The organism is Paenibacillus sp. G2S3 (genome assembly GCF_030123105.1).
Lineage (GTDB): Bacteria > Bacillota > Bacilli > Paenibacillales > Paenibacillaceae > Paenibacillus_AQ.
In genome coordinates, this window is the sequence record NZ_CP126095.1 from 1,845,484 (window position 1) to 1,903,154 (window position 57,671).

Consider the following 57,671-nt stretch of genomic DNA (forward strand, 5'->3'; position numbering starts at 1 on the left):
TAAGCAGGTGTATTCAGCCGGCTCCAAAGTTGAACTTAAGCTGGAGAGTGGACGTACCCATCAGATTCGAGTTCATATGACCTCTATCGGCTGTCCACTGATTGGTGACAGCATGTATCGTCATGAGCTGTACAATTATCTGGAAATGACTTCAACGCAGAGTGAGCAGTTGAAGTCCGTTACAGCACTAGATGCATCCATTCCGCGTCAAGCACTGCACGCGGTGCGTCTGACGTTCAAGCACCCGGTGTTGCTGCAGGAAATGATCTTTGAAGCCCCATTGCCGGCTGACATGGTAGCCTTGGAGAAAATATTGGAGCAAGGCCCTATAGCGAATTTGTGATAAAATTATGATTCAGGCGATAGAGTGGCGAAGGGGAAGTTTGGAACTGTAGGAGCGATAGCGACCGCCTTTGTCTGCGGATTTCAACCGTGTTTAACGGTAAAATTGAAGAAATCTGTAGACAACAGCGGCCGGAAGTCCAAACATTCCCCGTAGTTACGATATTATTAGCCCATTATTAAAGGAGCACAACATGAGCAAACTAAAAGTATATCAATATCCAAAATGCAGCACCTGCCGCAGCGCAGTGAAATGGCTACAAGGACAAGGTCATGAGTTGGAGCTTCAGAACATTGCAGAGCAGCCACCGACCGTGGACGAGCTGCGTGAACTGCTGGCGAACAGCGGACTTGAGCTGAAGAAGTTTTTTAATACAAGCGGGGAAGTATATAAAGCATTAAGTCTGAAGGACAAAATGGCACAGCTTAGTGAACTGGAGAAGCTAGTGCTACTCTCAAGCCACGGGATGCTGATCAAACGTCCAATTGTTACAGATGGCGTTAAAGTTACGGTAGGATTCAAAGAAGACCAATATGCCGATACTTGGACTAGTATTTAATATCAATAGAAAGATTAAGGGAGAGGTTTATAAGTGAGAACAGAAACAACGGGCCGTGTAATGCTTGTAGATGGAATGGCTCTGCTGTTCCGGGCCTTTTATGCGACCTCTTATGGAGGATATATTCGCAAGACAAAAGCTGGATTACCGACGAACGCAGTGTACGGTTTTTTACAGTATTTTTTCGATGCAGTAAGCACGTTTGAGCCTTCTCATGTCGTGTGCTGCTGGGATATGGGTAAAGGAACGTTCCGCACCGAGAAATATGATGGATACAAATCCAACCGGATCGAGGCTCCGCTGGAGTTAATTCCACAGTTCGATCTAGTAAAAGATGTAGTAGCTGAGCTTGGAGTGCCGAATATCGGACTTGCCGGCTACGAAGCGGATGATTGCATTGGTACGCTAGCTTCTTGTTACAGTGAAAATTCTGAGGTGTATATTTTGACGGGTGATCATGATATGCTTCAGCTCATTGATGAGAATGTTAAGGTCGTCATTATGAAAAAGGGTCGCTCTAACTATAAAGTGTATGACCTTGCAGAGTTGCTGGAGGAAAAGGGTCTAACCCCTAGACAGGTGATTGACCTGAAGGGCTTCATGGGCGATACCAGTGACAACTATCCAGGTGTTAAAGGGATTGGTGAGAAAACTGCACTGAAGCTGCTGACCGAATACGATACAGTTGAAGGTGTTATTGAGAATCTGCATCTGCTTCCTAAAGGTGTGCGTACCAAAATCGAAGCAGATCTGGATATGCTGCATTTATCGCGAGAGCTAGCTGAAATTCGATGCGATGTGCCGGTGGTCTGCGAGCTGACGGATGCCTTGTGGCAACTACAACGGGAAACAGCTGCACGCAAATTTCAAGAGTTAGAGTTCGGCAGCTTGATGCATTTGATTGCTGAGGTGCAGGACGAACGGGGAATTGTACAGATTGAGTTAGGCGATTTGGGTTAAGTAGGAGAACGGTTCTCTTTTGATAAAAATAAGAATAAACATATGGGCAGGTCGAGGTTATCATCCTTGGCCTGCTTTTTTTGTTGTCGAATACATGTGGGAATTTATCAATATATGTCTTTTTTTGACTAAATTACAAATTAAGGTTTCTAATCCTGAATATCGGTTTAATGAGATTTCAAAGGAAATGGATAGGGATTATTTTCCATAGTAGGTGATGATGAGATGAAGATCCTTTTGGTCACGCACAAGTTTCAGAAGATATTAGCAGAGTATTGCACGCGAACCGTAGACGTAGTGAATGAATCCGAATTAGTACTCGGAGGCACATTGGAATTTTTGCAGAACATTAATCCCTCAGTAGACAGCATATTAATAACGGATGATGCCTTATCTCTGAGGATGGAACAGAACAGGAGTGATTTAAACGACCTAATCCATTGGCTGGTAGCTAATCAAAAGTCAAATGTAAAGATTCTAATCCTTACCAGGTACATAAGGAATGATACAGAACTCAAGAACCTCAGCTATAGATATCCGAATCTTCAAGTTAAGAATTACGAATACATACGCATTACATCAGTACTATTTCGTGAAGCTCTAGAGCATTTATCCGATACTAAACACCAATTGAAACAACCATCAAAACCTCACGAAGATAAGAGTAATCCAAGGAATACGGACAAAAAAGGGTCGTTTCTGGATCGGTTTAAACCGAAGCCGAAAGCTCCACCTGAATTACAGGCCACGGATAACCTTACAAGGGAGCTTGATAGGGTTAGCCGAGGGATTAGTCGTATTGTTGCGATAACCGGTCATAGCGGATGCGGAATAACAAGCACGACGATCAACGTCGCAAGTGAAGCAAGTAAACGTGGTCTGAATGTATTGATCGTGGACATGGATATCGAATATCGAAGTACGAATATGTATTTCAGCAGCTTTCATGAACGTACCAAGCGGGATGAAGATATAAATGCATCTCTCATCCGAACGTTAGCAAGACCTCAGGATTATTTAACTACGGCTTTTCATTTAAAAGAAAATCTATGGATGGCTGGACTGGGTTACAGCTTTTCCGATCCGAAGTTGATTGAGCAATTTTATACCAGTTCTAAACTTGTTGGTCTGTTGTCCTTACTCCGGAACAAATTTAATTTAATTCTATTGGATCTGCCATTGAACTTATTGGATAGATTTCGAGAAGCCTTAATTCATATCGACAGCTTTGGCCTGTGTATTCCCAATAATCTATACGCTGTATTAAGCACTTTGAAGAATGTGGAAGAGACACTGAATAAGGAAAATACGGCCTATTTGAATGCGAAGTCAAAAGTAATTGTCACTAAATATAACGACCGTTCCAGATTTCAAGGTGATATTTTCATTCCAGACAAGGTAAGTGCAGTTACGTCATCCGGCCTATTAGAAAGCTTTACATACGAAATGAAAGTAGCAGGTCATATCTCTTATGACACGGATTTTGACACTCAGATCGAAACAGATGTGCCACTCGTATATTCAAACAGAGACCATGAGCGGGCTTACGGAAATATACTTCTTAGATTACTGGAGGGGAGTAGTTAATGGATTTAAGTGGACTTAAGAATGCGACACCCAATAAGCAAATGTTCAAGCGGGTTGCAGCATTGCTCTTTAGTATATTGATCATCGTGGTTTCTTATATGTTCATTACGAAAGCCAGCAAAGATGCCAGCGATGTGGTAGAGGTGCTGCGAGTGAAGCCGAGTGATGGTATTCCGGCTTACGTAGTCATTACGGAACCTATGATTGAGAAATACAATATTATCAAAAAAGAATACACGGAGGATATGTTGTTATCTGAAGATGTTGAGTCGGTAAAAGGTAAACTTTCCGCTTACTATCTTCGAGGGAACAGCGTGCTTTACAAAGATCAGTTACTGGATGAGAAACCGCAAAAAAATGAATGGCTGTATCAAGTAAATGAGGAAAATGAGGTGTTGACGCTTCCTTATAATTTTTTGGAAGTTGGCGGCGATATTCTGATGCCAGGAGACCGTGTTCGTATCCGTGTGTCCTATGAGGTAGAGCAGAAGGATGCCGCGGGTGGTAATCCAAATGCTATTTATTCCGAGTCCACGAATACGATCAAAAAAACTGAAGTATTGTTTGAAAGCATTGTTGTGAAGGATATGCTCAACGCAAGCAGCCATTCCATCTACGAAGTATATAAAGAAGTGCAGAAGCTGGATGAGGATAAGAAGCAGAATGTCATGAAGAGCAAGGATTTCTTGAAGAATATTCAACCTAAAGCATTGCTCCTAGAGGGCACGAGTGCACAGATTAACAATTATGCCAAATACAAAGGACTAAATGGAAATTCATTTCTGATTACCATACTGAGCAGAAAAAGTAGTGATGTCATCATTGACCAACTGCCTACTTTGGAGAAAGAGGTGGAATCGTGGATCGGAAAAGAGGATTAGGAATCGACAGCATTTTTCAGAAAATATCATCTAAGGATCTCGTCGGTGCCGAACTTCAAGAGAATAATCTGATTTATAGTGTAGTAGGTTTTATACCTGCTTGTGATGGTGTAGATAATGCCATGCTAATAAGCAACTTAGGCTATCTGTTATCTCAAAAAGGCCTGAATACTTGTGTGGTTGACCTTAAGGTGTTCTATCCGAACTTATATCAATTTCTAGATGTCCCTGCACACAAGAAGGGCCAAGGATTAATTAAGGTGTTAAAAAGCGACAAGGTAGATTTCCGAGATGAATTGCAGCAGACCAAATATGAGAAGCTGTTCCTGTTATCAGCTAGTCCACAGGATCTAATGGAGGAGTACTTTGACTTTGAGTTTGGGAATTTAGAGCGTGTAATTACTACACTTAAGCAGATGTTTGATATCGTGCTGATCGACATTCCCAACAACCCTCCATTGGAATTTTGTCTGGGTGCCATGAAGTATTGTCACATCGGATTCTTTACGGCAACAGAGAGGATGGAAGCTACGATAAATATGGTGAAGCTGCTGGACTATGCTAAATCGGTTGGAATAAGTACGGCCAAGTTCACTAGTGTGGTGATGATGAATATTCAGCATATTGAATTTGATTATAAGGTTATGAAGGACATGGGTTTTAACATAGTTTCTGTACTGCCGCTTGTGAAGGATGCCGTAGTTCGTGCACATGAGGGCAGGCTGTACATAAAAGATAACCCCCTAATCAATAAATATTTCAAAAAAGAGATCCAAAAGCTGGCCGATCGGTTGGCGGATCAGTAAAGGGGAGAGCGACTTGCTGACACGTGCGAAAATTAGCGATATGCAGCAAAAGGTACTACATCAGGTAGGGCCGAAGGAGAACATGGAGGATCTGGCTAGTAAATATACGACCATAAGCTTTGATGAGGCTTTGGAGCTATGCCAAAAATATATTACGAAAATAACGACACATGCGTATAGGCGAGAAAACGACCCTGTTCGAAAACGTGAAATGACGAAGGCATACATAAATGAATTTGTAGACGCGCAGAAACCTTCTGTCGAGGGGTTTTATGACCTAGCAGAGTTGAAGAACGCACTTACCAATGAAATCACTCACTATGGTCCCATTACCAAGGCTATGGAGGACCCGAGTATAGATGAAATTAGAGCCAACGGCCCTGATCAAATCTTTGTGGAAAGTGGCGGAAGAAGCCTGCAATGGGATCAACATTTTACAGATCGTGATCATATGGAACGGATTATCGCCAAGCTTATAGGTATCTCCAAGGTTCGGCTGATTCCAAAGATACCAATGGTAAATGCCAGAACAATTGAGGGGTATCGTGTGAATGCTACTCATGCTGAAATCTCCCCTTATGATCAACCCGCGTTTGTGATCCGAAAGTTTAGCAAGAAGAGTATTGTTCCGAAAATGCTCATTAAGAATAAATCCTTCTCCTCCAACATGTATAAATTGTTGTCCTTGATCCCAAAATCGGACTTATCTTGGATTACGGTTGGTCCGACAGGAAGTGGAAAGACAACGCTAAATGAGATTCTTGTGAAGGAGATCAATCCTCTATCTAGGATTATTACTATTGAGAATCCTTCGGAGATGAGATTGATTCAAAGAGAAGATAACAGCGAACACGGTAGAGTGCTGAATGATGTGTTGCAATACGAGTCGGTCCCTGATGATGATGACTCAAGCCCAGCAACTATGGAAAATTTGCTTATTAATGCGATGAGACAGTCACCTCACTGGATCGGTCCAGGGGAGCTTCGGACACCCGGTGAATTCGCCACAGCGCTCCGAGCAGCACAGACGGGACACTATTTCTTTTCCACACTTCATGCGGAGGGAGATAAGGAAGCGATCTTCAGATTTCTAACGGCTTATCTAATGGCTTCTAATGAGCCAGCAGAACTTGCTCTACGAAATATTTGCAGTGCTGTGAAATTTGTAATCTTTCAAGAGAAACTGGCAGATGGAACTCGTAAAGTGACTTCAATTTCAGAAATTTTGGGCTCAGATGGCTTGAATCCGCTGATTAATCAAATCTATAGATTTGATTGTGATGACGTTATTGAAGAGATGATAGAGGGCAAGAAGACGCTCAAAATTGTCGGTAGACATTTACGTGTGGGAAAAATCTCGGAGAATGTACAGCAGTTAATGCTCAAGGCTGGAATTAAGAGAAGCAGGTTTGAGTTCTTTACCAAGGATCCGTTGGAGGGCGAAACAGAGGTGTACGAATTCGATGAATACAACTTTAATCATTAGTTTACTTCTAGGTATGGCTGCATTTGTACTCTTTAACGCTATCTTTGAGGTCAAGTTTTTTCAGGGGTCTGTAAGATATGTTCTCGACATTATGGATACCCTCGCAGAGTACCTTGGCAAGTATAACACGAAGCGTTATGTCGACCGGATCAAGAAGGAACGAATTGTCAGGCAGAAGGAAAATATTTATGCGAAATACAATCGAATGGTAGAGGGTCTAATTTTAGATTTTAATATGCCATTTACACTGGAGAGCTTTACCTCAATGCTTTGCATTTGTTTCGCGATTATAGCTCTGTTAGTGGTTCTGCTTATGAATAGCATTACGCTTTCGCTTGTGATCACGATTTCAATCTTTGTAGGCTTGTTTACTTTTTTCGTGATGCAGTCTAGAGCCATCCAAGCAGAACGGCTGGAAAATATAATGGATGCCGAGGATGTAATTTGTCCGTTAGCCCGCGAAGGTGTACTAGTAGCCATTAAGAAGGTGATGGAGAGCGATGAATATATCAGTCCTAACCTTAGGCCCTATTTCCAGCAGTTTATAGATAATTGTGATAACAACGGCTATTCCTTTAAGCAAGCTATTACGCTGTTAAATAGACAGCTTGGTCCTAAATTTGATAATTTCACGAAAAAAGCAGTGGTCTTCGAATATAACGAAAGAAAAGGAATGGCAGACATTTTTCTCGATATTGTAGATGAAAATGCTGTGCTGCGCGAGATTAACTCTAAAAAGGAACGGATTTTCCGAAAGATGAATCGTGACTTTATGTTTAAAACCGGAATCATCGTGCTCTTTTTCTTATATGCATTGACGGTAAAGGATTTTAGGGAATTTATGCTTGTAAGCAATGTCGGGAAATTGATCAACACGATACTGATTAGTGTCATTTGCTTGAGCTTTGCACGGAGTCAGGTGCTCCAAGGGAACGTCGGCATGGGTGGTGAGCGCAAATGATATTCCTAGTTAAGCTGATAGCCATGCTCTCCATCCTTTATTTGATAAAAATATTGTTATATCCCTTCTTCAAGCCAGTGAGCAGAAAACAAAAAAAACGTGCACGTCAATATATCAAGCAGCGTAAAAATGCGGCGTTAAAAGAAAAGTTCAACCAATATAAACGAAGAATTGCAATGAAATATGTTAAAGGGTTATTGGGGAGTGCTGAAAGGTTAAGATTCAAGAAAATCATCGACCGGCTTGATCTACAGAAGACTCCTGAGGAGATACGTACCGAGCAATTCATGTACACATTAAGTGCCATTGTGATCATGCTTTTGCTATGGAAGGTCAACATTCTACTCGGCTGTGTCTCTGCCATTTTCATCATGCTGGGCTGGCTCTACCCCGTAGTGGAGCTGGAGAAAATCATCGATAAGAAAAATAAAAATATATCCCTGGATTTCCCAGCCTTCTATAGTATGGTCTATTACCAGTATATAAAATCGGTCAATATTCATTTCTCGGATGTGCTTAAGGATTACATTCCAAGTGCCAATTCTGATATTGCTGAGGAGCTTGGCGTAATGCTGGACAATATTGAATACGGAGAGGAATTCGCTTTTAAGCAGCTAAAGAAACGGATTCCAATGCATTACGTGATCAAGTTTTGCGACATTATGGAGACCAGACTTAAAGGGTACGACAATGTGTCTCAGATGGCTTATCTCAAGAATGAATTAGATGGGTTCAGAATCAGAGCATTGGAAGAAGAGCTTGAAAGTAAGCAGCGTAGCAGTGCTAGAATCCAATTTCTACTTATTATAGTGTTGGCCATTTATATCGTTATGTACTATCTATTTACCATTCTTAGTTCTATGAAGATGTTTCAATAAGCCAATTTTATTTATAGGGGGATACACGAATGAAAACAGATCTAAAGGAATTGCTAGTGGAGGAAAAAGGGGAAGTGGGCATTAAGCAAATTGCGATTACGGTCGGCGTTATTATATTAATTGGTGTGGTAGTCACTTATTTAAAGGGCGGAGTACTGGCAGGATGGGTTGACGATATCTGGACATTTTTATTCGATGATTTGATCAAAAAGATGGTTAGCTAATTTGGGGTGAAATCATAATGCAAGGGATAGCAAAGGCAGTCCTACTTACCATCCTGACCTCGGTTACGATTTTGCTGTTTGTGAATTTGGCTTTCTTTTTTCCATGGTATTTAACACTAGTCACGGAGACGTATAGTGTCTCGCAGATAGTAGCTGGAGATAACTACTTGAAGGAATCGTATTATGAGGATGCGCTGGAGAGATTACAGGAACGCCCTATTTACCGGGATAAAGCTGATGATATTGCCATTACGGTCACGAATGCAGATCAAGATAATGCGATTGGAAATGATGATGAAACCTCTTATTACGATGAATGGAATGAATTGAATAAACCGTATCGGCAAAGAGGTGAACCGCTTACGGTCGAGATTAAAGCCGTATATCCTTTCTCTATTACTTTATGGGGAAAGAAGCTGGAGCGTGAAATTCCGGTCCACTTCTCCATGTCAACGACAGGCCTGAAACATTATAAGGATCTGGACTACTATATAGATTGATAGGATGACTTTGGGTGAAAAATATTGCAATAGGGATATTGTTGATCATTCTAGTGTCAATTGTTGTGGAGCCCTTGGTGGAGATGGGCATTGTATTTAGAGAGAAGGTAGTGCTGAGCACTGCGATCTCTAATGCATGCCGGGCAGCCAAGGATCGAAGCTTGGAATATGAGCTGCTTCGCGGATTAGATGCAAAAATTAACGTGGAGAGGTTCAAGGAATACTTCTCTGATGCGTTCGAAAGTGCCATGAATGTATCGGAACAGACCGATGATGGCAATACGCTTACCTTTACATCCAATGATGGTAGATACAATGATTTTACGGTAAGTTTAGATTTTTCTAACGAGGAGAACAACCAAACCGGTCAATGGGTATCAGAAGTAGATGTGAAAGCACAAGCGACATACAAATTTAAAACCAGATATTTGAAGCTCGCTGAAGAAGCAGAAAAAGATGTGGATTATCAGTTAATTAGCGAGAGGAAATATATTTTGTCCGTTAAGAATTGATGAAAGGAATAATCGGAATGGACTATATCATGGTTACTTTTCAGACGGATACAGCTCTAAGAATGGACCTAAAAGTTCCAGTGTTTGTGACTATAGAAGAACTGCTAGGCATGCTGATAGAATCCCTGAACTTAAAGGGGAGACATGAGGCCAAGCTTCAGGCCGAGCCGTTAGGCAGAATATTAAGTAATAGTAAAACCTTGGATCAAGAAGGTGTAGCCCATGGCGCACTGCTCACACTTATCTGAGAAGGGGCAATGAAATGAATGGTAACCTGCAGAATGGCGGATTAATACTGAAAGCTGGAGAATCGCTCTTTATTACGGATATTAAGAACTATTCAGGAACCTATTCCTTGGACAGAGCGAATGATCAAGCTGTGCCTATTCATTACGAGGGTTTGTTCTGGTTTATGAACGAGGCTGGCAATTTCCTTTATTACAGTGATCAGTTAAAGGGGAACGTGCTCTGTAAGCTTGATATTGTGAAGCAATCTTCAGAAGTATTGTTAGATAAACCTTGTTATCTGCTTCAACGACATGAGGATTGGATCTACTATATCCATGAGGAGGATCATCGATTGTATCGCTGTGCTACCAATAGCAAACGCGATATGCAGCTGATTGATGAGCATGTGGAAAGCTTTCTTTTGTATGAAGGGCAAATCTACTATGCTACGCCAAGTGGGATTAAGAGAAGTACAGAATCCGGTGAGGATATTGAAAGGATTAGTGAATTGGCTACAAGTTCACTGATTCGAATAGGAAGTAAGCTGTGTTTTCCAGATCCTCAGAATAGACATCGCTTGACGTTACTTGATGTGGAGAGTCATACGTTAACAATGGTAGATAACATGGATGCCCTTAGTATCAGCACTGATGGCAGATATATTTATTGTGCCAACCGATTAAATGAAGGCAGTATATATCGAGTGGACCCAGTGCATGGGGGGAGTATTCGGATATGTGGAGAGAATGCTGATTTCTTGCATGTTCTGGACAATGACCTTTATTTTTGCAGCGGTCGAGAATGGCATCGACTCTCTCTACTTGGGGGAGAAGCCGAGACAATAACCTATACAGGAAGGTATAGCCATGAATTATGAATTCAGTCGCCAGCCCCGTTTCCTACCAGACATGCCTCGGGGAGAAATTGATGTTCCTAATCCACCCATGATTAACGAAAAGCCGGAAATCTCTTGGTTCGGAATATTACTCCCGCCTATCGTGATGTTGATTATTACCGTATTAATTGCAATGACTTCACAGTCCCTCTATTTACTGATCTCGGTTGCGACTACAGTGATGACTCTAATCGGCTCTCTTACAGGTGCGATAACGCAGATAAGAAAATATAAACGGAAAAAGAAGGAACGAGAAGAGAAATATCTTCAGTTTATTACCGATGTGCGCAGTGAATTATCAATAGCCCGCGAACAGCAGGTAAGAGCCATGAATGAAATGAGCCCGGAGCCAGCGGAATGTGTGCAGAGAATTTTGCGGAAAGATAACAAGCTATGGGAAAAAACGCCTTCCCATAATGATTTCCTGGCTCTGAGGATTGGGGTGGGTAGTGCACCGCTGGCGCTACACATCAAATACACCAAACAGGCGATCATCCTTGAAACGGACCCGCTCTTGATGGAGCCGCAGAGATTGGCTATGGAATTCGAGAAGGTCTCGAACGTTCCCATAACGGTTAATCTAGTGACTACTGAAATATGTGGGATTGCCGGGGAAAGAGATAAAACAGCCGAGCTTATAAAGCTGATGCTGCTACAGCTTGTGACTCATCATGGGTACGACGATGTCAGGGTCATTGTTCTTGCCGCAGAGGAAGAGCTAGAGAAATGGGATTGGCTGAAATTTGTACCCCATCTATGGGATGACGGCTTCAATATCAGATTTCTTTTATGTGGTAAAGCCATTGCCCATCAGACCTTGTCCGAGATTTATGGCGCTTTGAAGGAGAGAGAGATGAGGTCTTTGAGCGGTGGGGGATTGCCACATTATCTCTTTATTGTAGAAGATGCTTTCTTGCTAGAAAATGAGCTAATCAGTAAATATTTGTACAACGGCAGTGCACAGCTTGGGGTATCGACCCTTTTTATTGCCAAGAATTCCGCATATTTGCCCATGAACTGTAAAACCGTTATTCATTTGAATGGTAAAAGCGGTGAAATGGCCGATCGATTAACCGGAGAGAAGATTGTGTTTACACCGGACCAGGCAGATATAAAAGACTTGGATCTGGTGGCGAGAAAGCTTGCGCCGCTGCGTATCAAAAATTCAAGCGCTAACTTCTCGCTCCCGTCCTCCATCACGTTAATGGATATGCTGCAGACCGAAAAGGTATCCGAAGTGAATGTAATCCTTAACTGGACTCGTAACAAAACCTATATGGGTATGAGCGTGCCCATTGGGGTAAGAGCAGGCGGTGAAGCCTTACACCTGGATATGCATGAGACCGGATTTGGTCCCCATGGTCTTGTAGCCGGGACGACCGGTTCTGGAAAAAGTGAGTTGCTGCAGAGCATTATCGTATCCCAAGCGGCTCATTATCACCCCCATGATATCGCTTTTGTCCTTATCGATTACAAAGGGGGAGGTATGGCAGATGTATTCAAGGGAATGCCTCATCTGGTCGGAACCATTACAAATCTAGACGGGAATCAAACGACGAGAGCCCTGCTGTCTATCAAAAGTGAGCTCATGCGGCGGCAACGTGTTTTCTCAGAATATGGCGTGAACAATATTGATAAATACCAGAAATTATTTTATAGCAAAAATGTAAAAGGCAATATGCCGGCTATTCCCCACTTGATTATGATTGCGGATGAGTTCGCGGAGCTTAAGCAGGATCAACCGGATTTCATGAAGGAGCTTGTAAGTACGGCCCGGGTAGGTCGAAGCCTTGGCGTCCATTTGATTCTTGCCACCCAGAAGCCTGCCGGCGTAGTGGATGACCAGATATGGAGTAACTCGAAGTTCAAAATTTGTCTGAAAGTACAGGATGAAGCGGACAGTAAGGATGTTATTAAGCGTCCTGATGCCGCCATGATTAAGGAACCGGGGCGGGCGTATATACAGGTCGGGAATGATGAGATCTTTGAATTGTTCCAGTCTGCTTATTCCGGTGCTGATTATGATCCCAAAGGAGAGCTGCAGAAACAGGAGAACAAGCCCAAACGAATCTACAAGGTAGCTCTGAATGGTAGAAGCGAGCAGATCTTCCCGCTGGAGGAAGAGAAAATCGCCAAAAACGAGTCGGCCTCCCAGCTCCATGCCATGGTTGAATACATTGCGGAGACCGCCAAGCAATATGGGATTTCTCCATTGAAAGGACCTTGGCTACCGCCGCTGCCTGAAGTAGTCTACCTTGATTCATTGCTGGCGAATAGCTACGCAGATGGTAGCTGGCCGCAGCAACAGAGGCTGCTCAGTGTTCCAGTGGGGATCATGGATGATCCAAGAGGACAGAGACAGGAAGCGCTGGAGATTGATTTTGCATCTGAAGGGAATCTGTTTGTCTATGGAACGCCGGGTACAGGTAAAACTGTGTTCCTCAAAACGTTATGTATATCGATGGCCCTGATGTATCCGCCAGATGAGGTCAATATCTATCTTATGGATTTTGGGGGAAGCTCACTCAAAGCTATGGAGAAACTCCCTCATGTCGGCGGGGTAATGACACTGGAGCAAGAAGATAAGATTGACCAATTTATGCGTTTTCTGTTCAGGGTTATGGAGGAACGAAGAGCGTTGTTTGAAAATACCGGCAGTGAAGGATTCAGCGATTACCGTAGAAGTGGACGCAAACTGCCTGCATTTGTAGTCATGGTCGACAATTACTTCGCTTTATCGGAGACCTACGAAGAGTTTGACGCACAAATGGTGCTGCTGGCTAGGGAAGGCTTTAAATACGGCATTTATATGGTCGCCACAGCAACCAACAGTGCTTTGGTCAGATATAAATTTTCAGTTAACTTCAAGATGGCGATCAGCTTCCAGATGACGGAGAAGAGTGAATATGACAGTATTGTTGGACGAACGGAAGGCTTGGAACCCGCAAAGGTTACGGGCAGAGGATTAGTACGGGGCAAGCCGCCTCTTGAATTTCAGACATCGCTTCCTGAATATGAACGTACCACTACGGAGCTCATCTTGGAGAGAATGGAGGCTTTGAATCTTAGCGGAGCAATTCCAATTCCGGTGATGCCTTCTACGATTGACTTGAGGCAGCTCAATCATGATACAGAGCAACTGGCAATAGGCTTAGCCAACCATGATTTACAACCCGTCTTTATAGATCTTCTGGCAACACCGGTGCTGATGGTAGCTGGAGAAGCGATGTCAGGAAAAAGTACTTTACTCGTATCGTGGATGAAGCTGCTGAGTGATAAACAGGATCTTGAGGTGTATGCGCTGGATTCCTCCGCTATGGGGATTTATGAACTGATGCAGCAGCCATACGTAACGGATCTATCGAAGGTGGATGATCTGGATGACTTCATTGAAGGGATTAAGGAGCAATTGGAATCCAGGCGCAGTGAGCTTCTCTCTTGCAGAATGTCCGGTGGAGACGTTGGCGCATTGATGAAAAAGTGGAAGCAGATGATCTTCGTCATTGACCGCTTGAGTGAATTTACGAGTGGAGATATGTATATGCTGCATGAGCTGATTGAGCGAATTGTGAAGCAAGAAAAAGGCATCAAAGTGGCTGTCCTTGCGGCAGACAATACGAGTGATCTTACGTCTAATTGGGACTCCCTGGGCAAGACCATAAGGGAAGAACAGACTGGGATCCTGCTGGGCAGAATGAAAGAACAAAATCTGTACAATGTGACCTTACCTTACGGAACCCAGGAGAAAAATGGGGAACAAGGAGATGGTTATCTCATTGTGAAGAGCAAATACACCGGGTTAAGATGCGCCGTATGGAGCAAGGAGAATCGAGTTACGACGGGTATGGGAGTTTAGGGTGGAGGTGCAGCTAATGTCAGTTAGTCCATCAGAAATTAGGGGAATGGCTTCGCAGATTCATAGTCTAACCAATGATGTGAACAGTACTTCAAAGAAACTGCAAAGTGACTACACACAATCGGCCAGCTATTGGACCGGTACAGCTTCTAAGGCATTTCAAAGCGAATACAACGAGCTGGATAGCGAGATGAAGAGCCTGCTCAGAATGCTGGAAAGGCTGGAAAGCGGAGTCCAAAGAGTGGCTTCAGAAGTGAACCGTGCTGAACAGGAAAGAGAAGAGAAACGAAGACTGGCAGAGAAAGCGGCACAAGAGGCGCTGAAACAAAAGCAATTGGAAAAACAAAAGCAAAGCCAGAAGTAATGACAGGGGTGCGGAGCTGAAATGCTTTGAAGGGAGGTGAATATTGTGGCAGGAAACAATCTTACATTTAATCCGGATCAGGCACTAGGTGTAGCTAAGTCAATCAAGACCAAAGCAAGCAATGCAGATACACTTATCAAACAATTGCAATCTGAAATTCATGCCGTTAGCGGTTGGTGGCAAGGAGAATCACAGACTGCTTTTGTACAACAATTCGATGGACTTATGCCTAGCTTTAAGGAAATGGTTCTCTGTGTAGAAAATATCAGCAAAAACCTAACGCAAATTGCTAACATCAAGCAACAAGCTGAGCAAGAAATGGCAAGTAAACTGCGCGGAAAATAATGCTGGCATACATAACAAGGCGGATTTTGAACGATCTGCCTTGTTAGTATGATTTTAAGTAAGCATGAAGAGAATTTATATGGGGGGTTCTGTAAGTGAAGCTGACCGAACAACAATACATAACGCTGGCCTCAGTTGTAGAAGCAGCAGATGGCCTCGAACTGACGGATAGTCTGGCTTTTGCTGGTGCAGCAGCCTATGCCTATAAAAATGAGCATGATGATAGATTGATTATCTTTACATATAAAGGCAATGATTGGCTCGCTGATCTGCAGTCTCTGCTAAGCGGCCAGAGCAGCATGCCGGAGGAAGCATCAAGATTTTTATTAAAGAACAAAGGGGAGAGGGATTGCCTGGTTACTGGTTATTCCATGGGCGGAGCTTTAGCTCTTTATGCAGCATCGGTTAATGAGGGGATTAGCGGTGTAGTATTCGACGCACCGGGTATCGCAAACATTCTGTCCGCGGAGCAAAATGGCAAGCTTCAGGTTAAAAATATTGTGGCTTATAACAGTCTTGTATCCGCATTAGGCAAACATAACGAAGAGATTGTATTTGCTAAATCGGGTATAGAAGAAACGGAATTTTTGATTCCTGATTCGCTTTGGCAGCGCTATACTTTTGACTCCAAGGGGAATGTGATTACAGGTGAAAAAGGGAATGCTTATGCTTTGCTATCCAAGATTAATATCCTAACGGAAGAGCATACGCCTGTTTTTGATGCTGTTATGAGCGGATTTGGGGATACCGTCGGACTAACCGAACGTGCATCAGATCATTTGGGGTATGTGATATTTACTTTAATAGATCAGCTGGATGTAGGAAAAGTGCGAGGTGCACTGATTGAAATTGCCCACAAATATGAACGAATGTTGGATGCGAAGTTCAGCGAGTGGAGAACCGAAATGAATAATATCCCGGAAGCCTTCTTATTCGATGACATCCGTGCGAAGTTTGAACAATTATCCGAAGCAACCATGCTCGAGGCAGCGGAAACGGCGGAAGAGTTGAATGAAATCACGCAAGCTGTCTTATCCATCCTTCTGATTTGCAGTCCGGTAGGAGATAAGCTGTTGGACCACGTAGAAGAATGGTTGGATAAACTGACAAATGCCCTCATGGAACGTATGGAGAAACTAACCAACCAAATGACATTACACCTCGATAAGGTGGTTGAAACGAACATGAATCAAATGTTCAAATTTCCAGAGTTGAAGCTGGAATTTGAATTCTAATCGCTAACTGGAATCGCCATCTAAAAGGAGTGAAGCCAGCATGAAAAAGATTTTTACAAGGAAGGTGTTGACTCTGATGTTGATATTATCAATGTTCAGCTTTATGGGCTGTGGATCCGGGTCCAGAGATGAGAAAGCGGAAAAGAAAATTTTAAGTTTTATGCAGGAAAAGTATGGTGAGGAATTTGTTCTTGATGGCATAGGCGGCGGCTGGGGAACGATGAACAACAATACGTTGAAGGCGATCGTTAAGCCTAAAAAGGACGAAACGATTAAAGTAAAGGTAGAAATTACGAAGGATCTTGAAAAGGTATATGACAAATATCTAAATCAGGTAGTTGCAAAAAATGACGAACCAACAATTCAAGAAATGGCTGCGAGTATTTGGCCAGACAGCAAGATTACCATTGCTAATGATACTGGGCTTGTTTATCCCGAACATAGCGATACGAAGATGTCCTATGAGCAATTTTTAAAGTTATACCCAACGAATACACTTGTAATTATGATCTATCTTAATAGTGAAAACTATATCAATAGTAAAGGTAATATGGATCAAAAATCAGAAATTGAAAAGTACATGGCTCTTGCCAGAATGCTACAGGAAAAAGGATACGTTAGTAGTGATATATCAATAGGCTATCTAACTCCTGAGGCCTATGAACGATTTGATGAACTCAAAAAAACTGAGGACAATATCTCACAATTTTATAGTGATGAAACTCGAAAAACAGGAGTCATTAACATAGTAACGGTGAGTGGATATAGTTTAGGGACAGATGGACAGATTAAAGAGTCGCGAGAAGAGATAGAAGAGTTTTTCAATAAATGGAAAGAGAATAGGTTAAAAAGCTTTGAACAAAGAGGGGGATTGTAATGGCTGATCCTGATAATATTTCAGAGGTTGAGTTAAAGCAAATCTCGCAGCTAGTATATTTAGATATACTAGATATTGAAACACTGAACTCAAAATACCTGAAAGGTTTCAATAATATTACACTCGGCGAAGTTCTCATTTTCTACTCCTCTCCCGAAGGTCAGCAACAATTAAAAGAACGCTTTCCTGACGATCTTAACGGAGTCAAAGAATACGAGCAGTGGAATGATCTCATAGAGCAGATGAATAAACCTCCATATCAGAATTGGGAAATCTCCAATATCGTCTCTCATAATAAAAAAGAGGAATCTGGCTTTGTTGCATTTACAGTGGATACCAAGAACGGGGCGAAGGTAGCTGCGTTCCGGGGCAGTGAACCTATGGATAACCCACTTTACCTTAATGACTGGAAAAACAATGGAACAACTGCATATGCTATTGAATCTTTACAACAAGCGGAAGCTAAAGAATATATGGATAATTTCAATATAGATGGGAGTTATGAATTATATCTGAGCGGGCATTCGCTGGGTGGCAACCTGGCTTTATATTCTTCCTTTATTCTGCCGGAGGATCTGCGTAAATATCTCGTTTCGGCTTCAACCTTCAATGCTCCGGGATTTAATGGAGACGTGCTAGATAGGTTCAAATCGAATATTGATGAAATGAATGAAAACGGACAAATCAAAGAGTTCAGGAATAAAAATGACATCGTTCCGGCTTTATTTCAAAATCCTTCGGCAGGTATTTATATTGATACAAAATCGGAAGGAGCTGCCAGCCTTGCTCATCACTCTCTGTTTTCACTGGAGATCGCTGGGAACAATGTGACCTTTCAACGTTCAGATTCACAGACTCGGGCTTTGGTTCCTAACCTTGTGCATAATATTACAGTGGGTCTGGAAATTGTGCCGGGCCCTCTAAAGGAAGCGTTGGTCGAAGGGGTTTTTAAAGTACTGGATGGGGAAGTGGATCTACGGCCATTAGCGTTCGCAGGAATAGCTGTAGTTGGTCTTTTTATGGTGACTGTTGGACCTGTTGCAGTTGTTACTGCAGCGATTGCTGCAGCTTTAGCTACGCTCGTTGTCACTATAAAAGCTCTGATTGCGCTTTATGTGATCGGTTTTGTAATTGACAGTGTGATTCCTTGGATTGAGCAAAAGGTGGAGGACATTAAGGAGAGAGTGGTCTCCTTTTATAATCAAAGCGTAGAATTTGTAACGAATATGGTGACAGAAGCTGTCCGAGTAACTAATCTGATCGGTGATAAAATTGCAGAGTTTTCACAAAAGGTAAAGCACGCAGTCTCTGATTTTATGACAAAAATGAAAGATGGTTTCAATCGTTTTGTAGAGAACACCATTCAATATATTGAAGCTCAAAAGGAATATTGGATTAGTGTAAAAGACAAAGCAATGAAGAAAATGGGGGATATTTTCCAAAGTGTAAAATCTAAAATTAAGAAAACCAAGGATGAATTTATCGCTGGTGTACGCACGATTAGTGATTCAGCGATCAGCAAAGTCAAATCGACCGTAACGAAAACCATAACGAAGATTGCAGTTGCATCCGCTAGTGTCATTCAAGGAGCCAGGATCTTGGCGAATATGGATAAACTGGAGAGTCTACAGAAAAGTCTGGTGCGTAAGGAAGAGAGTATTGCTGAAGCCGTCGAGAGGATATTATCCATAGCTTCTGGAGTAAGCTCTAACGTGGGCAGAGCTTACAGTGAATCTTATGTTCAAGCTCAATTAAGAGAAGTTCAGCGTTTAAGCAACGAAGTCCGGACACAGAAAAGTCGTGTAACAACAGTGATAAATAGCAAAACTGCAGGCCTAAGATACACTGTAACAAAATATCGGGAGATTGAATCCAAAATTGTTGCAGCTGCCCGTGCAAGTACCACTACAATACACTTGAACTAATTATATCAGGAATAGAAAACTAAATTGAGAGGAGCAGTTATATGAAAAAATTAATGAGTTCGCTAGTTGTATTGCTAATGGTAGCCCTGTTTTCTTCGAATTTCTCTGGTTTAGCAGCAAGTCTTCCTTTGAGGGTGATAGTAAATGGAGAAAAAGTTAATTTTCCAGACGCTCAGCCTTTTATCGATGCGCAGCAAAGAGTTCAGCTGCCCGTTCGTTTTATAAGTGAAGCCCTCGGAGCTAAGGTGTTATGGGACAGTAAGGCTAAAAAAGCGACGATTTCGCTTGACGGAAAAACAATGGGTGTCTATATCGGGAAAAAGAGTTATGAGCTCAATGGAAAAACGAAACAAATGGATACGGCTGCACTGTTCAAACAGTCAAGAACTTTTGTCCCGCTTCGATTTGTCTATGAAGGACTCGGTGTAAATGTGAAATGGGATGATGCCGTGAAGACGGTTTACATCACCACTCCGGGAAATGAGCCCCCTCCAAGCAGCCAGCCAACAACTTCAACAGAACCTAAAGAGGCAGTAGTGCTTGGATTTAAGATTCCGTATACCGAAATGGGACCGAGTCTTGATCCGGCTTATGTATCTGAATCAAAAATGGTAGTAACTGCTTATGAAAAAGTATTAACTGGCTATGTTGATATGGAATTCACTATTAGTTTTACTCAAAATGGCGCAGATCCAGTTCAAGCTATGAATGAGACAGAAGCCATTCTTCGCCAACAAATTGAGAGCAATGTTGTGGATTCTATCATGAGTTATGTTCGAAGTAAAAAACAAAGAAGTGATGCATTACCATATAAGCTGTTTGAGGCTAAAAATTATAAAATTGATGTTGTCTCTCCGGGGATGGACGATATAGGAATAGGATTATACAAAAAATAAGCTAAAAAGTAGAAGAGGTAGATATCATTAATAGAATAGGTGACTATATGAAAAAATCATTATGGCTTAGTGTAATCACAATATTAATTTTTCAATCGCTAGCATCTTCTGTCTTTTCGGCTCAGTCGAGTGATGATGCAGGTAATAATGTTCCGAAAACTACTGCTGAAGTGATTGAGAATATTAATGAGGATATGGATCTTCTATACGGACTAGCTAATTATTATCCTGCCCAAACAACATTTGGAACGTTAAGAACAGAGCTGATTCAGAAAAACTTAGATAACAATACTTATAATTTCGATATGGTTTATGGGCAGAGCCATGGACCTGTGCTCGTCCATAAGAACAATATGTATGCTTATTCTGGATATACGGTTACGGGAGATTCCGTATCTACTGAAGGAGCCCCCTGGTATGCTGGGTGGAGTGGCACAAAAATTCAGGATTTCAACATGATTGAGATGCCATGGCAAAATCCCGCTGTGCGAACCAGCTATGGTATCAAAGGAAATAAATTTGACAGATATATAGATACGAATAACGAATATCTAATGCAATCAAATGGATCTTTTGAACAATCCATAATTACAGGACTTAACGAGGATTACGCAGGCAAAACGTATGAGAAATTTATGTACAACAATCAAAATAGCACACTCAAAGACAAACCTGTCTACACACTGAATGCCACCCCATCCAAAGGTGGGAAATGGATAGATTATGTACACGTCTTACAGCCGCCTACCTATCTGTCATGGGGATCAGGCAGGATTTACATCCAGGGCTCGGATGGAAGTATTACTTACTTAGGCATTTCTATTGCTCCTTTTATTTTGCAGGCAAATGACCTATCCCCTCATATTGAAACCATGCCGACCGGCGCGGTAGCGGGACAAGAGGTAACCGTCGGGATCAGACTCAGATCTAGCTTCGCTATCGAGAAAACGACAGATTACGCATGGAAGATCACGAGTAACGGGAAAGAGATCCCTGTAAAATATCACGGACATGCATCAACGTTAGCAGGTGAAATTACGCTTGCGGCTAATATGGCGGACAAGATTCTTTACGCGACATTTACAATGCCTGAGGAAGATGCATACATCCAGTTTAATCTGAATAGGCAGAAGTCACCTAAGGAAGTCATGTACGGAAATAATGAGCTTTACGGATGGATTAAGAAGGTCTCCGCGATGCCAACAACCAAAGGCTCCTTTGATCTGGATTATAATGTGTTATCAAAAAAAGTGAAATTTGGTTTGGCCGATGGCGCTGCTATAAAAGCTGTTTTACAGCCGCCATATGCTGATTTTACTTGGAGTGGGAATGCTACAGGCGCCTTGGAAGTAACCAATAATTCGGATACTATCTATCGTTATTTCCGAGTGGAAAACAATCCGGTCGTAGACGATGCTGCTAGTACAATAGTAAGAAAACCTAACATTATTGCTAGTTTACAGCGCCCTGATTTCGGTGATGATCCGGTTAACGGTAAGTGGTATATTAACCCTGCTCCTTACACACCCAATCAAAAGTCAGGTAATATCAGTTTCCAAGGTACCGTGAGCAGGAATTATACCCGTGATTATCAGGTATGCAGCACCAGTAAGAACGCAGAAGGCAAGGATGTTGAAACCTGTAAAACATATACGGAGAGCGGCAATACTTCGGCTCCATTTACACCAGGTGAGGACGAAAGAACCATTCGGACCTATATTTATAACGGGCTCGAACAAATCGCACCGAAGCTGTACAAGAATTCAATAGACAAGAACAAAGCGGATTCTTTGATCAGAAAGCTTCTCTGGACAAGCGAGCCTTACAATTATAATGTGATCCGCTGGATGGCTCATGAAGATGAGAATGAGATCTTGCAGGATTGGACGAAAGTAAAGGGTAAATTCGAGCGGATCTTTACACAGCAGGCAAGCGGAGATATCGGCTGGAAAATAGAGAATAGCATGGCTCAAGCTTATAAGAAAGCCAGAGCTACCGCCAAAAAAATGCTAAATAACAAATCTGATTACGATACTGCCGTGTTTGCAACCGATAAACAGCTGCAAGGATATGATTATCCGATTAAATCGGGGTATTATTTTAACCCTATTGGCACCTATACCTTTACGCTAGAGACGGTTACGTTTAAGGACACGGATAAAGACACGAAGGATCATAAGGATCTTGTTGAAGACCTTACAAATTCTTTCCGATATGAGACAGATCTTATGTATATTAATAATGATAAGGTTGCGGTTAATCTGCGGAATGAACCTCTAAGCAAAAGCGGAAATAACTTTGCAAGAAAGTCAGCAGCTTTATCGGTAGAGAATAACACCGGTGTAAATAATGCGAAATTGCTGACGGTTGAGAACAGCTTTACTAAAGAGGTGGAAGAGATTCCATATTCCCAGGATAGAGAAGATGATAAAGGCACCTATGAATTCTGGAAGAATATACTAGAGGGTTACTCGCAGTCTAGCACACTGGGAAGCTTCAACAATTTCAAATACCGTGAATATGTGGGCTTGAATCAGCATATGTACAAGATCACGGAGAAGTCTACGGTGACGATTACGATTAATAAAGACCATATTCCTGTTTATACTACAGCTGAAATGCCAGACGGCAAGTACTATGTCAAGGCTTGGCTGGCAGACGTGGAACTATCCAAGAGCACCAATGCATACAAATCACTGGGCAAGCTGGTCGGTATAAAGCCGCTGGATCAGATTGAGGTTACGGTAAAGGGTTCCATGTTCGATGATCTGAATAACTAAAGGTCAGACACCCTTCATGCAAAGATGCATGGAGGGTGTTTTGTTAAAAATATAAGAACGTATAAGTTTCACGTTATACATTATCCTTATATTTCTCGATTAAACGCTTAGCGTCATTGTAAGGACGCCGAAGGTGTTTATACTTATTGTGATAGCGCTTCATTCGACGTATAATTAGGGCTGGTGATTGCTTTTTTTAATGATATTATTCATTTGTGTATGGGTAGCGTGTTAACTTCTAACTAGAGAAAGGGAGATAATTGCTGTGAAGCTATTGGGAGCGATTGAAGCAGGCGGAACAAAGTTTGTATGTGGGATTGGTTATGAGGATGGTACCATTGTTGATCGAGTAAGCTTTCCGACAACAACACCAGAAGAAACGATGGGACTAGTAATTGATTATTTTAAAGAGAAGAATGTGGAAGCTTTCGGAATCGGATCTTTTGGACCGATTGATCCCGTGCTGGACAGCCCTACTTATGGTTACATAACAACGACACCAAAACCTCATTGGGGACAATATAATCTGGTAGGCACTATGGCAGAGCAATTTAACGTTCCGATCGGCTTTGACACGGATGTGAATGGTGCGGCGCTTGCGGAGAGTAAATGGGGAGCGGCTAAAGGTCTGGACAGCTGCCTTTATATTACGGTTGGGACAGGCATTGGAGCGGGAGCAGTGGTAGGCGGCCAGATGGTCCATGGATTGTCTCATCCTGAGATGGGACATATTCTAGTTCGTAGACATCCAGAGGATACATTCGAGGGCTACTGTCCATATCATGGGGATTGCCTTGAAGGTTTAGCTGCAGGTCCGGGAATCGGTAAACGCTGGGGACAACCGGCAGGCGAGCTACCAGTGGACCATCCGGCATGGGAGATGGAAGCTCACTATCTTGCGCATGCACTCATGAACTATGTGCTGATTCTGTCTCCTCAAAAAATCGTAATGGGCGGTGGTGTCATGAAGCAAAGCCACCTGTTCCCGTTAATTCGTACTAAGCTGCAAGAGCTATTAAGCGGATATGTTCAGCATCCTTCGCTTAATGTCGACATCGATAATTATGTTGTCTCACCGGGTCTTGGAGACAATGCAGGACTTGCTGGAGCGATTGGACTGGCTACTTTAGCTCTAGCTAGAAGCTAGTATAAAAAGACATTGACTGTTCGGTAATATATGGTATTCTAGGATCTAACAGTATAGCATTTAATGAGGGAGCACCTCTTTCGCGTTTATCGTGAGAGAGGTGCTTTTTTGTGTTTCGGGGTTTGCCTGAGAAAGGATTCGTTCGCTCCGAAGGAGGCACTGCCCGGGAGGTTATTGTGCTTGCTGTAAGTTGAGAAAGGCAGGGATGAATATGCAAATTGTATTTATGAACCGGTTATCCAGAATATCTGGCGTGGATCAAGAGGTGTACGCCCAGCTGTGGATTGGAGAGGAAGAGGGAATCTGGAGTTTGGGCTGGCGTGATTTTTCAGGAGGGGAGAATTATGTCGAGAATTTATGGTATGAAGGTGGTTCTTGGAATGAAATGCTCTGTGTATACCGGCATGAGCTAGCGGTGAAGATGGGAGATGGCTATCGACCCTTAATAGATGGGATATTTCACGAGGAGGATAGTCTTACTGGACGTAATCAGGAGCAGCTGAAGCTTCAATATTACAGCGAGCAATATGGGAATGAGGCTATTTATGAGGAATTATGTGCTTGGCGGCGTGGAAAAGCTTCGAGTGAACGGAAGGCCCCTTATATACTCGCCAGCAATCGCGTGTTGCGCTTGTTAAGCACATTTCTACCGCATACGTCAGAGGAGCTGCTGCAAATTCCAGGTGTAGGAGAAGGCAAGGCAGCACAGTTTGGGCCTGATTGGCTAGCTATAACTTCTGCGGTGGCAAGGGAACATTCCTTTCCTCTGAATTGGGTACATGAGGTAATCGAAGAGGAATCTTTTGTATCTTGGCTTTATAAACAGAAAGAGGTCAAATATAAGAAGCAACTAGAAAGACTGCGCTTACGGCGGATAATGCTACAGGGGATCGAGAATGGACTAGGTTTGGAACAGCTTAAGGTGAATAGTGGAGTAAACCGGCGTGAACTGATTGAAGCAGTAGAGGAACTAGAAAGAGAAGGCTATTCCGTGGAGAAGCTGATTAATGTAGAGCTAAGCAATATGCCGCAGAATGAGCAGGAAGCGGTATGGAATGCCTATGTGGAGCTCGGGGATCTCTTCCTAAAACCGGTGCTACATAAGGTGTATGGTGAGGAATTTTCGACTGCTGAGGGATTGGATGTGTATTATGAGCGTCTGCGATTGATCCGCATCCGTTTCCGTCGAGAGCAAACGCATAAAGTGGGTATGGCGACTAGTTTTTAAATTTCCGCATATCAAAAAGACGAAGGCTACCTTATACCTTACGGTTACAGGGCCTTCGTCTTGCTTATTCGTCCGATTCGTTTCATAGCCATTCCTTCTTGCGGAATACATATAGCATCCCACAGCCTAACGTCAACATAACGCCTATAACGCCATAATAGCCGTATTTCGTATGAAGCTCAGGCATATGATCGAAGTTCATACCGTAGATACCGGTAATTACGGTCAGAGGCATGAATATCGTTGTGATTGCAGTAAACACTCTCATAATTTCATTCGCGCGGTTGGCGATACTGGATTGGTAGGCCTCTCGTAAGTTGCCCATGAGATCGCGGTACGTCTCAAAGGTTTCAGATATTTTAACCGCATTTTCATAAATGTCGCTAAAATATTTCTGCAGCTGATCATCAATCAGACGGAGGTCTTTTTTATTTAGGGTATTGATCACTTCTTTTTGTGGCCCCAGCATTTTCTTCAACCATAGAATTTCACTTCGCAGACCGATAATTTCGCTGAGATGTGATTTCTTGGTGTGCATGAGGATATCTTCTTCCAGCTTCTCAATCCGAGCTTCGATCCGGTCGCCGACGGAGAAATAGTTATCCACGACAAGGTCAATAAGTAAGTAAAGGAACATATCCGGTTCACTTACCTCTTGCTCCCAGAGCATAGGCTTCAGGATTCGAAGTTCATTGATCTTTTGTTTCGTTACTGTGATGATGTAATGTCTTCCAAGGAATACATTGAGCGCCCGCAGGAAAATTTCTTCATCATCAAAACGGATGCTATTTACAACTATAAAGTAGTGACTTTCGTATATTTCGATCTTTGGACGTTGATCCTCTTCACTAAGGCAATCCTCAACAGCAAGATCATGTAGGTTGAACAAGGGCTGAAGCAGCTCCAAATCCTCTACATCGGCGTCAATCCAATAGAACCCTTCCGTTGGGGGTGTTAGTGTTTCATCAATTTCATCAATAGGTGTAAAAACCCCTGCATTTACCAGCCGGATTTTCATCTGATTTCACTCCTCCTGTCCCCAGGTCTTCACCAGGGACTGCTAATTAAGCACAGAGAAAAAAATCAGCTTGGCCGGGGTTACAATCAATACATAAGGCCAAATGACGTTTCGAGGGCATGAAGAAGAACTGCTCCCGCCGCCGGCAAGCTGATGATTATCCTGTGTGGTTGTTCGTTCTGTACACATAATTGCGAGCTCGGGTCGCCTTCCATTCTTCTTCTCACCTCTTCTTTTCGTTCAGGTATGAAATACTTGTCTAGTATAACAACGGAGTATGCCTCTTTCAAGCAAATTTATTGTGATTTTGAGGCTTCTTCAGCATTGTATGGACTTGACGAAAAGGAGGTTCATGATTTAAAGTGAATTTTAAAGTAATTTAATTGAATACAGCTAAATCTTATCAAGAGCAGGTGGAGGGACTAGCCCTATGAAACCCGGCAACCGGCGTGTAAACGCACGGTGCTAATTCTTGCGGAATTTCTGTTGACGCCAAATCGTCTTCAGAATCATTCTGGCAGATGAGAGAGGCGCATATGACTGTAGATATGACCTTTCTCGATTTCTGAGGAAGGTCTTTTTATTGTTCAGCAAGCCGCAGTGCGGCAAAACAACTAAATTCAGCTAAGGAGTGGAAAGACAATGCCAATTAAAATTCCCGACAGTTTACCGGCGAAAGAAGTACTATCCGGAGAAAATATTTTTGTGATGGACGAAAGTCAGGCTTTCCATCAGGATATCCGTCCACTACGGATTGCTATTCTGAACCTCATGCCGACTAAAGAGACGACAGAGACTCAATTGCTGCGTTTAATTGGAAATTCGCCACTACAAGTGGATGTTACGTTATTGCATCCGCGTTCCCATATTTCCAAGAATACTTCTGCTGAACATTTGAAGAGCTTTTACAAAACCTTTGACGAGATCAGCCACCGCCGTTTGGATGGCCTAATCGTTACAGGTGCTCCTGTAGAGCAAATGGAATTCGAGGATGTATCGTATTGGGAAGAGCTGAAAGATATTTTTGAATGGAGCAAGGACAATGTGACTTCAACCATGCATATTTGTTGGGCGGCTCAGGCAGGCTTATATCATCATTTTGGTGTTCGTAAAGTGGCATTGCCTGAGAAATGCTTTGGTGTCTTCGCTCATACGATTAATCAAAATAACATTAAATTGTTGCGCGGCTTTGACGAGGTGTTCCATGTACCGCACTCCCGTCATACCGATGTCTCCCGTGAAGATATTGAGAATAATCCAGATCTGCAGATTCTGGCGGAATCCGAAGAAGCTGGTATGTATCTAGTGGCTACAAACGACGGTAAACAAATATTTGTGACCGGACATTCCGAATACGATCCTTTATCCTTGAAATGGGAATATGATCGTGATGTGTCCAGAGGGATGGAAATGGCTTTGCCTAAACATTACTTCCCTAAAGACGATCCAGACCGTACACCTCCAGCAGTGTGGCGGGCGCATGCCAATTTATTATTCTCTAACTGGCTCAATTACTATGTATATCAAGAAACGCCTTATGATATCGACCCCATTGTTTATTAATAACAGCGCTACAATATAAATTAGGAGGCATTAATCATGGATGACAAACTTAGGATTGAAAGTAGACTGGCTCAAATAGGTTCTCAAGAAGATCCAGCCACAGGAGCAATTAATTTTCCAATTTATAATGCAACGGCATTTCGTCATCCAAAACTCGGTCAGAGCACAGGGTTTGATTATAGCCGCACCAAGAGTCCAACCCGTTCAGTGCTTGAGAATGCAGCTGCGGAACTGGAATCTGGAGATGCAGGATTTGCTTGTAGCTCAGGAATGGCAGCTATACAAACGGTTCTTACCTTGTTCTCTCAAGGTGACCATCTGATCGTTTCACTGGATCTATATGGCGGTACCTATCGTTTGTTGGAACGAATTATGTCCAAGTTTGGAATCACTGCTTCTTATGTAGACACGAATGATTTGGATGCACTGGAAGCTACGCGTCGTCCAAATACGAAAGCTGTATTTATTGAAACGCCAACGAATCCACTTATGATGATCACGGATATTGAAGCTGTGTGCACCTGGGCTCGTCACCATGGGCTGCTTAGCATTGTAGATAATACGCTGCTGACCCCATTCTTTCAACGTCCTATAGAATTAGGTGCGGATATTGTAGTTCATAGTGCAACTAAATATTTGGGTGGTCATAATGATGTACTTGCAGGTCTAATTGTATCCAAGGGTGTAGAATTATCAGCCGAAATAGCTATTCTACATAACTCTATTGGCGCTGTACTCGGACCAACGGACAGTTATCAGTTGATGAGAGGCTTGAAGACGTTGGCTCTGCGTATGGAGCGTCACGAAAGCAATGCACTAGCGATTGCCCACTACTTGCTAGAGCATCCAGCGATTGCGGAAGTGTTCCATCCAGGATTGCCGGATCATCCAGGACATGAAATCCAGAATCGCCAATCTTCAGGCAATACCGGTATTTTTTCTTTCAAATTAAAAGATGCCAGATACGTAGAGCCGCTGCTTCGTCATATTCGTCTTATTGCATTCGCAGAGAGCCTTGGCGGTGTGGAGTCACTTATGACTTATCCTGCTGTACAAACGCATGCTGATATTCCTGTGGAGATTCGAAATGCTGTAGGTGTAGATGATCGTTTGCTACGCTTCTCCGTCGGTATTGAACATGCAGAGGATTTGATTGCTGATCTTGGCCAAGCACTGGAGGCTGCTAGGGCAGAAATTGAGTCCAAGTAATAAGAAGATATGTTCAATTGAGCGGTAGTAGAGAAATAGAGTATAACTAGCAGTATCGCTTAGTGCGATGCTGCTTTTCTTCTGGATGGGATATTGCTAAGAATGTAAAAGCATTTTTCAAGCTGTTCAGATTGTGATACGATGAGGAAATGAACTGTTCATTTCAATGAGAAAGGGTTGTCATCTTGAAAAGAGGCAACGTTTTTTCTTCCTGTAATTTTGTGATTCTACCAATACCCTAAGGGTTTAAAAGGAGGATGCGAACGATGAGTGCGATAGATCTTATTTTGGACAAAGCCCTACGGGGTGAACGTCTCCAATTGGAAGATACCATCCGACTGTTCGAGAGCAACGAAATTGAGAAAATGGGTGCAGCTGCAAACACCATAATGGAACGCTGGCATCCAGACCCGATGGCCACGTTTGTAATTGGTCGTAATATTAACTATACGAATGTATGTGATGTCTACTGTCGTTTCTGCGCATTTTATCGCAGACCAGGCTCGGATGAGGGTTATGTACTACCGGATGAGACGATTTACCAAAAAATCGCTGAGACCATCGCTGTAAATGGTACAGAAATACTGATGCAAGGCGGCACGAACCCTAATCTTCCTTTCAGCTATTATACAGATATACTTCGCGGAATTAAGCAACGTTTTCCTGAAATTACAATGCATTCCTTCTCTCCTGCAGAGATCATGAAGATGAAAGAAGTATCTGGATTATCGCTCGAGGAAGTGGTGCGTGAAATCCATGCTGCCGGTCTGGATTCATTACCAGGTGGAGGAGCAGAAATTCTCGATGACCGTACACGCCGCAAGATCAGCCGTCTTAAAGGCTCATGGCGCGAGTGGATGGACGTCATGCAGACAGCGCATAAGATCGGTATGAATACGACGGCTACGATGGTCATTGGACTTGGTGAGAGCATGGAAGAACGGGCATTGCACTTACTTCGTGTGCGTGAGGCTCAGGACGAGTGTATTGCCAATAAATACGATTCAGAAGGTTTCTTGGCCTTTATCTCTTGGACATTCCAACCGGACAATACCAATTTGAAGCTGGATAGACAAACGCCTGAGGAATATCTGAAGACAGTGGCGATTAGTCGCCTTGTTCTAGACAACATTAAGAACTTTCAGTCCTCATGGGTAACTATGGGACCAGAAGTTGGCAAGCTTTCCCTTCAATATGGCTGCAACGATTTCGGTAGTACGATGATTGAAGAGAACGTAGTATCTTCTGCGGGTGCGACTTACAAGGTCAACATCGAATCTATTACGCAACTAATCCGCGAAGCTGGCAAAATCCCGGCACAGCGGAATACACGCTACGATATTCTGCGCGTGTTCGATGATGCTAATGCGAAGATTGATAATGATTTCATCATGCAGAACTAATATATAAATTAAATCAACGCTTGTTGCTCGTTAATCCGTTTAGTGGATGATTGAGCGGCAAGCGTTTTTTTGTATGGTTAAGATTTCGAAGGTTTATTTTACCTGTGAACATAAATTCATTATTTTATTACATTTCTGTATACACATTATTATCCATAAGTGATATCATAATCATATCAAAAGAATATCTTGTGGGGGTGCTTTTTTATGAAAGAGAAGACGCTTCGTCCTGTCAGCGGATTTTGGGTAATCGCATTGATTGCAGTTTGTTTGGGTGGTGGAATCTACGGTGCTGTTCAGGAGTATGTCGCAGGATCGGTCATTCTGTTCGTTGTTGCGGCAATACTATGTACGAGTATTACAGTTGTACAACCCAATAAGTCGGTTGTAGTCACCTTTTTCGGCAAATATGTAGGGACTATTGCAACGAGTGGATTGTTCGCAGTCATTCCGTTCAGCGTACGTAAGACAGTTTCCCTACGCGTTCGTAACTTTAACAGTGTGAAGCTCAAGGTCAACGATGTTGAAGGTAATCCGATTGAAATTGCTGCCGTTATCGTCTTTAAGGTGATTAACTCCGCAAAAGCCCTTTTTGATGTAGATAAATACATGGCTTTCGTAGAGATTCAGAGTGAAACGGCGCTGCGTCATGTAGCCAGCAAATACCCTTATGATAACTTCAATGAATCTGGTATGTCCCTGCGTGCCAATGCAGATGAAATTGCTAAAGAATTAGCGACTGAGCTACAAGAGCGGTTGTCCTTATCTGGGGTAGAGGTCATTGAAGCCCGGCTTACACACTTGGCTTATTCAACAGAAATCGCCAGCACCATGTTGCAGCGTCAGCAAGCATCTGCCATTCTGTCTGCTCGTCAAATCATTGTAGAAGGTGCAGTTGGCATGGTCGATATGGCAATTAAGCAGCTTAAAGAGAGCGGAGTAGTAGAGCTAGACGAAGAACGGAAAGCGGCAATGATCAATAATCTGATGGTGGCGATCGTGTCGGAGCGCGGAGCGAGTCCGGTCATTAACACCGGCTCGTTGTATTAAGGCGGTGCATCATGGCGGCCAAGAAAAGCTTTCCATTGCGGATTGATCCGGATCTGCATGAGGCGTTAGAACGTTGGGCGGGAGAGGAATTTCGCAGTGTAAACGGACATATCGAATACTTGCTGCGTGAGTCTTTGAAACGTGCAGGCCGCTTACCTGAAAAGAAACGACGAGAAGAGTAACTTGTTAAGGACATTCAAGCGCTATTTCCAGATGCAATACTGTCCTTGCAGGTGACTGCTAGCCGGGGTTTACAAAATTTTGACCCCTCTACAGACTTGACTGTCAGAGAGGACAGATTTATAATTACTCCATAATTCACGTTAACAGCTTTGACAAAGATATGAATAGATTGTTCTGGACCGTATCAGAGAGAGGGAACATAGGCTGTAATTTCCTCCGGTATCCTACTATCGATTTACCCCTTTGTAGCTGCGGTTATGAATTCCCAGAAATGGGATAGTAAGAACCGCCGGTTCATGGTCGTTATTCCATGCTTACGAAGGATTCTGTCTTAACTCTGCTATAAGAGCGGATTGAGAGAATCGAATTTGGGTGGAACCACGGGTGCAATCGCTCGTCCCTTTGCGGGACGGGCGTTTTTTGTATGCGTGGACATTTCCGTTCCGCAAAATTTACAATGGCCGCTTGGCTTAAGGATATGAAGGAGGAATTTAAATGGTAAGTATTAAACTTCCGGACGGCTCCGTTCGGGAATACGCAGAAGGTAGTAATATTGATGATGTAGCAGCTTCTATTAGTAGTGGACTTCGCAAGAACGCAGTGGCAGGGAAATTGAATGGTATTGTCGTGGATCTGTCCACTCCACTTGAGGAAGGCGCATTGATTGAGATCGTAACTTTGGATTCACCTGAAGGTTTGGAAGTTATGCGTCACAGTACTGCCCACCTGATGGCGCAAGCTGTAAGACGTTTGTACGGAACAAAGGAAGTTAAGCTTGGTGTAGGTCCGGTAATCGAAGATGGCTTCTACTACGATATGGATTTGGAACATCCGCTTAATCCTGAGGATCTGTTAAAGATTGAAAAGGAAATGGATCGTATTATCTCTGAGAACCTTCCAATCGTACGTAAGGAAGTTAGTCGCAAGGAAGCGTTGGAAATATTCGGTGAGCTAGGCGATCCTTACAAGCTTGAACTGATCGAAGCACTGCCTGAAGATAGTGTGATTTCGATTTATGAACAAGGTGAATTCTTCGACTTGTGTCGCGGACCACACGTTCCGTCGACTTCCAAGATCAAAGTCTTCAAATTGATGAATGTAGCCGGTGCTTACTGGCGCGGCGATAGCAAGAATAAAATGCTTCAACGCGTATACGGTACAGCTTGGATCAAAAAAGCACAGCTTGATGAGCATCTTCGTCTGCTTGAAGAAGCGAAGAAACGCGATCACCGTAAATTGGGTAAAGAGCTTGAAATCTTCACATTTAATCAATTGGTTGGCCAAGGCTTGCCGATCTGGCTGCCTAAGGGTGCTAAACTGCGCAGTATTCTGGAACGTTACATTGTGGATCTGGAAGCAAGTCTAGGATACCAGCATGTATATACTCCGGTTCTTGGTAATGTTGAACTATATAAAACTTCTGGACACTGGGAGCACTATCAAGATGACATGTTCCCTAAAATGACTATTGATAATGAAGAGTTTGTTCTTCGTCCAATGAACTGCCCGCATCATATGATGATTTATAAGAGCTCCATGCACAGCTACCGTGATCTACCGATCCGTATTGCTGAACTGGGTATCCAGCACCGTTATGAAATGTCAGGAGCACTGACTGGCTTGCACCGTGTGCGTTCGATGACTCTTAATGACTCCCATATTTTCTGTCGTCTGGACCAGATTAAAGGCGAGTTCATTCGTGTAATCGAGTTGATTAAACAGGTATACAGTGACTTTGGCATTAATGACTACCGTTTCCGGTTGTCTTATCGTGACCCTAAGGATACTGAGAAATATTATGCGAATGACGAAATGTGGGAAACTGCACAGCGTATGCTGCGTGAAGTTGTAGAAGAAGCTGGCCTGCCATTCTACGAAGCAGAAGGCGAAGCTGCCTTCTACGGTCCGAAGCTGGATGTACAGATCAAGACTGTACTTGGTAAGGAAGAGACTCTCTCTACTGTACAGATCGACTTCTTGCTGCCTGAACGCTTTGAATTGGAATATATCGGTGACGATGGTCAGAAACATCGTCCAGTCGTTCTACACCGCGGTATTTTAGGTACTATGGAGCGCTTTGTTGCTTTCTTGTTAGAGAACTTTGCAGGATCACTGCCGCTTTGGCTGTCTCCACAGCAGGTTAAAGTTATTCCTGTATCTACTGCTTTCGACGATTATGCTAAGGAAGTTACGGACAAGCTGCGTCGCCGTGGTATCTCTGCTGAGGCAGATTTGCGTAATGAGAAGCTTGGCTATAAGATCCGTGAAGCTCAGCTGGAGAAGCTGCCATACATGTTCGTAGTTGGCGAGAATGAGATGAATGCCGAGACAGTTTCCATCCGTAAGCGTGGGGAAGGCGATATCGGCGCTAAGCCACTTCAAGAAGTGATTGAGCTATTGGCTCAGGAAATTTCAGATCGTGTAATCTCCTAATTACTTGAAATAATCCACACCAAAAGTACGGTTATTAACGACCTCTGTCATATGCCCATGAGGATCTAAAAATTGATCTTCATGTATAAAATTTTGTGAATCGGGAAACCTTCGCTAATAAGGGGGAGGTTTATCAAATGAACAAAATGGGCATATTTCAGAGGTTTTGGTGTCTTTTCGTCACAATAGTCCTACTGTTGACTGCTGCAGGTATCATTCCTGAATCAAAGCGTCAAGCAGTTGTGGCCAATGGGACAGGAGACACATTACTGCACACAGATATTAACAAAACGCTTTCGAATGAGGTGCAACATACCCAGGCTAACTCTGGTTCAATGAGAACCAAAGATCAACAAGCCATTCTCGCCACTGGCCGTGCTACTTTGTTGTCAAATGAGCCACATTCCAGCATACCTATCGTTCCTGCGACAACAAAAAATAAACCAGTAGCTACAAAGTCACCACAGAGCACTAAAGCTCCATCCACCAAAGCTCCATCCACCAAAGCTCCAACTACCAAAGGGAATAGTTCATCAAAATCTCCGAATTCTATTCCTGTTGCTGCACCGGCTGCTGACCAGATTATTACTTCAATGAAAGTGATGGCGACGGGTTATACTGCGGGTTATGAATCTACAGGTAAAACATCTAAACATCCCGAATACGGAATCACCTATTCAGGTGTGAAAGTACGTAGAGATAAGAATACAGTCTCCACTATTGCTGCTGACCCTAAGGTAATCCCGTTAGGGAGTATACTTTATATACCTGGTTACGGATACGGCATCGTTGCTGATACAGGATCTGCCATTAAAGGGCGGAAGATTGATTTGTATTTTGCTACTACGAAACAGGTATATAAGGAATGGGGCAAAAAATCAGTTGTGGTTCAGCTCATTAAGCGAGGCAACGGTACATGTACGGAAGTCATGCTGAAGAAGCTTACCCAGGCGATTGAGACCTATAATGCTGTACCGCAATCCCTGCTGGAAGAATCTATTTAAGATTCAGGGTTGTATTTCAATGAATTTGGTGGATTGATCTTATTTTCACTTGGTCATGCATAATAGTGACATCACCTTGCCATAATACGGACTGGGGCAGAGTAATAGCCTCAACCGAGATGTTCTCTTAGTAAGCATTATCTATGCTGCATAAGGGATAAGGGAGGTGAATTCCGTGGCTAATAATAAAAAGTCTAAAGTTCAAGAAAATTACAAAACACCGAATGAAAAATACAATGCTGAGTTTGCTGTTGAGAATGACGGCGCTACTAAGCAAAGTGGAAATACTTCTAAACCAGCTCAGAAACCGCAACAATAATGCGCTACTGAAGCAGAAGACTGCTGAATAAAGAGACTGTCCCAAATCAGTTTATACTGAGGGACAGTCTTTTTTCATATATAATGAAGTAAATGGAATATTACCCCATTCCTCTCGGTCTAGAGACTGAGAGGAAGTTCCTTCTCTCGCCGCTGTTTATGAGCGCTTCCTTCCTGTAGACTAAGGCTATAAGATTGAAGAAGAGAGCGTTCCACTAATTTAAAGGGGAAATGGAATATGAAAAGAAGGTTCACAAGTCAGATCTTTGGCGGCTTGATCCTGATAGGGATTGGAGCCATGTTTCTACTCAGACAATTGGGTTACACCGATTTCAGCTTAGGTTATGTGATCTCAAATTATTGGCCTGTAATTCTGATCCTAATGGGGATGAAGCGACTTCTCGGTACGGGCGACGAACATTCAAAAGGTGGGTCTTCACCTATCGGCGGTTTTTTCTTTCTGGCGATCGGAGTGTTCTTCCTTGGACGAAATTTGGACTGGTTCGATATTTCAGCCGGGGATTTTTTCAAAATGTTCATTCCAATCATGCTGATTGGTGGCGGTCTTTATGTGATTTTTAAACCACGAGGTTCAGTACCACCAGTGCCGCCTGCTCCACCATCACCACCGGATCACTTTCCTTCAGGAAAAAGCTCGTTGGATGTGGAGCCGCCAAAGCCACTGGATTCCACGCTAGATGAACAATTCGAACAGAAATTCGGCAAACCTTCTGGTGGGCGAGACTGGAATATTAATCTTCAAAAAGATGAAGAAGAGGATGAAGACGGAACTGGAGCTTTTAAGTCCACCGCTGAATCACGTTGGCAGGAGAAACAGGAGCGCCATGAGCGCAGACGTCAGGAACGTCATGAGCGTCACGCCAGAAGACATGGGGAGTGGCATGAGGAGTTCCATGAGGCAACGGATAACAAGGAGTCAACCAATCGCTCTGCTTTTATCGGGGATGTTCATATGGGTCGCGAGCATTTCCAACTGAAGAACACGAATGTCTCACAGTTTATAGGCGATACTGTTTTGGATCTGACGAACGCGCAAATTGCTTATGGAGAAACGAGAATTAATATCTCCGCTTTTATAGGCGACATCAAGGTGTATATTCCGAATGATATGGATCTTGGGATCTCAGTGAACAGTAGTTCATTTATCGGTGATATGGAAGTTCTGGATCAGTCCCGGAGTGGATTTATGAGCAGTGTTCAATGCAAGACGCCTTATTATAAAGAAGCGGGCAAAAAAGTCCGCATTAACGTAAGTGCTTTTATAGGTGACATTAAAGTTAAAACGGTGGGTTAGATGGGAACAATCTTCAGTAATACCAAATGGTTGTTGTTGTTTTACTTTCTGCTCACTGGAGCCGTAAGCGCCGGGTTGATGTATGCAGGCACTTGCCTTGGGTATATCGAAGTTATGGATTATCGCATGTGGCTGTACTTATGTCTTGGGATCGTGTTGTTCACTGTAGTAATCGGCTATATGGCAGGTCAGCGGATTCAGCGCCGGATTGATCATCTGGATCTAAATATGCTGCAGGTGGCAAAAGGGAATCTGTCCGTCCGGATGCCAGAGAGTGATGACCAGTCTTTTGCGAGAGTGTACCACGAATTTAATGTCATGATGGATACGGTTGAGAACAAGATGCAGCTTCTGCAGCGTTTGGGTGAACAAGAGGTTATTGAGAAGGAACAGGCAGCGGAGAGTGCGGTGTTGGAGGAAAGAAGGCGTATGGCCCGGGATTTGCATGATACGGTGAGCCAACAGCTTTTTGCCATCCATATGTCGGCTTCTTCGCTGCCTAAAGTGCTGAAGGTTAACGAAGCTCAAGGTCAATTGGTAATGGATCAGCTAATTGCCATGTCACAGATGGCACAAAAGCAGATGAGAGCGCTCATTGCACAGTTGCGACCAGTGGAGCTAGAAGGCAGGAATCTTTTCGAAGCACTGGAAAAATGGTTCCCTGATTATTGCCGCCAAAATGGCTTAAAAGGAATGAAGGAGCTTGAACTGCAAGGAGAATTGTCTGAGGCAATTGAACATCAGCTGTTCCTGATTATTCAGGAGGCGATGGCGAATATTGTGAAGCATGCTGAAGCTAGACTGGTCAGTCTATCGCTGCGTGAAGGGTCAAGACAGGTTGTGCTGAGTATTAGCGACGATGGTCAAGGCTTTGAACATATACAGCAAAAACAGGGTTCGTACGGTCTTACCACCATGCGCGAACGTGCGGAGAAACTAGGTGGACAAGTGGAGATTATTAGCCGTAAGGGTGCGGGAACGACCATACGTGTACATATCCCTAAGTTTGTGCAAGGGAATTCTGAGTCAGAGGAAAAAAGAGCGTTAGGAACAGATACAGAGGACGAGGAGGAATAGGGCATGAGCGTCATAAGAGTGTTGCTTGTGGATGATCATGATATGGTGCGGATGGGTCTCAAAACATATCTGATGCTGGAGCCGATGTTTGAGGTTATAGGAGAGGCAGCAAATGGACAGCAAGCGTTGGAGATGCTGCGTGCTGGTGGACATGAAGGCTTGCCCGATCTCGTGCTAATGGATCTGATGATGCCTGTGATGAATGGTGTGGAGACTACTCGTGCAGTGCTATCGGAATTTCCTGGTCTCAAAATCGTAATCTTGACCAGCTTCCTTGAGGATGACCTTGTTGTGGACGCTATAGAGGCTGGAGCAGTCAGCTATGTGCTCAAAACCGTGTCAGCAGAGGAGCTGATCTACGCACTGCAAGGCGCATTCCGTGGTATGCCAGTCATGACTGGTGATGTATCGCAAGCGTTGACACGTGGCATTCGCCAGCGTACCGTGCAAGGTGATTCCTCCGGCTTAACGGAGCGTGAGAAGGAGGTCCTGCTGCTTATTGCTGAGGGCAAGACCAATAAGGATATCGGTGAGGAGCTACATATCAGCATCAAGACGGTGAAGACGCATGTCAGCAACCTGTTGATGAAATGCGAGCTGGATGACCGTACTCAGTTGGCTATTTATGCGCATCGTAAGGGCTGGGCTCAGGGTTAGGGTTTGGTGTTTAAGATTGTAATGGGCTAGATTATAGGTGTTTAAAGGTAGGTTATAGGGAAAACCTACCTTTAAATTTGAGTTTTATGCTTGTCTACAGGGTTATAGGGAAAACCTCCGTATAAATTCCTTGTTTTTCTTATAAACTGCTATATTGCTGAGAATTATAGGGAGGTATTCCCTTTAAATCTTGATTTCTTGTGGTTTTAAGCTAATTATAGGGAGATTTTCCCTATAATAAAGCGGTTTGGCTTATCTAGCTTCGCTGTCCATACGTTTAGTTGTCAAACAAGCTAGCTTGTCGCTAAATTTTCAGTTTGTAGTTTGTAGTTTGTAGTTTGTAGTTTGTTTTTTGTTCTTTGTTCTTTGTTCTTTGTTTTTGTCTTTGTCTTTGTTTTTATCTTTTATCTTGTATGTGTTGGAAGTTCGGGCCGCGTTGTTTTCCGCGCCCGCGCTTTTTTTTTTACTTCCCTGCCTAGGGATTGGGTATCAGAGCGAAAAGTTTACGTCCGCCTTTGAAATCATGTTCCACCCGCAGGGTCAATTCATAGGAACATGATTTCAACAGCGGTGTAGCCTGAAACCCAGTCCCACCCAACAGTGGGTGCCTTCTGAACCCAGTCCCACCCAACAGCGGTGTGTCTTATGAACCAAGTCCCCTAACAGCTTCCTCCTGATACCCAATCCCGTCTATCCGTCTATTCGCCTATATCTTTTATCTCCGCTTAAATTGTTTTTAATGTGACCTTAAGGTTTAAAGTACAAAATAAGAAACAAGAAAACAAATTAATCCTTGTCAGGCGACAGGATGCAGGAGGTAAATAAACATGGACGATAACAAAAACAACAACTTTAATCGTGACAATGGACCAGCACCAGATCGGGATTGGGACAATAATAACCATAATAGCAATAATAATCAGGCATCCGAATCCGGATCATCATACTACTATTCTTATGGACCTTTTAAATCATTGAACAAAGATGATAATCATGCAGACGGAAGTGCTCAGCATTACAACCGGATGGAGCCGGAGCGGGTCGAGGTTACACCTCCACAGCCTGTAAAACAACTCCCATATAACAGTTCATATCGCAGTACAGGCTTCGATGGTAATGGCGGTGGACGAGGTGGAAACGGCGGAGGCGGCTCTGAAGGTGGCGGTGGCTGGCAATTTAATAAAAAGCCAAAAAGCTCAGTTAAAACCATATTTGTTTCCTTCTTAGCGGGTATGGTTGTTCTCTCAGGTTCTATGTTCATGGCAGATCGAGGCAACTGGTTCACAGGGGATACAGCTTCAACTGTCGCTAGCTCAGAATCGAATGGAACGGCGAAGACGACGAATGAGAGTGCTAGTACAACACCTAATACTACCACTACATCATTGGTGAAAGGATCTCGTGATGTGACTGGCGTAGTTGATGCGGTTGGACCAGCAGTCGTCAAGATTGAGACGCTAGTGAAATCCGGTTCACGTAATGGAAGTTCCTCCAGTCCGAATTTGAGTGATCCGTTTTCTCAATTCTTTTTCGGAGATCAATACGGTGGAAGTGGTTCTTCACAAAATGAGCAGGACTCGAAGTCAGGTTCAAACTCTTCATCGCAGCTCATCCCTTATGGAATTGGAACAGGCTTCATTTATGAGAAATCCGGATATATTTTGACGAATCAGCACGTTATTGAAAATGCCGATGTCATCCAAGTTACAGTGGATGGCGTGACCAAACCATACGAAGCAAAATTGCTAGGCTCTAGTAAAGATCTGGATTTGGCAGTATTGAAGATTGAAGGTGATAGTGATTTCCCTACAGTTGCTCTGGGAGATTCGGATAGCTTGAAAGTAGGTTCAGAAGTGGTTGCTATCGGTAACCCACAAGGCTTCGACCATACAGTAACCTCTGGTGTTCTTAGTGCAAAAGGACGCAGCATCGATATCAACGAAGAAGACGGTAGTGGAACACGCAACTACAAAAACCTGCTGCAAACGGATGCTTCTATCAACCCTGGTAACTCCGGTGGTCCGCTGCTCAATATGAATGGACAGGTAATTGGTATGAACGTAGCTGTTAGCACAGATTCCCAAGGTATAGGTTTTGCTATCGCTGTGAATACGATTAAAGAAGTCGTAGATAAACTGGAAGCGAACCAAGCGATTCCTAAAGAACCGGTACCATTCATTGGTGCAACGCTTATGACGATTACAGATGAAGTAGCTAAGCAAATGGGTACAGATATTAAAGAAGGATCTGTAGTTGCAGATATTATCTTTAAATCGCCAGCGTATGCCGCTGACTTGCGCCCTTACGATATCATTACTGGTGCAAATGGAACCAAATATGCTACAAACCAAGATCTGATCGCTTTCATTCAAACGTTAAAAGTCGGTGACAAAGTAACGCTGAATGTGGTGCGTGATGGTAAAAATATGGATCTTTCCGTAACAATCGGCAACAAAAATGATTTCGATACGACTACTGGGCAAAGTCAGCAGCAATAACACCGGACGGTGAATAACGCGGAAGGGGCAACCCTTCCGTTTTTGTCTAATCATGGTGTGACTGCTACAATATAAATAAATAGAAATGAACAATGGGGGCTGCTTGATGCGACCGAATATTCTTATTATTGATGATGATGAAAAAATTATTTCCATGCTTCGCCGAGGGTTAGCCTTTGAAGGTTACGATGTTAAGACTGCAGTGAACGGAGCGGATGGTTTACGAGCGATTCTGAGCAGCGATCCAGATGTGGTGATTTTGGATGTTATGATGCCTCAGGTCGACGGATTTGAAGTTTGTCGTCGTTTGCGCGAAGGGGGCAGCAATGTGCCTGTTCTAATGCTTACGGCCAAGGATGAAATTGAGCATCGTGTGAAAGGGCTTGATCTGGGTGCAGACGATTATTTAGTAAAACCATTTGCACTGGAAGAATTGCTTGCACGTGTACGAGCGTTGCTACGACGTAAGAGTGAGCAAAGTGGAGGCAGTGAGCAAGCGGTTACTTACGAGGATATTACACTTGATGTAGATTCACGGGAGGTCACACGCGCCGGTAAAAGATTGGAGCTGACAGCAAAGGAATTCGAGCTGTTACATCTCTTTATGCAAAATCCGAAACGTGTACTTTCGCGGGATCTGATCATGGATAAAATATGGGGTTATGATTACAGCGGTGAATCTAATGTACTTGAGGTATACATAGCTATGCTACGTCAAAAGACGGAGGAGCATGGCGGTAAACGCCTCATTCAAACGATCCGGGGTGCCGGTTACATTCTAAGAGGTGACAACTAACATGTCTATAAGATTGCGGCTGACTGCTTGGTATTCAGGGATTTTGGCCGTTATGCTGCTGGCCTTATCAGCCGCAATTTACGGTTTTGTCTATTTTAATACGTATGGTGACTTGAAGGATCGTATACAAAAACAGGGAGAACAGCTCGTAGCCAACCTGAACCCTAATTGGGCGTATGACGGCTCGTTGCAGAGTGTGAGCATAAACCCTTTCTTCGGAAACAAACTGGAGGAAGCTAATATTCTGGTGCAAACCTATATTTATAATAATGAGAACCTGCAAAAGTCAGAGAACTTGCATTATCTAGATATCCAGTTCGATGTTCCAAAACTGGTTGATATTGAAAAAGCGCATGGGTTCAAACAGACTACGCTTGGCGGATATCATTTGATGATTTATCAGATTCCGATATATGACTCGAATAAGAGCCCTGTGGCGCTTCTGCAGGTGGCAACACCGTCAAATTCGGAAGACAAGCTTATGGAAAGGCTGAAAAACATCCTGGTTTTCGGCACATTTGCGACTCTAATCGCGGCATTCACCTTTGGCTTGTTCTTAGCCCGTAAAGCTATGAGTCCTATCGGTAAGGTTATTGAGGCGGCAAACGGTATCCAGACTGGGACAGATCTAAGCTCCCGAATTGAATATGATGGACCTCCGGACGAAATAGGTCGTCTAATTGAGACTGTCAATAACATGCTTGGGCGTATGGAAGGATTCTACACAGAGTTAGAGGATTCGTATGCGGCTCAGCGTCGATTCGTTTCCGATGCCTCACATGAGTTGCGGACTCCGCTAACAACTATTCGTGGGAATATCGATCTACTGCAAAAAGTATGGGAGATGGAACCGGGCGAAGGGAAGATGAGCGAGGCTGAAATTCGCCAGCTCTCGATGGAATCGGTAAAGGATATCGCGGACGAGTCTAAGCGTATGAGTCGACTGGTAGCGGATATGCTCTCGCTCGCTCGTGCAGATACGGGGCGCACTTTTGAAATCGAGCCCGTAGCACTTGAACCAATGATGACTGAGATTGCGCGTCGGGCATCCTTCCTGCCTCGTCAAGCGGAGTGGGTTACAGGGGATATGTCCGTCTTAAATGGAAAATATGTTGTGGGTAATAAAGATTATTTACAACAAATGTTATTTATTTTTATTGATAATGCTTTTAAATACACGCCTTCTGGCGAGGTAAGTTTGGACACCATCTTCTATCAGAATCAAGTGGGTATTCGGATCACCGATACGGGTATTGGTATGGATAAAGATGAGGTTCCATATATTTTCGACCGTTTCTATCGTGCAGATGAATCGCGTGGAATTACAGAAGGGATTGGGCTTGGTTTATCCATTGCTAAGTGGATTATTGACGAACATGGTGGGTCAGTAGAAGTTGTTACACGTCAAGGCGAGGGAACCACTTTTGTGATCTGGTTGCCGCTTCTCTTTGCTCCGCCGCTGGAATAGGGTATAATTTAAAGTGTGTCCTATTACAGAAGTCAACGAAAGCAGAAAGTTGGTGAAGTCATGGAAGTCATTAAAATTTCTCCACGGGGATATTGTTACGGAGTAGTCGATGCTATGGTGATGGCACGGCAGGCTGCGCAAAATCTCGATCTTCCCCGGCCGATTTATATACTGGGCATGATTGTTCATAATAGTCATGTCACGAATTCGTTTGAGGACGATGGCATCATTACCTTGGACGGTCATAACCGTCTTGATATTCTCGATAAAGTAGACAGAGGAACCGTTATATTCACTGCTCACGGAGTTTCACCTGAGGTTCGCAAGATGGCTAGGGATAAAGGATTGACTACGGTCGATGCTACCTGTCCTGATGTGACAAAGACGCATGATCTCATTCAGGAGAAAGTCGATGATGGTTATGAGGTTATATATATCGGCAAGAAAGGCCACCCTGAACCGGAGGGTGCTGTCGGTATTGCGCCAGAGCATGTGCATTTAATTGAAAAAGAAGATGAGATTGCAACCCTAACCATCCCTTCTTCACGGATTGTAATTACGAATCAGACCACTATGAGTCAGTGGGATATTAAAAATATTATGAAAAAGCTTCTAGAGACCTTCCCAGGCGCCGAAGTGCATAATGAGATATGTATGGCTACTCAGGTGCGTCAGGAGGCTGTAGCCGAACAGGCGGGGCAATGTGATCTAGTGATTGTTGTTGGTGATCCACGAAGCAACAACTCTAATCGTCTGGCACAGGTGTCCGAAGAAATTGCAGGTGTTCCTGCTCATCGGATTTCTGATGTGTCTGAGCTTAACACAGATTGGCTGAAGGGTGTAAATATTGTGGGTGTTACTTCTGGTGCATCTACACCTACACCGATTACCAAAGAAGTTATTAATTATTTGGAGCAGTACGATTCCGAGAATCCAGAGACATGGGAGATCAAACGTACAGTGAATATGGCAAAACTACTTCCTCCGGTTAAGAATAAGAGTGCAAGTACTAATTAATACGCTGTAAGCGAACTTATATATTTGTGGTAGAACAAGAGCGCGTAACCTCTCTATCGAGGTTACGCGCTTTTCTATTTAGATAAAGCGGTTTCAACTTATAAATCAGGAAATAGGATTGACGGTAAGGGATTTTTAGAGTAAAATCGCTTTATCGGTTAAAAGCATAAAAGCTTAAAAGCTTAAAAGCGAACACGCGTCGTAGTGTGAGTGCGTTCGGCGGAATTATTATAAATTTTAAATGTAGAGAGGAAGTTATTCATATGATCGTCATTACATCCAATCAAACGCCAGAAGAGCAGGTTAAAGATATTATCGCAGTTATCGAAAAAGAGGGCTTGCAGGTGCATCTCTCTAAAGGTGCAGATCACACTGTTATTGGTTTAGTAGGAAGTGTCACTCCTAAGCTCGCAGAGCATTTGCGGCAAATGAAGGGTGTGGAGAACGTCGTGAAGATCTCCAAGTCCTATAAGCTAGCTAGCCGCGATTTCCATCCAGAGGATACCATTATCGATATCAAGGGTGTGAAGATTGGTGGAGAGAATCTCGTGATTATGGGCGGACCATGTGCCGTTGAGTCTCCAGAGCAGATTGATGAGATTGCCCGTCTAGTTAAAGCTTCAGGTGCTCAGGTACTGCGTGGAGGCGCGTTTAAGCCCCGTACAGGTCCATACAGCTTCCAAGGCGTAGGTGTAGAAGGTTTGACTATGATGGCTGAAGCAGGAAAGCGTCATGGCCTATTAACCATTACAGAGGTTATGACACCAGAGTATGTAGATATTTGTGCAGAGCATGCTGATATCCTCCAGGTGGGTACACGGAACATGCAGAACTTTGATTTGCTGCGCAAGCTGGGTACTTGCGGAAGACCTGTCCTTCTGAAACGTGGTTTCAGTGCAACCTACGACGAATTGCTCAATGCAGCAGAGTACATTTTGGCAGGCGGAAATAAGGATGTAATGCTCTGTGAACGTGGTATTCGTACATTTGAGACATACACTCGCAATACACTGGATCTATCGGCCATTCCGGTTCTACAAAGCTTAAGCCACCTTCCGGTAATCTCTGACCCAAGTCACGGCACTGGACGTCGTGAGTTAGTTGAACCTATGGCTAAAGCTTCGGTTGCTGCTGGTGCAAATGGTCTAATCATCGAAATGCACACAGATCCGGACAATTCCATGACAGGTGATGGTGTTCAATCGTTATTCCCTGAGCAGTTCGATAATCTACTTAAGGATCTGGAAAAGCTTGCTCCGATTGTTGGACGTAAGTTTTCAACTTCGCCAGAAACCGTTTCGGCGCTATAATATTTAAGCATATAACTACCTTGGAAGTCCTCTAAACCCGCGGTACAGCGGGATTGTAGGGCTTCTTTGCTATTGGATGAGTTAGAGATGTTATGAATATTAGCGAAAATAACGGATTTCACGAAAGCGTCAGAATATCTTACATTGCTGAAAGAAATACCTGACATAAGCATTGACGATGTTAGGTATGAGATTTATAATGACGACAGCAAATAAAAATGAAACAAGAACATTTGCATACTGTGAGGGGCTTAATGTTCGGAACTTGGGGGAGGAAAAATTCATGTCGGTTGAAAAAGTGTTGCAAACAATTAAAGAAAACAATATCGAGTGGGTAGATTTTCGATTCGTAGATTTAGGTGGCCGTGCTCACCACATTTCTCTGCCTGCTTCTGAAGTGGAAGATGAAACTTTTGTAAATGGGGTAGCATTCGACGGTTCTTCCATCAAAGGATTCCGTGGTATTGAAGAATCAGACATGGTTATGATGCCTGATCCGAACAGTGTGTTCATTGATCCGTTTACAGCTCATCCAACGCTGAACGTTATGTGCGACATTTTCACTCCTGATGGTGAACGCTATGAGCGCGATCCTCGCGGTATTGCTGTGAAAGCAGAAGAATTCCTTCAGAAGAGCGGAGTTGGAACATCAGCATTCTTCGCACCTGAGTCTGAATTCTTTATCTTTGACGATGTTCGTTACGAGAGTGGTATGAACAGCTCCTCATTCTTCGTAGACTCTGAAGAAGCGGCTTGGAATACGGGTCGTAAAGAAGAGGGCGGAAACCTTGCATTTAAAGTTGGTGTTAAGGGTGGATATGTACCTGTAGCACCTGTGGATTCCCAACAGGATATCCGTAGTGAAATGTGTCGTTTGCTTGCTGAAGTGGGACTGCGTATTGAACGTCATCACCACGAAGTGGCAACTGCAGGTCAAGCGGAAATCAACTTCCGTTTTGATACCTTGAAGAAAACTGCTGATAATCTCATGACTTATAAATATATTGTACAAAACACTGCACGTCAGTACGGTAAGGTAGCAACCTTCATGCCAAAACCGCTGTTCGGTGATAATGGTAGCGGAATGCACGTACACCAATCGATCTTTGACGGAGACACGCCTTTGTTCTACGAAAAAGGTGCTTATGCTAACTTGAGCGAAATGGCTCTTCACTACATCGGCGGTATTTTGTACCATGCACCAGCTTTGATCGCTTTGACTAACCCAAGTACCAACTCATTTAAACGTTTGGTTCCTGGTTACGAAGCACCGGTTAACTTGGTATATTCCAAAGGAAATCGTTCTGCAGCAGTTCGTATCCCAGTAGCAGCTGTGACACCAAAAGGCTGTCGTATTGAGTTCCGTACACCGGACTCCACGGCTAACCCTTACTTGGCATTCTCCGCAATGCTGATGGCAGGTCTAGATGGAATCAAGAACAAGATCAACCCACAAGAACTGGGTTACGGTCCTCTGGATAAGAACATCTATGAATTGTCCGATGCAGACAAAGAAAAGATCCGCAGCGTTCCAGGCAGCCTGGGCGAAGCGCTTGATTCTTTGGAAGCTGATTACGAGTTCCTTACTGAAGGTGACGTATTTACTAAGGACTTCATTGATAACTACATTGCTCTGAAACGTTCCGAAGCTCAAGAGGTTGCCATTCGTGTTCATCCACATGAATATTCTCTGTACTTCGACCTGTAAGATTGCTTAAACAAATGAAGGTGTTCCTAAGCCATTTCCATGGCTCGGGAACACCTTTTGTGTTGATTTAGGATATAGAAGACTCTAAACAAAAAATGAGGATATCTTTGGCCATTGATATGGCTATGGATATCCTCATTTTTGCTAAAGGTATCTCTAAACGTTCTATACTAAACCCCGCTCAGGAGCGCCGCAGGATTCTCTTATGATGAGCTCTGGCTCTACGCTGAAAGAGCTCGTACCCGATTGATTGTTTATTAGATCATATAGCATTAACGCGGCCAGACGACCGATCTTATCTTTATTTTGTTTAATCGTAGTCAAGAGTGGTGTTGTGTAATTGCAGGCTTCGATATCATCGCAGCCAATAATCGCGACGGTACTAGGAACAGCAATAGCAGATTCCTTAAGGGCACGCATAGCCCCGATAGCTAGCTGATCAGAAGCCGCGAAGATCGCTCTGGGTAAATTTCCATTCGCAATCATTCTACGCATGGTCTCATAACCGCTGGCTTCAAAGAAATTGCTACCATTTAAGAACCAGTTTTCGTTGATCGGTAGTCCCAAATCTTCAAGCGCTTTGCGGAAACCACTTTCACGTATATTAGAGATTTCTGACTCTGAGGAGCTGCCGATATAACCAAGTTCTCGATAGCCTAATAAGTAAAAGTGTTCGACTACCTTGGTGGACAGCTTGAAATTATCAGACATGATGTAACCAGAATTGTCGCCTGATAGCTTTAAATCTACACCGATGCAAGGAATAGAGCTATTATCTAATTCGCTGATAGAAGTTTCTAGTTCTTGTCCGGTAATAAGTAGGCAACCATCTACATTAAAATGCAAACAACGGGCAAGATAATCATTAGTATCGCCACTTTGAAATTTTTCGTTAGAGAAAAAGATCAGGTCGTAACCTAGCAGTCCCATTTGTTTTTTGAAGGAATTTAGGACCTCTATGAAAAAAGGATGGGTAAAGTCAACATTCAGCATTCCTGCAAAAATAACACCAATGAGATTTGATGATTTTGTTGCTAATGTTTTTGCTGAATTGGAGGGAGTATATCCAGTTTCCTTTATGATTCGTTGTACCCTAGTCTTGGTGTCTTCCGAAATGTCGCTGTAGTTATTTATGATTTTAGATACTGTCGAAACAGAAACTCCAGCTATTTTCGCTATATCTTTAATGTTATAGGCCAACTTTATTCCTCCTTATAATGCGAAATACTCCGTAATCTATGATAAAAGTGTAGTTGTGCCAGACTTTTTTATGAATTTCAAGAATGAATTACGAAACCTTTTCGTAAATGATTTTATAATTATATAGGTAGATAGTCAATGGGATGTTTGAGGATTAAGCAGAAATATCCTTGATTTTAAAGGGTTTTGGAGGGATTTAGTTCAAAATTAGTTCAAAGATAAAGAATAAAAAAAGACTTTACAAAGATAAATAACGATGTAATAATAAAAACAACGAAACCGCTTTCTGTATTATCTTCGTTAAAGTTTCGTGATTTCAGGGATTAAGATGGTGTTTCGTTGAAAGGTCATAACAATTCATCTGGGGGGTAACAAAAAATGGTAAAGAAGCTTTCTGCGGTATTGTTAAGCTCAGCGCTAGTGCTCTCATTAGCAGCATGTGGAAGCGGCAACAACACAAATGGTGAGGCTACTTCAGGCAACGGAACAAATAAGCCTGCGTCTGGTGACAAGAAAGTTATTAAGATCTTGCACTGGAAACAAGAGAACATTAACAAAGTCATTACAGACATTAATAAGAAGTTTGAAGAGAAATATCCAGAATATAAAGTGGAGTACACAACCACTGGTCCGGATGATGAATTTAAACAAGCACAAAGAGCTAGAATCACAGCTGGTGACGTAGACGTCCTTGCCGATTTGTCCGGTATGAGATTGTCTCCGAAAGATTGGACACCAGGTGCGAAAGTGCCAGACTGGCAACAATGGATTGATTCCGGTTTGATAGCTGATCTGAGCAACGAAGCTTTCGTTAAAAACTACAATGCGAATGATATTGCCAAAGCGGGTACTTACAACGATAAAGTGTATGCGATCCCAACCGGTAAAGTAGCAATGTCAGGTTTCTTCTATAATAAAGAAATCTTTGAACAAAACGGTTTGACTGTTCCAACAACATGGACAGAGTTCATCAGTGTTCTAGATACTTTGAAATCCAAGAGCATTGTACCAATCGTAGTGGCTGGTAAAGATGTATGGCCTTTGAAACTGCCAGTGTTCGGTTTGCAAGCTAAGATTCTAGGTGGCGGCGACCAACAAAAATGGATTGAAGGCGTTTGGAAAGGCACTTCGGCGTTCAACGATGCTGAAGCTGTAGAAGTATTGGATAAAATGAAGACTCTTCAAGATAACTACATCATCGATGGTTTCTTGGGTATTGACTATGCAACAGCACCTTCGTACTTCGCAACAGGAAAAGCAGCTATGATTGCTGACGGAACTTGGGATGCACCTACGATTGCTGCAGCTAATCCAGATGTGAAATTTGGTTACTTCCCAATCCCAGCTACTGAAGATGCTGCTAAGAACGCTTCTCTTGTCGGCAAATACGATGTAACTTGGTATGCAGCAGAGAAAGGTCCGAACAAAGAAGGCGCTTTGAAATGGCTGGAATTCTTCTCTCAACCAGAGAACTACACTGAATATGTTAAGGCTGCTGGATTTGTACCAACACAAGATAACATTGCAACTGGCAGTGACTTCATTGACAACGAGCTTTCAAAATACATGGCAGAAGACTTTGAACTTGCTTATGAAATCATAATGATTAACCGCGACAATGTAGGCGAGCACATTGCTGCTGAAGGCGTACACACTGAATACCTTGCACCAGGTGGCGAATTCAAAACCGCTAAAGAACTTGCAGATGTACAACAAAAAGAATGGGAAGCTGCAGCTCCTAAATAAGCTGTTATCCCAATAAACAGACATCTAAAACATACTGTGCACCATCATGTACCACAACTTCGGGGTCTGTTCGTACAGGCCCCGATCATTTTATTGAATTAGGATTGGGTAGGTGAGAGAAATGTATCCGTTCGGAAAAGGTATCAAACGATATTTACCGCTTCTGCTGCTTATGATTCCATTATCGTTGTATGTTGTTTTTTATTTTGGACCCTCTATGATGACGGTCATTTATTCATTTACAGATATTACTAACGTTCCTGGGAGCAAGTTGAATTTCGTTGGCCTTGACAATTATTACAGTGTTTTTAACTCCGGAAATTCAGGCGAACGTTGGGATTCCATTATACGAACAGTTTATTTCATGGTCATTGTTACAATCGTACAAAACGGTGTCGGTCTCCTTATGGCCGTAGTGATTAATCAGAAGCTGAAAGGCGATTATTTTTATCGCGCAGTTTTCTTTTTGCCGGTTGTTCTCGGTGTATCGGTAGTTGCACTGGTATGGGGCTTGATGTTCGATCCGCTAAGTGGTCCCGTAAATCAACTGTATGATTCATTGTTCGGTTATAAAGATATGTTCTTTGGAAGCTTCACCCATGCGTTTGGTTATATTATATTCACGCAAATTTGGATGTACATGGGTTACTCCATGTTGATTTTCCTTGCAGGACTTCAATCCGTACCGAAAGATCTGTATGAGGCTGGATATATTGATGGAACTACGAAGTGGCAATCTTTTAAGAACATTACGTTCCCTCTTATTGCTCCATCGTTCACCATTAATATTATTTTGTCCATTATCGGTGCGATGTCGACCTTTGACATTATTCTCGCAACTACGGACGGTCGCTTTAACACAAGAACGATGGCTTATGACGTGTATAAAGAGACGTTCCGTGGTTCTCTACAGATGGGACTTCCATCCGCGCTTTCGGTGGTACAGTTCCTTATGATTCTGGTCTTCGTTGTATTTGCAGTTAAACAAATGCGTAAGAGAGAGGTGGAGTATTAATGAAAGATTCCAAAACCGCCAAAACTCTCTCTTATATTTTGATTGCAGTATTGCTTGTTTTGTATATCATGCCGCTATTGTTTGTTATAAACATTTCATTCAAGTCTTTTTCAGATTACCTGCTAGACCCGATCGGACTTGTGAAAAGTATTCAATGGGATAACTACAAGGAAGCTTGGTTAAAAGGTAATTTCTCTAATTATTTCATTAACAGTTTGCTGTACACAGTTGTAGCAACAGTGCTTACACTGATTGTTTCGTTATTCGGAGCTTTCCCGGTAGCGAGAAATTATGTGAAGTGGAGCGGGTTTATTTATTTGTTCTTCTTGATGTCACAGTTCTTGCCTAACCCTATGGTGGCACAGTTCAAATTGATGCTTACCTTGAAACAAGAGCTTGGATTTGTGGGCTATGATACGAAGCTGGGTTATATTCTCCTAAAAACAGGAGGAACAGGGATCGTCTTCATGATGTTCGTAGGTTATATTAAAGGGATCAGCCGTGAGATGGATGAAGCTGCAGGTATGGATGGTGCTGGGTATATGCGGTATTTATTCCAGATCATTATGCCACTGATGAAACCTGTTATCGCAACAGGTGTTATCCTGACGGCGATTACGATTTGGAATGACTTTGTAGGTCCAATCATGTATTTGCCAAGTCCGGAACATTATCCAATTACCTTCGGGCTTAAAGAATTCCGCGGTCAATACGGAAACAACTGGCCTATGTTGGCGTGCGGTATCATGATCGTATCTGCACCCCTTATCGTCCTGTACACCTTCATTCAAAAGTATATCGTTGACGGTGCATTGGCAGGTGCGGTTAAAGCTTAAGTAGATGTGTAAATGAGAGGATGGGGACAATGGACCGCAAAAAAATTCAAGGCTTTGAATTCACCGGGAAGGATGGGGAGTTCAAGCTTCAGCAACCGGATCATAGTAGTTTCTTATACTTCCCTCTAGTAAATGAGGGGGGGATGATGTCGACTGTAACCCCGAAGCTTCATGGTCAGGCGACAACAGGTCATAATACATTTTTAACACCGCCATTATCTGTTGAAGATTTGCATAATTCACGCGCCTCACGTAATTTCTGGGTTTACGTCGAAGGCAAGGGTGCTTGGTCTGCAGCTGGAAACTCTGCTAAGCAAAATGCAGCGTTCTACACCCCATCTGCTGATGATGCAGTACTTGAGGCTGGATTCCTATGGCATCGTGTCACTCGCAGCAACTCTGAGATGGGTGTCAAAGCTGAGATTACCAGTTTCGTACCTAGCGGTAACGATAAAGTAGAACTAATGAAAGTTACATTGACGAACACAGGAGCAGAGAAGCTTACTCTTACGCCAACGGCTGTAGTCCCATTGTATGCCCGTTCGGCTGATGATCTGCGGGATCATAGACATGTAACCTCTCTGCTGAACCGGATTTACACTTCAGCTTATGGTGTTGAGGTTCAACCTGCACTTTCTTTCGATGAGCGTGGTCATCGCATTAATCATACCTCTTACGGTGTATTTGGAGCGGAAGGTGACGGTAGCCAACCTGCTGGTTTCTTCCCTATACAAGAAGATTTCATCGGTGAAGGTGGAAGCTTGGATTGGCCTGAAGCGGTTATCCTGAATACTACTCCGGAGATCGGTAAAGGTGGTGGCGTGGAAAGAGAGGGTTACGAAGCCGTTGGTGGCCTTCGTTTTGCTCCAATTACCTTGTCTCCTGGTGAAAGCCATTCTTATGTCGTAGTTATGGCGATTGATAGTGATAGAATTAACGTTGAAGCAATGATGGGCAAATATGGTACATCTGAAGCTTTTGATCATCTGCTAGAGGAAACCAAAGCATTCTGGGCAGATAAAGTGAATATGGTTGAATTTCATACCGGCGATTCGGATGCGGATCAATGGATGAAATGGGTAACCATTCAACCGGTCCTTAGAAGACTGTATGGTAACTCCTTCTTACCGTATCATGATTATGGAAGAGGCGGACGTGGCTGGCGAGATCTTTGGCAAGACTGTTTGGCACTGCTCATTATGGAGCCTGCCGAAGTTCGTAGCCTACTCTTCAACAATTACGCTGGTGTGCGAATTGATGGCAGTAACGCAACCATTATCGGTCAACAGCCAGGTGAATTTATAGCTGACCGTAACAATATTCCTCGTGTATGGATGGATCATGGAGCATGGCCGTTTTTAACAACGATGCTCTATCTGGATCAGAGTGGTGATCTGGATTTCTTATTGCAAGAACAGACTTATTTCCGGGATACTTTTATGAGTCGCTGTAAGGAACGGGATACTTCTTGGGATACCTCTGCAGGCAGTGATCTTAGAACCGCTTCTGGGGAAATTTACAAAGGTACAATTCTGGAACATATTTTGCTGCAAAATCTAGTTCCGTTCTTTAATGTAGGAGAACATAATAATATCCTGCTCGAAGGCGCGGATTGGAATGATGGTCTCGATATGGGGGCGGATCGCGGAGAGAGCGTAGCTTTTACATCTTTCTATGCTAGCAATCTATTAGATATTTCTCGGATGTTGCGTACCCTTAAGACTTCTAAAGGTCAGGTAACTGTTGAATTGGCCGAAGAAATGCAGTTGCTGTTGGATTCCCTTAACGAGTCTGTGGATTACGGTTCTGTATCAGGCAAGCATGAGAGATTGGATCAATATTATGCTGCCGCACCAAATAAGGTGAGCGGAGTTCGTGTATCTCTTAATATTGATAAAGTAGCTGACGATCTGGAGCAAAAAGCGGAATGGATATTCAACCATTTGCGTAACAACGAGTGGGTACAGAGTGAGAATGGTGATGGCTGGTTTAACGGTTATTATAATAACGATGGTGAACAGGTAGAGGGAGAATTTTCTGAAGGCGTTCGTATGACGCTTACGGGTCAAGTGTTCCCATTAATGGGGCATGCAGCGGCTCCGGAGCAAATTCCACACATTATTGCTGCTGTAGATCGTAATCTGTTAGATGACAAGATTGGATACAGGCTTAATTCCCGTTTCGGTGGGATTCAGCAGAATCTGGGTCGTGCTTTTGGCTTTGCTTTTGGCCATAAAGAAAATGGGGCTATGTTCAGTCACATGACCATCATGTATGGAAACGCGTTGTACAAACGTGGTTATGTAAAAGAAGGCCATAAGGTCCTCGAATCTCTTTACAGCTTGAGTACAGATTTCGCAAAAGCGCGTATTTACCCAGGTATTCCTGAATATATTAACGAGCAAGGCAGAGGAATGTATACGTATCTAACAGGCTCGGCAAGCTGGCTCTTGCTAACCATGGTTACTGAAGTATTTGGGGTGAAGGGTAAGCTGGGTGATCTATTGCTAGAACCTAAGTTAGTAAAAGAACAATTTGATTCCGAGGGTAAAGCATCAATTAAGACGATCTTTGCAGATCGTGAGTTTGAAGTGGTCTATAAAGCTACAGGAAGCTTTAACTACGGAGAGTACCAAATACACTCCATTACCTTGAATGGCAGTGAGGTGACGCTGCAGCGTGGCTCAGGAAGTGCGATTATTCCACGTGAAGAGCTACTCGCTCTGCAGACAGAGAAGCGTCACGTGATTGAAGTGACTCTGGCGTAATCTTAACAAGATTTTATTAAAAACGTCTGCACCGTTATGAATAGCGGCTGCAGACGTTTTTTTGAAAATTATAAAAACTACGTTTATTCATAGATGATATAATGGGGCTAATTTACTTATTTGTTGAATGATTGAAAGGGGTGTGAAGGATGGCTTGCAGGCTGTCGAATGGCGTATTATCTGTTGATATCGCTGATATTGGAGAAGATTATAAAGGGACTCGTTTTGACTGGACGGGGTTTATCACACAGGTTACGTTAGAAAAGGGTAACCATACGTTTTGTGTGCCAGAAAGCTTGAAGGAAGGCGAAGGCACTGGTGGAAGTGGATTGTGCAACGAGTTTGGCATTTCCCGGGCAATTGGGTATGATGAAGCACCGATCGGAGGCTGGTTTCCAAAGCCCGGAATCGGATTGTTACAAAAGCTGGATTCTCAGAGCTATAGCTTTATTAGCGAATATCCACTAACCCCCTTTGCTATTGATATGGAGGTTAGGGATGATTCGGTTACATATTCTGTCCAGCCGATGGAAAGCAATGGATACGCGGTTCTTTTGACCAAAACGATCTCTATAAAGGACGATCAATTAAAAATTGCATATGAATTGCATAACAAAGGGGAAAAACCATTTCAAACCGAGGAGTACATCCACAATTTCATCGGAATCGATGGTTTAAATATAGGTTCGGATTTTGAGTTGCGTCTCTCGAATGTGCTCAAAGTAGAAGAACCAGAATCTCAATACACGAACAATTTGCTAGAGGTATCTGGTAATACTCTCACTTGGTCAGAAGAGCCAGACCGATTCTTCTACTGCAAGCTGAGTGGCTGGGGAGACCCAGATGCTGAGTTCAATTGGGAGTTGGTTCATAAGCCTAGTGGAACAGGAGTACGTGAGAGCGGAGATTTCCCAGTTGCACGAATGGCGCTATGGGGAGAACGTCATGTGGTCTCGCCTGAAGTTTTTGTGAACATTAGTCTTTTACCGCATGAAAGCAAGTCCTGGAGCCGAACTTATCATTTTTTCACATCATGATAAGCACTAATTCAAGCTTTTATGTGAATAATTATACTTGCTGGTGTGTGAGATTATTGCTATCATAAGCGATATCCATATTGATAGGAGAGAAAGGGTGGGGAGTAGTTTTGAATAAGAGAGCATACAATTTTAATGCCGGACCGGCAGCGTTGCCGCTTACGGTACTGGAACGCGCACAAGCGGAGTTTGTTGATTTCCGAGAAAGTGGAATGTCTATCATGGAGATGTCGCACCGTGGAGCAATCTACGAATCCGTGCATAATGAAGCGCAGGAACGTCTGCTTTCGCTCCTCGGCAATCCGAAGGGCTATAAGGTATTGTTCGTACAAGGTGGAGCAAGCACACAGTTTGCTATGATCCCTATGAACCTGATTTCCGAAGGCCAAGTAGGTAGCTATGTTATGACAGGTAGCTGGGCAGATAAGGCTTATAAAGAAGCTAAATTGGTAGGGGGCGCTCATGTTGCTGCTTCTTCCGAAGACAAGAAATTCTTAGCTATACCTGAATTGAGTTCGATTAAAGCTGCGGAAAATGCTGCCTACCTTCACGTTACTTCCAATGAGACCATTGAAGGAACGCAATATGCAGAGTATCCGGATGCTGGCTCGATTCCGCTCATCGCAGATATGTCCAGTGATATCCTTTGCCGGCCAATCGATGTCAACCAATTCGGAATGATCTATGCTGGAGCACAAAAGAACCTTGGTCCTTCCGGTGTGACTGTAGTTATTGCTAAAGAGGAATTGCTCGCAGAATCACCTTCTAACATTCCAACTATCATGCGTTACAGCACTCATTACAAAAATAACTCTCTTTACAATACACCTCCATCTTTCTCTGTATATATGGTTAACGAAGTATTAAAATGGATTGAGGAGCAAGGTGGTCTTGCTGGTATCCATTCCAAGAACCTTGGAAAAGCGGGTCTATTATATGATCACATCGATGGAAGTGACGGCTTCTACAGTGGTGTTGCTGAGAAGAGCAGTCGCTCCATTATGAATGTTACCTTCCGGATGCAATCGGAAGACCTCGAAAAACGGTTTGTTAAAGCCGCTGAACTGGAAGGTTTTGTCGGCTTAAAGGGACATCGTAGTGTGGGTGGCTTGCGCGCTTCCATTTACAATGCAGTTCCTTATGAAAGTGTTAAGGCACTTTCCGATTTCATGAACCATTTCCGGCAAACTCAAGGTTAATGGACTCTATCGTAAACCTTCCGCCTATGGGTGGAAGGTTTTCAGTTTGTTTGGAGAAGCTATGGTTATGCACTAGAGTAAAACATCGGGCTAATAAGCCTATAGAGAGGAAGGAACCATATAATGGCACTCCATATCGTATTAGTTGAGCCGGAAATCCCGGCCAATACTGGAAACATTGCGCGTACCTGCGCAGCAACAGGCACTCATCTTCACCTGGTTCGCCCGCTCGGATTCCGTACGGACGATGCTACATTGAAAAGAGCAGGACTAGATTACTGGCATGCAGTTAACATTGAATACCACGACTCTTTTGCTGAGGTGCTTGAGAAGTACAGTGAGGGACGTTTCTTTTATGCAACAACGAAAG

General features: G+C 43.2%; 51 protein-coding genes and 1 riboswitch (2 of these 52 only partly in view). Of the genes, 48 read left to right on the forward strand and 3 right to left on the reverse strand.

The window, feature by feature from the left end; translation table 11 throughout:
- The 24 genes from QNH28_RS08045 to QNH28_RS08160 all read left to right on the forward strand — a co-directional run.
- Window positions 1–343, forward strand: partial view of an RluA family pseudouridine synthase gene (locus QNH28_RS08045; protein ID WP_283910912.1) — the 3' end only. It extends 644 nt beyond the left edge of the window; 343 of the gene's 987 nt are visible here — the last part of the coding sequence; the start codon falls outside the window, past its left edge; the stop codon is at window positions 341–343.
- Window positions 344–536: 193 nt separating this feature from the next.
- On the forward strand, window positions 537–902 hold the full coding sequence (locus QNH28_RS08050; protein ID WP_283910913.1) for an arsenate reductase family protein: 366 nt from the start codon (window positions 537–539) through the stop codon (window positions 900–902).
- 60 nt (window positions 903–962) lie between these two features.
- Window positions 963–1,862 (forward strand): 5'-3' exonuclease, encoded by a 900-nt coding sequence (locus tag QNH28_RS08055; RefSeq protein WP_283912084.1) that lies wholly within the window; start codon window positions 963–965, stop codon window positions 1,860–1,862.
- A gap of 225 nt (window positions 1,863–2,087) precedes the next feature.
- A complete protein-coding gene (locus QNH28_RS08060) occupies window positions 2,088–3,449 on the forward strand; it encodes a nucleotide-binding protein (RefSeq protein WP_283910914.1) in 1,362 nt (453 codons plus the stop codon).
- The gene (locus QNH28_RS08065; RefSeq protein ID WP_283910915.1) at window positions 3,449–4,330 is read left to right on the forward strand and encodes a hypothetical protein; all 882 of its coding nucleotides are present in this window, start codon (window positions 3,449–3,451) and stop codon (window positions 4,328–4,330) included. The genes QNH28_RS08060 and QNH28_RS08065 overlap by 1 nt, the downstream gene beginning before the upstream one ends.
- Window positions 4,309–5,136, forward strand: coding sequence for a CpaE/TadZ family protein (locus QNH28_RS08070; protein WP_283910916.1), 828 nt, complete (start codon window positions 4,309–4,311; stop codon window positions 5,134–5,136). The genes QNH28_RS08065 and QNH28_RS08070 overlap by 22 nt, the downstream gene beginning before the upstream one ends.
- Window positions 5,137–5,149: 13 nt before the next feature.
- Window positions 5,150–6,622, forward strand: a complete 1,473-nt coding sequence (locus QNH28_RS08075) for an ATPase, T2SS/T4P/T4SS family (protein ID WP_283910917.1) — start codon at window positions 5,150–5,152, stop codon at window positions 6,620–6,622.
- Window positions 6,600–7,583 (forward strand): hypothetical protein, encoded by a 984-nt coding sequence (locus QNH28_RS08080; RefSeq protein WP_283910918.1) that lies wholly within the window; start codon window positions 6,600–6,602, stop codon window positions 7,581–7,583. Before QNH28_RS08075 ends, QNH28_RS08080 begins: the two co-directional genes overlap by 23 nt.
- Complete coding sequence (locus QNH28_RS08085; protein WP_283910919.1) at window positions 7,580–8,461, forward strand: hypothetical protein; 882 nt, start codon at window positions 7,580–7,582, stop codon at window positions 8,459–8,461. The genes QNH28_RS08080 and QNH28_RS08085 overlap by 4 nt, the downstream gene beginning before the upstream one ends.
- Window positions 8,462–8,490: 29 nt before the next feature.
- On the forward strand, window positions 8,491–8,685 hold the full coding sequence (locus QNH28_RS08090) for a hypothetical protein (RefSeq protein ID WP_076281079.1): 195 nt from the start codon (window positions 8,491–8,493) through the stop codon (window positions 8,683–8,685).
- A gap of 17 nt (window positions 8,686–8,702) precedes the next feature.
- Window positions 8,703–9,185, forward strand: a complete 483-nt coding sequence (locus QNH28_RS08095) for a hypothetical protein (protein WP_283910920.1) — start codon at window positions 8,703–8,705, stop codon at window positions 9,183–9,185.
- 14 nt (window positions 9,186–9,199) lie between these two features.
- Window positions 9,200–9,697: a hypothetical protein gene (locus tag QNH28_RS08100; RefSeq protein WP_283910921.1), complete on the forward strand. Its 498-nt coding sequence runs from the start codon at window positions 9,200–9,202 to the stop codon at window positions 9,695–9,697.
- Window positions 9,697–9,945: an EsaB/YukD family protein gene (locus QNH28_RS08105; protein ID WP_283910922.1), complete on the forward strand. Its 249-nt coding sequence runs from the start codon at window positions 9,697–9,699 to the stop codon at window positions 9,943–9,945. The genes QNH28_RS08100 and QNH28_RS08105 overlap by 1 nt, the downstream gene beginning before the upstream one ends.
- A 14-nt stretch (window positions 9,946–9,959) precedes the next feature.
- A complete protein-coding gene (locus tag QNH28_RS08110) occupies window positions 9,960–10,802 on the forward strand; it encodes a DUF5050 domain-containing protein (protein ID WP_283910923.1) in 843 nt (280 codons plus the stop codon).
- A complete protein-coding gene (gene essC / locus QNH28_RS08115) occupies window positions 10,792–14,676 on the forward strand; it encodes a type VII secretion protein EssC (protein WP_283910924.1) in 3,885 nt (1,294 codons plus the stop codon). The genes QNH28_RS08110 and essC overlap by 11 nt, the downstream gene beginning before the upstream one ends.
- 16 nt (window positions 14,677–14,692) lie before the next feature.
- Window positions 14,693–15,040: a WXG100 family type VII secretion target gene (locus QNH28_RS08120; protein ID WP_283910925.1), complete on the forward strand. Its 348-nt coding sequence runs from the start codon at window positions 14,693–14,695 to the stop codon at window positions 15,038–15,040.
- Window positions 15,041–15,085: 45 nt separating this feature from the next.
- The gene (locus QNH28_RS08125) at window positions 15,086–15,385 is read left to right on the forward strand and encodes a WXG100 family type VII secretion target (protein WP_283910926.1); all 300 of its coding nucleotides are present in this window, start codon (window positions 15,086–15,088) and stop codon (window positions 15,383–15,385) included.
- 95 nt (window positions 15,386–15,480) lie between these two features.
- Complete coding sequence (locus QNH28_RS08130) at window positions 15,481–16,620, forward strand: alpha/beta hydrolase family protein (RefSeq protein WP_283910927.1); 1,140 nt, start codon at window positions 15,481–15,483, stop codon at window positions 16,618–16,620.
- A 40-nt stretch (window positions 16,621–16,660) separates the two neighbouring features.
- Window positions 16,661–17,497, forward strand: coding sequence for a hypothetical protein (locus QNH28_RS08135; RefSeq protein ID WP_283910928.1), 837 nt, complete (start codon window positions 16,661–16,663; stop codon window positions 17,495–17,497).
- On the forward strand, window positions 17,497–19,422 hold the full coding sequence (locus QNH28_RS08140; protein WP_283910929.1) for an Mbeg1-like protein: 1,926 nt from the start codon (window positions 17,497–17,499) through the stop codon (window positions 19,420–19,422). The genes QNH28_RS08135 and QNH28_RS08140 overlap by 1 nt, the downstream gene beginning before the upstream one ends.
- A gap of 41 nt (window positions 19,423–19,463) precedes the next feature.
- Window positions 19,464–20,318, forward strand: coding sequence for a copper amine oxidase N-terminal domain-containing protein (locus QNH28_RS08145; protein ID WP_283910930.1), 855 nt, complete (start codon window positions 19,464–19,466; stop codon window positions 20,316–20,318).
- Window positions 20,319–20,365: 47 nt separating this feature from the next.
- Window positions 20,366–23,098, forward strand: a complete 2,733-nt coding sequence (locus QNH28_RS08150; RefSeq protein WP_283910931.1) for a hypothetical protein — start codon at window positions 20,366–20,368, stop codon at window positions 23,096–23,098.
- A gap of 265 nt (window positions 23,099–23,363) precedes the next feature.
- The gene (locus QNH28_RS08155; RefSeq protein WP_256989830.1) at window positions 23,364–24,245 is read left to right on the forward strand and encodes an ROK family protein; all 882 of its coding nucleotides are present in this window, start codon (window positions 23,364–23,366) and stop codon (window positions 24,243–24,245) included.
- A gap of 211 nt (window positions 24,246–24,456) precedes the next feature.
- On the forward strand, window positions 24,457–25,473 hold the full coding sequence (locus QNH28_RS08160) for an HRDC domain-containing protein (RefSeq protein ID WP_283912085.1): 1,017 nt from the start codon (window positions 24,457–24,459) through the stop codon (window positions 25,471–25,473).
- 82 nt (window positions 25,474–25,555) lie between these two features.
- Here the strand turns inward: QNH28_RS08160 and corA are convergent, their stop codons facing one another.
- A complete protein-coding gene (gene corA / locus QNH28_RS08165; RefSeq protein ID WP_042125638.1) occupies window positions 25,556–26,491 on the reverse strand; it encodes a magnesium/cobalt transporter CorA in 936 nt (311 codons plus the stop codon).
- 42 nt (window positions 26,492–26,533) lie between these two features.
- Window positions 26,534–26,680 carry a hypothetical protein gene (locus QNH28_RS08170; protein ID WP_283910932.1) on the reverse strand — a complete coding sequence of 49 codons (147 nt, stop codon included), beginning with the start codon at window positions 26,678–26,680 and terminating at the stop codon, window positions 26,534–26,536.
- A 208-nt stretch (window positions 26,681–26,888) separates the two neighbouring features.
- Window positions 26,889–27,019, forward strand: a riboswitch (SAM riboswitch).
- Between the two features lie 114 nt (window positions 27,020–27,133).
- Here QNH28_RS08170 and metA point away from each other — a divergent pair.
- The 17 genes from metA to glnA all read left to right on the forward strand — a co-directional run bounded on the left by metA (window position 27,134) and on the right by glnA (window position 47,500).
- A complete protein-coding gene (metA, locus tag QNH28_RS08175; RefSeq protein ID WP_283910933.1) occupies window positions 27,134–28,054 on the forward strand; it encodes a homoserine O-acetyltransferase MetA in 921 nt (306 codons plus the stop codon).
- A gap of 36 nt (window positions 28,055–28,090) precedes the next feature.
- Window positions 28,091–29,263 (forward strand): aminotransferase class I/II-fold pyridoxal phosphate-dependent enzyme, encoded by a 1,173-nt coding sequence (locus QNH28_RS08180; RefSeq protein WP_283910934.1) that lies wholly within the window; start codon window positions 28,091–28,093, stop codon window positions 29,261–29,263.
- Between the two features lie 266 nt (window positions 29,264–29,529).
- Window positions 29,530–30,666: a cyclic dehypoxanthinyl futalosine synthase gene (gene mqnC, locus QNH28_RS08185; protein ID WP_042125644.1), complete on the forward strand. Its 1,137-nt coding sequence runs from the start codon at window positions 29,530–29,532 to the stop codon at window positions 30,664–30,666.
- Between the two features lie 207 nt (window positions 30,667–30,873).
- Window positions 30,874–31,716 carry an SPFH domain-containing protein gene (locus QNH28_RS08190; protein ID WP_283910935.1) on the forward strand — a complete coding sequence of 281 codons (843 nt, stop codon included), beginning with the start codon at window positions 30,874–30,876 and terminating at the stop codon, window positions 31,714–31,716.
- A gap of 11 nt (window positions 31,717–31,727) precedes the next feature.
- Complete coding sequence (locus QNH28_RS08195; RefSeq protein WP_036684471.1) at window positions 31,728–31,898, forward strand: type II toxin-antitoxin system antitoxin; 171 nt, start codon at window positions 31,728–31,730, stop codon at window positions 31,896–31,898.
- A gap of 496 nt (window positions 31,899–32,394) precedes the next feature.
- The gene (thrS, locus tag QNH28_RS08200) at window positions 32,395–34,332 is read left to right on the forward strand and encodes a threonine--tRNA ligase (RefSeq protein ID WP_283910936.1); all 1,938 of its coding nucleotides are present in this window, start codon (window positions 32,395–32,397) and stop codon (window positions 34,330–34,332) included.
- Between the two features lie 410 nt (window positions 34,333–34,742).
- Window positions 34,743–35,336: a 3D domain-containing protein gene (locus QNH28_RS08205; protein WP_481858380.1), complete on the forward strand. Its 594-nt coding sequence runs from the start codon at window positions 34,743–34,745 to the stop codon at window positions 35,334–35,336.
- A gap of 175 nt (window positions 35,337–35,511) precedes the next feature.
- Window positions 35,512–35,655: a hypothetical protein gene (locus QNH28_RS08210; protein WP_156113077.1), complete on the forward strand. Its 144-nt coding sequence runs from the start codon at window positions 35,512–35,514 to the stop codon at window positions 35,653–35,655.
- Between the two features lie 237 nt (window positions 35,656–35,892).
- Window positions 35,893–36,969: a cell wall-active antibiotics response protein LiaF gene (gene liaF, locus QNH28_RS08215; protein WP_283910938.1), complete on the forward strand. Its 1,077-nt coding sequence runs from the start codon at window positions 35,893–35,895 to the stop codon at window positions 36,967–36,969.
- A complete protein-coding gene (locus tag QNH28_RS08220) occupies window positions 36,970–38,046 on the forward strand; it encodes a HAMP domain-containing sensor histidine kinase (protein ID WP_060625214.1) in 1,077 nt (358 codons plus the stop codon).
- 3 nt (window positions 38,047–38,049) lie between these two features.
- Window positions 38,050–38,703 carry a response regulator gene (locus QNH28_RS08225; protein ID WP_283910939.1) on the forward strand — a complete coding sequence of 218 codons (654 nt, stop codon included), beginning with the start codon at window positions 38,050–38,052 and terminating at the stop codon, window positions 38,701–38,703.
- An 827-nt stretch (window positions 38,704–39,530) separates the two neighbouring features.
- Window positions 39,531–41,201: a S1C family serine protease gene (locus QNH28_RS08230; RefSeq protein ID WP_283910940.1), complete on the forward strand. Its 1,671-nt coding sequence runs from the start codon at window positions 39,531–39,533 to the stop codon at window positions 41,199–41,201.
- A 106-nt stretch (window positions 41,202–41,307) separates the two neighbouring features.
- Entirely contained in the window at window positions 41,308–41,997 is a 690-nt protein-coding gene (locus tag QNH28_RS08235) for a response regulator transcription factor (RefSeq protein ID WP_042125657.1), read from the forward strand.
- Window position 41,998: 1 nt separating this feature from the next.
- Window positions 41,999–43,465: a sensor histidine kinase gene (locus tag QNH28_RS08240; protein WP_283910941.1), complete on the forward strand. Its 1,467-nt coding sequence runs from the start codon at window positions 41,999–42,001 to the stop codon at window positions 43,463–43,465.
- A gap of 60 nt (window positions 43,466–43,525) precedes the next feature.
- Window positions 43,526–44,482, forward strand: coding sequence for a 4-hydroxy-3-methylbut-2-enyl diphosphate reductase (locus tag QNH28_RS08245; protein WP_283910942.1), 957 nt, complete (start codon window positions 43,526–43,528; stop codon window positions 44,480–44,482).
- Between the two features lie 263 nt (window positions 44,483–44,745).
- Window positions 44,746–45,792 carry a 3-deoxy-7-phosphoheptulonate synthase gene (gene aroF, locus QNH28_RS08250; protein WP_042186231.1) on the forward strand — a complete coding sequence of 349 codons (1,047 nt, stop codon included), beginning with the start codon at window positions 44,746–44,748 and terminating at the stop codon, window positions 45,790–45,792.
- 283 nt (window positions 45,793–46,075) lie between these two features.
- A complete protein-coding gene (glnA, locus tag QNH28_RS08255) occupies window positions 46,076–47,500 on the forward strand; it encodes a type I glutamate--ammonia ligase (protein ID WP_060624822.1) in 1,425 nt (474 codons plus the stop codon).
- Between the two features lie 165 nt (window positions 47,501–47,665).
- Here the strand turns inward: glnA and QNH28_RS08260 are convergent, their stop codons facing one another.
- Window positions 47,666–48,700 (reverse strand): LacI family DNA-binding transcriptional regulator, encoded by a 1,035-nt coding sequence (locus tag QNH28_RS08260; RefSeq protein WP_283910943.1) that lies wholly within the window; start codon window positions 48,698–48,700, stop codon window positions 47,666–47,668.
- A 378-nt stretch (window positions 48,701–49,078) separates the two neighbouring features.
- Here QNH28_RS08260 and QNH28_RS08265 point away from each other — a divergent pair, with 378 nt between their 5' ends.
- The 7 genes from QNH28_RS08265 to trmL form a co-directional block, all read left to right on the forward strand.
- The gene (locus QNH28_RS08265) at window positions 49,079–50,446 is read left to right on the forward strand and encodes an ABC transporter substrate-binding protein (protein WP_283910944.1); all 1,368 of its coding nucleotides are present in this window, start codon (window positions 49,079–49,081) and stop codon (window positions 50,444–50,446) included.
- Window positions 50,447–50,567: 121 nt separating this feature from the next.
- Entirely contained in the window at window positions 50,568–51,461 is an 894-nt protein-coding gene (locus QNH28_RS08270; protein ID WP_283912086.1) for a carbohydrate ABC transporter permease, read from the forward strand.
- Window positions 51,461–52,297, forward strand: a complete 837-nt coding sequence (locus QNH28_RS08275) for a carbohydrate ABC transporter permease (protein ID WP_042186238.1) — start codon at window positions 51,461–51,463, stop codon at window positions 52,295–52,297. The genes QNH28_RS08270 and QNH28_RS08275 overlap by 1 nt, the downstream gene beginning before the upstream one ends.
- 29 nt (window positions 52,298–52,326) lie before the next feature.
- Window positions 52,327–55,065: a GH36-type glycosyl hydrolase domain-containing protein gene (locus QNH28_RS08280; RefSeq protein ID WP_283910945.1), complete on the forward strand. Its 2,739-nt coding sequence runs from the start codon at window positions 52,327–52,329 to the stop codon at window positions 55,063–55,065.
- A gap of 149 nt (window positions 55,066–55,214) precedes the next feature.
- On the forward strand, window positions 55,215–56,102 hold the full coding sequence (locus QNH28_RS08285) for a hypothetical protein (protein WP_283910946.1): 888 nt from the start codon (window positions 55,215–55,217) through the stop codon (window positions 56,100–56,102).
- A 110-nt stretch (window positions 56,103–56,212) separates the two neighbouring features.
- On the forward strand, window positions 56,213–57,301 hold the full coding sequence (serC, locus tag QNH28_RS08290; RefSeq protein WP_283910947.1) for a 3-phosphoserine/phosphohydroxythreonine transaminase: 1,089 nt from the start codon (window positions 56,213–56,215) through the stop codon (window positions 57,299–57,301).
- A 123-nt stretch (window positions 57,302–57,424) separates the two neighbouring features.
- Window positions 57,425–57,671 carry the 5' portion of a tRNA (uridine(34)/cytosine(34)/5-carboxymethylaminomethyluridine(34)-2'-O)-methyltransferase TrmL gene (trmL, locus tag QNH28_RS08295; protein WP_042125678.1) on the forward strand. 218 nt of this gene lie beyond the right edge of the window, so only the first 247 of its 465 coding nucleotides appear in the window; the start codon lies at window positions 57,425–57,427; the stop codon falls past the right edge of the window.

Excerpts from the sequence above, each read along its gene's own strand:
- QNH28_RS08050 (WP_283910913.1), top strand. The coding sequence starts at position 537 with ATGAGCAAACTAAAAGTATATCAATATCCAAAATGCAGCACCTGCCGC.
- QNH28_RS08055 (WP_283912084.1), top strand. The coding sequence starts at position 963 with ATGCTTGTAGATGGAATGGCTCTGCTGTTCCGGGCCTTTTATGCGACC.
- QNH28_RS08060 (WP_283910914.1), top strand. The coding sequence starts at position 2,088 with ATGAAGATCCTTTTGGTCACGCACAAGTTTCAGAAGATATTAGCAGAG.
- QNH28_RS08065 (WP_283910915.1), top strand. The coding sequence starts at position 3,449 with ATGGATTTAAGTGGACTTAAGAATGCGACACCCAATAAGCAAATGTTC.
- QNH28_RS08080 (WP_283910918.1), top strand. The coding sequence starts at position 6,600 with ATGAATACAACTTTAATCATTAGTTTACTTCTAGGTATGGCTGCATTT.
- QNH28_RS08085 (WP_283910919.1), top strand. The coding sequence starts at position 7,580 with ATGATATTCCTAGTTAAGCTGATAGCCATGCTCTCCATCCTTTATTTG.
- QNH28_RS08090 (WP_076281079.1), top strand. The coding sequence starts at position 8,491 with ATGAAAACAGATCTAAAGGAATTGCTAGTGGAGGAAAAAGGGGAAGTG.
- QNH28_RS08095 (WP_283910920.1), top strand. The coding sequence starts at position 8,703 with ATGCAAGGGATAGCAAAGGCAGTCCTACTTACCATCCTGACCTCGGTT.
- QNH28_RS08105 (WP_283910922.1), top strand. The coding sequence starts at position 9,697 with ATGAAAGGAATAATCGGAATGGACTATATCATGGTTACTTTTCAGACG.
- QNH28_RS08110 (WP_283910923.1), top strand. The coding sequence starts at position 9,960 with ATGAATGGTAACCTGCAGAATGGCGGATTAATACTGAAAGCTGGAGAA.
- essC (WP_283910924.1), top strand. The coding sequence starts at position 10,792 with ATGAATTATGAATTCAGTCGCCAGCCCCGTTTCCTACCAGACATGCCT.
- QNH28_RS08120 (WP_283910925.1), top strand. The coding sequence starts at position 14,693 with ATGTCAGTTAGTCCATCAGAAATTAGGGGAATGGCTTCGCAGATTCAT.
- QNH28_RS08135 (WP_283910928.1), top strand. The coding sequence starts at position 16,661 with ATGAAAAAGATTTTTACAAGGAAGGTGTTGACTCTGATGTTGATATTA.
- QNH28_RS08140 (WP_283910929.1), top strand. The coding sequence starts at position 17,497 with ATGGCTGATCCTGATAATATTTCAGAGGTTGAGTTAAAGCAAATCTCG.
- QNH28_RS08145 (WP_283910930.1), top strand. The coding sequence starts at position 19,464 with ATGAAAAAATTAATGAGTTCGCTAGTTGTATTGCTAATGGTAGCCCTG.
- QNH28_RS08150 (WP_283910931.1), top strand. The coding sequence starts at position 20,366 with ATGAAAAAATCATTATGGCTTAGTGTAATCACAATATTAATTTTTCAA.
- QNH28_RS08160 (WP_283912085.1), top strand. The coding sequence starts at position 24,457 with ATGCAAATTGTATTTATGAACCGGTTATCCAGAATATCTGGCGTGGAT.
- corA (WP_042125638.1), bottom strand. The coding sequence starts at position 26,491 with ATGAAAATCCGGCTGGTAAATGCAGGGGTTTTTACACCTATTGATGAA.
- QNH28_RS08170 (WP_283910932.1), bottom strand. The coding sequence starts at position 26,680 with ATGTGTACAGAACGAACAACCACACAGGATAATCATCAGCTTGCCGGC.
- metA (WP_283910933.1), top strand. The coding sequence starts at position 27,134 with ATGCCAATTAAAATTCCCGACAGTTTACCGGCGAAAGAAGTACTATCC.
- QNH28_RS08180 (WP_283910934.1), top strand. The coding sequence starts at position 28,091 with ATGGATGACAAACTTAGGATTGAAAGTAGACTGGCTCAAATAGGTTCT.
- mqnC (WP_042125644.1), top strand. The coding sequence starts at position 29,530 with ATGAGTGCGATAGATCTTATTTTGGACAAAGCCCTACGGGGTGAACGT.
- QNH28_RS08190 (WP_283910935.1), top strand. The coding sequence starts at position 30,874 with ATGAAAGAGAAGACGCTTCGTCCTGTCAGCGGATTTTGGGTAATCGCA.
- QNH28_RS08195 (WP_036684471.1), top strand. The coding sequence starts at position 31,728 with ATGGCGGCCAAGAAAAGCTTTCCATTGCGGATTGATCCGGATCTGCAT.
- thrS (WP_283910936.1), top strand. The coding sequence starts at position 32,395 with ATGGTAAGTATTAAACTTCCGGACGGCTCCGTTCGGGAATACGCAGAA.
- liaF (WP_283910938.1), top strand. The coding sequence starts at position 35,893 with ATGAAAAGAAGGTTCACAAGTCAGATCTTTGGCGGCTTGATCCTGATA.
- QNH28_RS08220 (WP_060625214.1), top strand. The coding sequence starts at position 36,970 with ATGGGAACAATCTTCAGTAATACCAAATGGTTGTTGTTGTTTTACTTT.
- QNH28_RS08225 (WP_283910939.1), top strand. The coding sequence starts at position 38,050 with ATGAGCGTCATAAGAGTGTTGCTTGTGGATGATCATGATATGGTGCGG.
- QNH28_RS08230 (WP_283910940.1), top strand. The coding sequence starts at position 39,531 with ATGGACGATAACAAAAACAACAACTTTAATCGTGACAATGGACCAGCA.
- QNH28_RS08235 (WP_042125657.1), top strand. The coding sequence starts at position 41,308 with ATGCGACCGAATATTCTTATTATTGATGATGATGAAAAAATTATTTCC.
- QNH28_RS08240 (WP_283910941.1), top strand. The coding sequence starts at position 41,999 with ATGTCTATAAGATTGCGGCTGACTGCTTGGTATTCAGGGATTTTGGCC.
- QNH28_RS08245 (WP_283910942.1), top strand. The coding sequence starts at position 43,526 with ATGGAAGTCATTAAAATTTCTCCACGGGGATATTGTTACGGAGTAGTC.
- aroF (WP_042186231.1), top strand. The coding sequence starts at position 44,746 with ATGATCGTCATTACATCCAATCAAACGCCAGAAGAGCAGGTTAAAGAT.
- glnA (WP_060624822.1), top strand. The coding sequence starts at position 46,076 with ATGTCGGTTGAAAAAGTGTTGCAAACAATTAAAGAAAACAATATCGAG.
- QNH28_RS08265 (WP_283910944.1), top strand. The coding sequence starts at position 49,079 with ATGGTAAAGAAGCTTTCTGCGGTATTGTTAAGCTCAGCGCTAGTGCTC.
- QNH28_RS08270 (WP_283912086.1), top strand. The coding sequence starts at position 50,568 with ATGTATCCGTTCGGAAAAGGTATCAAACGATATTTACCGCTTCTGCTG.
- QNH28_RS08275 (WP_042186238.1), top strand. The coding sequence starts at position 51,461 with ATGAAAGATTCCAAAACCGCCAAAACTCTCTCTTATATTTTGATTGCA.
- QNH28_RS08280 (WP_283910945.1), top strand. The coding sequence starts at position 52,327 with ATGGACCGCAAAAAAATTCAAGGCTTTGAATTCACCGGGAAGGATGGG.
- QNH28_RS08285 (WP_283910946.1), top strand. The coding sequence starts at position 55,215 with ATGGCTTGCAGGCTGTCGAATGGCGTATTATCTGTTGATATCGCTGAT.